At 68.8% G+C, this 57671-nt stretch carries 48 protein-coding genes, 1 tRNA gene and 3 pseudogenes (2 of these 52 cut by a window edge); 31 read left to right on the forward strand and 21 right to left on the reverse strand.

Translation table 11 applies throughout. From position 1 onward, the window contains the following. Window positions 1–591, forward strand: partial view of a hypothetical protein gene (locus tag ACFKCF_RS37790; RefSeq protein WP_394500107.1) — the 3' portion only. Its footprint begins 285 nt before the window's first position; only the last 591 of its 876 coding nucleotides appear in the window; the start codon falls outside the window, past its left edge; it ends in the stop codon at window positions 589–591. Here ACFKCF_RS37790 and ACFKCF_RS37795 read toward each other — a convergent pair. The 6 genes from ACFKCF_RS37795 to ACFKCF_RS37820 all read right to left on the reverse strand — a co-directional run bounded on the left by ACFKCF_RS37795 (window position 588) and on the right by ACFKCF_RS37820 (window position 7041). Beyond that, window positions 588–1244 carry a hypothetical protein gene (locus ACFKCF_RS37795; protein WP_394500108.1) on the reverse strand — a complete coding sequence of 219 codons (657 nt, stop codon included), beginning with the start codon at window positions 1242–1244 and terminating at the stop codon, window positions 588–590. The genes ACFKCF_RS37790 and ACFKCF_RS37795 overlap by 4 nt on opposite strands. 45 nt (window positions 1245–1289) lie before the next feature. Next, on the reverse strand, window positions 1290–2264 hold the full coding sequence (locus tag ACFKCF_RS37800) for an NAD-dependent epimerase/dehydratase family protein (RefSeq protein WP_394500109.1): 975 nt from the start codon (window positions 2262–2264) through the stop codon (window positions 1290–1292). Between the two features lie 102 nt (window positions 2265–2366). After that, entirely contained in the window at window positions 2367–3413 is a 1047-nt protein-coding gene (locus ACFKCF_RS37805; protein ID WP_394500110.1) for a 2-oxoacid:ferredoxin oxidoreductase subunit beta, read from the reverse strand. Beyond that, window positions 3406–5250 (reverse strand): 2-oxoacid:acceptor oxidoreductase subunit alpha, encoded by a 1845-nt coding sequence (locus tag ACFKCF_RS37810; protein ID WP_394500111.1) that lies wholly within the window; start codon window positions 5248–5250, stop codon window positions 3406–3408. Before ACFKCF_RS37810 ends, ACFKCF_RS37805 begins: the two co-directional genes overlap by 8 nt. 191 nt (window positions 5251–5441) lie before the next feature. Further along, window positions 5442–5531 (reverse strand): putative leader peptide, encoded by a 90-nt coding sequence (locus tag ACFKCF_RS37815; RefSeq protein ID WP_350733556.1) that lies wholly within the window; start codon window positions 5529–5531, stop codon window positions 5442–5444. A gap of 49 nt (window positions 5532–5580) precedes the next feature. After that, entirely contained in the window at window positions 5581–7041 is a 1461-nt protein-coding gene (locus ACFKCF_RS37820) for a polysaccharide deacetylase family protein (protein ID WP_394500112.1), read from the reverse strand. Between the two features lie 168 nt (window positions 7042–7209). On the opposite strand from ACFKCF_RS37820, the gene ACFKCF_RS37825 reads away from it, so the two are divergent. From ACFKCF_RS37825 to ACFKCF_RS37845, 5 genes are all read left to right on the forward strand, one after another. Continuing rightward, the gene (locus ACFKCF_RS37825) at window positions 7210–7581 is read left to right on the forward strand and encodes an NADH-quinone oxidoreductase subunit A (RefSeq protein ID WP_364758197.1); all 372 of its coding nucleotides are present in this window, start codon (window positions 7210–7212) and stop codon (window positions 7579–7581) included. A gap of 617 nt (window positions 7582–8198) precedes the next feature. Next, window positions 8199–8708: an NADH-quinone oxidoreductase subunit B family protein gene (locus tag ACFKCF_RS37830; protein ID WP_318787639.1), complete on the forward strand. Its 510-nt coding sequence runs from the start codon at window positions 8199–8201 to the stop codon at window positions 8706–8708. Further along, window positions 8705–9595: an NADH-quinone oxidoreductase subunit C gene (locus ACFKCF_RS37835; RefSeq protein ID WP_394500113.1), complete on the forward strand. Its 891-nt coding sequence runs from the start codon at window positions 8705–8707 to the stop codon at window positions 9593–9595. Before ACFKCF_RS37830 ends, ACFKCF_RS37835 begins: the two co-directional genes overlap by 4 nt. Beyond that, window positions 9588–10535, forward strand: coding sequence for an NADH-quinone oxidoreductase subunit H (locus ACFKCF_RS37840; RefSeq protein WP_394500114.1), 948 nt, complete (start codon window positions 9588–9590; stop codon window positions 10533–10535). The genes ACFKCF_RS37835 and ACFKCF_RS37840 overlap by 8 nt, the downstream gene beginning before the upstream one ends. A 61-nt stretch (window positions 10536–10596) precedes the next feature. Continuing rightward, a complete protein-coding gene (locus tag ACFKCF_RS37845; protein ID WP_394500115.1) occupies window positions 10597–11550 on the forward strand; it encodes a hypothetical protein in 954 nt (317 codons plus the stop codon). A 788-nt stretch (window positions 11551–12338) separates the two neighbouring features. Here the strand turns inward: ACFKCF_RS37845 and ACFKCF_RS37850 are convergent. Beyond that, window positions 12339–13703: a protein kinase gene (locus ACFKCF_RS37850; protein ID WP_394500116.1), complete on the reverse strand. Its 1365-nt coding sequence runs from the start codon at window positions 13701–13703 to the stop codon at window positions 12339–12341. A gap of 313 nt (window positions 13704–14016) precedes the next feature. On the opposite strand from ACFKCF_RS37850, the gene ACFKCF_RS37855 reads away from it, so the two are divergent. The 8 genes and pseudogenes from ACFKCF_RS37855 (at window position 14017) to ACFKCF_RS37890 (ending at window position 25090) form a co-directional block, all read left to right on the forward strand. Further along, complete coding sequence (locus tag ACFKCF_RS37855; RefSeq protein WP_394500199.1) at window positions 14017–15366, forward strand: 4Fe-4S binding protein; 1350 nt, start codon at window positions 14017–14019, stop codon at window positions 15364–15366. Beyond that, the gene (locus ACFKCF_RS37860; RefSeq protein WP_394500117.1) at window positions 15363–16166 is read left to right on the forward strand and encodes an NADH-quinone oxidoreductase subunit J; all 804 of its coding nucleotides are present in this window, start codon (window positions 15363–15365) and stop codon (window positions 16164–16166) included. The genes ACFKCF_RS37855 and ACFKCF_RS37860 overlap by 4 nt, the downstream gene beginning before the upstream one ends. Next, window positions 16166–16468, forward strand: a pseudogene (gene nuoK / locus ACFKCF_RS37865) (NADH-quinone oxidoreductase subunit NuoK); the annotation flags it as partial. The gene ACFKCF_RS37860 and the pseudogene nuoK, both read left to right, overlap by 1 nt. 488 nt (window positions 16469–16956) lie before the next feature. After that, complete coding sequence (locus ACFKCF_RS37870) at window positions 16957–19044, forward strand: NADH-quinone oxidoreductase subunit L (RefSeq protein ID WP_394500118.1); 2088 nt, start codon at window positions 16957–16959, stop codon at window positions 19042–19044. Between the two features lie 127 nt (window positions 19045–19171). Beyond that, the gene (locus ACFKCF_RS37875; protein ID WP_394500200.1) at window positions 19172–20980 is read left to right on the forward strand and encodes an NADH-quinone oxidoreductase subunit M; all 1809 of its coding nucleotides are present in this window, start codon (window positions 19172–19174) and stop codon (window positions 20978–20980) included. Then, the gene (locus ACFKCF_RS37880) at window positions 20977–22626 is read left to right on the forward strand and encodes an NADH-quinone oxidoreductase subunit N (RefSeq protein ID WP_394500119.1); all 1650 of its coding nucleotides are present in this window, start codon (window positions 20977–20979) and stop codon (window positions 22624–22626) included. Before ACFKCF_RS37875 ends, ACFKCF_RS37880 begins: the two co-directional genes overlap by 4 nt. A 124-nt stretch (window positions 22627–22750) precedes the next feature. Continuing rightward, the gene (gene htpX / locus ACFKCF_RS37885; RefSeq protein ID WP_394500120.1) at window positions 22751–23602 is read left to right on the forward strand and encodes a zinc metalloprotease HtpX; all 852 of its coding nucleotides are present in this window, start codon (window positions 22751–22753) and stop codon (window positions 23600–23602) included. Window positions 23603–23605: 3 nt separating this feature from the next. Beyond that, the gene (locus tag ACFKCF_RS37890; protein WP_394500121.1) at window positions 23606–25090 is read left to right on the forward strand and encodes a hypothetical protein; all 1485 of its coding nucleotides are present in this window, start codon (window positions 23606–23608) and stop codon (window positions 25088–25090) included. Here ACFKCF_RS37890 and ACFKCF_RS37895 read toward each other — a convergent pair. Then, window positions 25065–25571 (reverse strand): NUDIX hydrolase, encoded by a 507-nt coding sequence (locus tag ACFKCF_RS37895; RefSeq protein WP_394500122.1) that lies wholly within the window; start codon window positions 25569–25571, stop codon window positions 25065–25067. The genes ACFKCF_RS37890 and ACFKCF_RS37895 overlap by 26 nt on opposite strands. Before the next feature lie 215 nt (window positions 25572–25786). Here ACFKCF_RS37895 and ACFKCF_RS37900 point away from each other — a divergent pair, with 215 nt between their 5' ends. After that, on the forward strand, window positions 25787–25948 hold the full coding sequence (locus ACFKCF_RS37900; RefSeq protein WP_394500123.1) for a hypothetical protein: 162 nt from the start codon (window positions 25787–25789) through the stop codon (window positions 25946–25948). 1271 nt (window positions 25949–27219) lie between these two features. Here ACFKCF_RS37900 and ACFKCF_RS37905 read toward each other — a convergent pair. Further along, a complete protein-coding gene (locus ACFKCF_RS37905) occupies window positions 27220–27711 on the reverse strand; it encodes a YajQ family cyclic di-GMP-binding protein (RefSeq protein WP_394500124.1) in 492 nt (163 codons plus the stop codon). A 268-nt stretch (window positions 27712–27979) separates the two neighbouring features. Between ACFKCF_RS37905 and ACFKCF_RS37910 the strand changes: the two genes are divergently transcribed. After that, window positions 27980–28061: transfer RNA gene (locus tag ACFKCF_RS37910), tRNA-Tyr, on the forward strand. A 239-nt stretch (window positions 28062–28300) separates the two neighbouring features. Here ACFKCF_RS37910 and ACFKCF_RS37915 read toward each other — a convergent pair. Both ACFKCF_RS37915 and ACFKCF_RS37920 read right to left on the reverse strand, forming a co-directional pair. Continuing rightward, complete coding sequence (locus ACFKCF_RS37915) at window positions 28301–28552, reverse strand: hypothetical protein (RefSeq protein ID WP_394500125.1); 252 nt, start codon at window positions 28550–28552, stop codon at window positions 28301–28303. A 217-nt stretch (window positions 28553–28769) separates the two neighbouring features. Continuing rightward, window positions 28770–29459, reverse strand: coding sequence for a DUF899 domain-containing protein (locus ACFKCF_RS37920; RefSeq protein ID WP_394500126.1), 690 nt, complete (start codon window positions 29457–29459; stop codon window positions 28770–28772). Window positions 29460–29630: 171 nt separating this feature from the next. Between ACFKCF_RS37920 and ACFKCF_RS37925 the strand changes: the two are divergent. Continuing rightward, a pseudogene (locus tag ACFKCF_RS37925) lies at window positions 29631–29854 on the forward strand (heat-shock protein HtpX); the annotation flags it as partial. A 9-nt stretch (window positions 29855–29863) separates the two neighbouring features. Beyond that, window positions 29864–30088, forward strand: a pseudogene (locus ACFKCF_RS37930) (hypothetical protein); the annotation flags it as partial. A gap of 226 nt (window positions 30089–30314) precedes the next feature. Here ACFKCF_RS37930 and ACFKCF_RS37935 read toward each other — a convergent pair. After that, the gene (locus tag ACFKCF_RS37935) at window positions 30315–31799 is read right to left on the reverse strand and encodes a class I adenylate-forming enzyme family protein (RefSeq protein ID WP_394500127.1); all 1485 of its coding nucleotides are present in this window, start codon (window positions 31797–31799) and stop codon (window positions 30315–30317) included. Further along, window positions 31783–33336: an NAD(P)-binding domain-containing protein gene (locus ACFKCF_RS37940; protein WP_394500128.1), complete on the reverse strand. Its 1554-nt coding sequence runs from the start codon at window positions 33334–33336 to the stop codon at window positions 31783–31785. Before ACFKCF_RS37940 ends, ACFKCF_RS37935 begins: the two co-directional genes overlap by 17 nt. 62 nt (window positions 33337–33398) lie before the next feature. Here ACFKCF_RS37940 and ACFKCF_RS37945 point away from each other — a divergent pair, with 62 nt between their 5' ends. Beyond that, window positions 33399–34898, forward strand: a complete 1500-nt coding sequence (locus ACFKCF_RS37945) for an aromatic amino acid ammonia-lyase (RefSeq protein WP_394500129.1) — start codon at window positions 33399–33401, stop codon at window positions 34896–34898. On the opposite strand, the gene ACFKCF_RS37950 is transcribed toward ACFKCF_RS37945, so the two are convergent. Next, window positions 34895–36538 (reverse strand): MFS transporter, encoded by a 1644-nt coding sequence (locus ACFKCF_RS37950; protein WP_394500131.1) that lies wholly within the window; start codon window positions 36536–36538, stop codon window positions 34895–34897. The two genes, ACFKCF_RS37945 and ACFKCF_RS37950, sit on opposite strands and share 4 nt — an antisense overlap. A 5-nt stretch (window positions 36539–36543) precedes the next feature. After that, window positions 36544–37863 (reverse strand): FAD-dependent oxidoreductase, encoded by a 1320-nt coding sequence (locus ACFKCF_RS37955; protein WP_394500132.1) that lies wholly within the window; start codon window positions 37861–37863, stop codon window positions 36544–36546. 391 nt (window positions 37864–38254) lie between these two features. Between ACFKCF_RS37955 and ACFKCF_RS37960 the strand changes: the two genes are divergently transcribed. The 5 genes from ACFKCF_RS37960 to nhaA all read left to right on the forward strand — a co-directional run bounded on the left by ACFKCF_RS37960 (window position 38255) and on the right by nhaA (window position 46980). Then, window positions 38255–39523 (forward strand): MFS transporter, encoded by a 1269-nt coding sequence (locus ACFKCF_RS37960; protein WP_394500133.1) that lies wholly within the window; start codon window positions 38255–38257, stop codon window positions 39521–39523. Further along, window positions 39520–41529: a prolyl oligopeptidase family serine peptidase gene (locus ACFKCF_RS37965; protein WP_394500134.1), complete on the forward strand. Its 2010-nt coding sequence runs from the start codon at window positions 39520–39522 to the stop codon at window positions 41527–41529. Before ACFKCF_RS37960 ends, ACFKCF_RS37965 begins: the two co-directional genes overlap by 4 nt. Before the next feature lie 88 nt (window positions 41530–41617). Then, a complete protein-coding gene (locus ACFKCF_RS37970) occupies window positions 41618–42625 on the forward strand; it encodes a TrmB family transcriptional regulator (protein WP_394500135.1) in 1008 nt (335 codons plus the stop codon). Window positions 42626–42642: 17 nt separating this feature from the next. Next, window positions 42643–45213, forward strand: coding sequence for a class III lanthionine synthetase LanKC (gene lanKC / locus ACFKCF_RS37975; protein ID WP_394500136.1), 2571 nt, complete (start codon window positions 42643–42645; stop codon window positions 45211–45213). A gap of 456 nt (window positions 45214–45669) precedes the next feature. After that, window positions 45670–46980: a Na+/H+ antiporter NhaA gene (gene nhaA / locus ACFKCF_RS37980; protein WP_394500137.1), complete on the forward strand. Its 1311-nt coding sequence runs from the start codon at window positions 45670–45672 to the stop codon at window positions 46978–46980. Window positions 46981–47240: 260 nt separating this feature from the next. On the opposite strand, the gene ACFKCF_RS37985 is transcribed toward nhaA, so the two are convergent. Next, window positions 47241–47813, reverse strand: a complete 573-nt coding sequence (locus ACFKCF_RS37985) for a DUF6461 domain-containing protein (protein WP_394500138.1) — start codon at window positions 47811–47813, stop codon at window positions 47241–47243. A gap of 199 nt (window positions 47814–48012) precedes the next feature. Between ACFKCF_RS37985 and ACFKCF_RS37990 the strand changes: the two genes are divergently transcribed. From ACFKCF_RS37990 to ACFKCF_RS38005, 4 genes are all read left to right on the forward strand, one after another. After that, window positions 48013–48201: a hypothetical protein gene (locus ACFKCF_RS37990; protein WP_394500139.1), complete on the forward strand. Its 189-nt coding sequence runs from the start codon at window positions 48013–48015 to the stop codon at window positions 48199–48201. Between the two features lie 158 nt (window positions 48202–48359). Next, the gene (locus tag ACFKCF_RS37995) at window positions 48360–48884 is read left to right on the forward strand and encodes a DUF6461 domain-containing protein (protein ID WP_394500140.1); all 525 of its coding nucleotides are present in this window, start codon (window positions 48360–48362) and stop codon (window positions 48882–48884) included. Window positions 48885–48938: 54 nt separating this feature from the next. Further along, on the forward strand, window positions 48939–49322 hold the full coding sequence (locus tag ACFKCF_RS38000; RefSeq protein WP_394500141.1) for a peptidase inhibitor family I36 protein: 384 nt from the start codon (window positions 48939–48941) through the stop codon (window positions 49320–49322). Between the two features lie 81 nt (window positions 49323–49403). After that, on the forward strand, window positions 49404–50261 hold the full coding sequence (locus ACFKCF_RS38005) for a hypothetical protein (protein ID WP_394500142.1): 858 nt from the start codon (window positions 49404–49406) through the stop codon (window positions 50259–50261). 243 nt (window positions 50262–50504) lie between these two features. Here ACFKCF_RS38005 and ACFKCF_RS38010 read toward each other — a convergent pair whose 3' ends face one another. Together ACFKCF_RS38010 and ACFKCF_RS38015 are read right to left on the reverse strand one after the other, a co-directional pair. Beyond that, on the reverse strand, window positions 50505–51776 hold the full coding sequence (locus ACFKCF_RS38010) for an FAD-dependent monooxygenase (protein ID WP_394500143.1): 1272 nt from the start codon (window positions 51774–51776) through the stop codon (window positions 50505–50507). Beyond that, window positions 51777–52625 carry an alpha/beta fold hydrolase gene (locus ACFKCF_RS38015; protein WP_394500144.1) on the reverse strand — a complete coding sequence of 283 codons (849 nt, stop codon included), beginning with the start codon at window positions 52623–52625 and terminating at the stop codon, window positions 51777–51779. A gap of 77 nt (window positions 52626–52702) precedes the next feature. Between ACFKCF_RS38015 and ACFKCF_RS38020 the strand changes: the two genes are divergently transcribed. From ACFKCF_RS38020 to ACFKCF_RS38030, 3 genes are all read left to right on the forward strand, one after another. After that, window positions 52703–53563, forward strand: a complete 861-nt coding sequence (locus ACFKCF_RS38020; protein ID WP_394500145.1) for a helix-turn-helix domain-containing protein — start codon at window positions 52703–52705, stop codon at window positions 53561–53563. Window positions 53564–53642: 79 nt separating this feature from the next. Further along, complete coding sequence (locus ACFKCF_RS38025) at window positions 53643–54065, forward strand: alpha/beta fold hydrolase (protein ID WP_394500146.1); 423 nt, start codon at window positions 53643–53645, stop codon at window positions 54063–54065. A 100-nt stretch (window positions 54066–54165) separates the two neighbouring features. Further along, window positions 54166–54945 carry an alpha/beta fold hydrolase gene (locus ACFKCF_RS38030; RefSeq protein ID WP_394500147.1) on the forward strand — a complete coding sequence of 260 codons (780 nt, stop codon included), beginning with the start codon at window positions 54166–54168 and terminating at the stop codon, window positions 54943–54945. A gap of 164 nt (window positions 54946–55109) precedes the next feature. Here the strand turns inward: ACFKCF_RS38030 and ACFKCF_RS38035 are convergent, their stop codons facing one another. The 3 genes from ACFKCF_RS38035 to ACFKCF_RS38045 form a co-directional block, all read right to left on the reverse strand. Continuing rightward, window positions 55110–55670 carry a hypothetical protein gene (locus ACFKCF_RS38035; protein WP_394500148.1) on the reverse strand — a complete coding sequence of 187 codons (561 nt, stop codon included), beginning with the start codon at window positions 55668–55670 and terminating at the stop codon, window positions 55110–55112. Beyond that, the gene (locus tag ACFKCF_RS38040; RefSeq protein ID WP_394500149.1) at window positions 55667–56218 is read right to left on the reverse strand and encodes an RNA polymerase sigma factor; all 552 of its coding nucleotides are present in this window, start codon (window positions 56216–56218) and stop codon (window positions 55667–55669) included. The genes ACFKCF_RS38035 and ACFKCF_RS38040 overlap by 4 nt, the downstream gene beginning before the upstream one ends. A 237-nt stretch (window positions 56219–56455) precedes the next feature. After that, on the reverse strand, window positions 56456–57671 hold the 3' portion of the coding sequence (locus ACFKCF_RS38045; protein WP_394500150.1) for a polysaccharide lyase family 1 protein. It continues 323 nt past the right edge of the window; the window shows 1216 of its 1539 coding nt (coding positions 324–1539); its start codon lies off the right edge, out of view; it ends in the stop codon at window positions 56456–56458.

The raw sequence follows: 57671 nt of genomic DNA on the forward strand, positions 1-57671 counted from the left end.
TACTGGGGCATCCTCCAGCGCGAGGGGCACAGCGGGCTCAAGGTCGAGGACAGCGAGATCTTCGGCAACGGCAAGCAGCGCACCCAGTTCGGCATCCTCAACCAGGGCAAGATGATCACGATCCGCCGTGTGGACATCCACACGATCTCCAACGGCATCCTCACCGACCAGGGCCTGGTCGAGGACTCGTACGTGCACGACCCGAAGTACTACTCCGGCGACCACACCGACATGATCATGTCGACGGGCACCGCCGCCGCCGGCACCGAGCTGATCATTCGGCGCAACACCGTGATCAACACGCTCGACCAGACGGGCGCGATAGCGCTCTTCCAGGACTTCGGCGTGACCCGCAACGTCACCGTGCAGGGCAACCTGCTGGCCGGGGGCGGCTGGTCGCTCTACGCGGGCGCCGGCAGGAAGGGCCTGTCCTCGAACATCAAGGTGATCGACAACGTCTTCAGCCGCAAGGTGTGGCCCAAGGGCGGCTACGCCGGCCCGGTGTCGTACTGGGACTCCAACGGGCCGGGCAACGTCTGGAAGGGCAACACCTGGGAGAGCGGCGGCGCGAGCGTGCTGGCCGCTGACTAGCTGCGGATCGCGATGACCGACTTCACCAGCCCGGCCAGCCGCTCGAAGCGGATCTGGGACTTGGGGAAGTAGTGCCGCATCTCGGTCACGCTGAGCAGCTCGACCTCCATGGCGATCATGCGGGCGGCGTCGCGGTCGGAGGTCGGGGTGTGGACGAGTGGCCAACGGCGCAGGATCGTCGTCCGCGCGGCGAGCGGCAGGAACTGGAACCCCGGGAACAGGAAGTGCGGCTCGACCGGGAAATAGCGGTAGGGCGTCTGCACCCAGTGCCGCTCGGCCATCTCATGCACGGTGTCGGCGAACCGCTGCCGGCGCTGGTGCCCGCCGACGTGTTCGATCACCGCGTTGGAGAAGACCAGGTCGTAGCGGGTGCCACGGATCCCGGCCGGCAGGTCGCAGGCGTCGGCGACATCGGCCCGCAGCCATCCCGGCAGGTCGGCGGGCGGCTGCTCGAGGTTGACGATGTGTACGTGGGCCGGCCTGACCGGGGCGCGCATCCAGGCCCCGGCCGTGCCGCCGAGGTCGAGCACGTTCATCTGGTCGAGGTCGGGGAACCGGTCGGCGAACCACTGCCACCTTCGCGCCCGCGCCTTGGCTCCGAGCGAGTCCGGAGCGTCCACGAAACGGCTGCGCAGGGCATTGAGACGGCTCATATAAGGCACTCCTCCGGCCAGACAAGTACCCCTATGCTCGCAGAATTATGCTGGCCCGGCTTCAGTGCGTGATTCTTTGTGACATTCTTGCGACGCATACCAATCGACTGTTCGGCGCAACCCTTCGTCCAATTCCGTGACAGGACGCCAGCCGAGCCGGTCCGCCGCCGGAGCGATGTCGCCGACCTGCGTAATATCGTGCGGACGATCGGGCGCGGCGCCGAATTCGGGTCGCGTGCCCGTGCCGGTGATCCGATAAAGTCGCTCGACGACCTCATGGGCCGGGGTCTTGACGCCGGTGCCGATATCCAGAGTGTGGCCGATGGCTTTGTCTGATTCGCCCGCCAGGACGAACGCGTCGACGACGTCGTCGACATAGATCCAGTCGGCGAGTTTGGCGGCCTTGGTGAGCCGGGGGCGCTGGCCCCGCAGGAGGCAGAGCGTCACGTACGGGACGAGCTTGGTGGTGTCGGGCTGGGCGGGCCCGTAGACCATGCTGGGGCGCAGAACGGTGACGGGCAGGTCCCAGAGGCGGTGGTAGAGCTGCGCGTAGCCGGTGGCGGCCCATTTGGACATCGCGTAGGCCGACGAGGGCGGCGCCTGGTCGTTGCCCGGGCGCGGCTCCTCGATGGAGCCGGTGAAGACGGTCTTGATGCCGCGTTCGTGCGCGGCGGCCAGCACGTTGACCCCGCCGATGACGTTGCTCTCCAGGGTGGCGCGGAGGACCTCGTCACCTCTCGATCCGGTGACCTCACCGGCGAGGTGGAACAGGAGCGTCGGCCGTACCGACCGGAAGAGCCGCGTCGTCACGTCGGCGTCGCTCAGGCTCGCCACGTGCCAGGTCTCGCCATGGCGAGCCTGCTGGGGGCGGCGGCTGACGGCGTGCACCTGGGCGCCGAGCGCTCGTAAGCGCGTCACCAGATGCGAGCCGATGAATCCGGCCGCCCCTGTCACCATCACCACGGTCTCCGGCCAATGCGACATCGTGGATTGACCTCCGTGTTGAATGGTCGCGCTCACTTGGCCCTCGCTGGTCACGCAAGCTACCGCTCTCGGGCCTAAACGTTCGTCGCTCCGTGGAAGATGGAGCCGTTCAGGCCGACGGCTCCATCTAATCATCAACTAGCCGATGCGCCAGGTGTCTCCACCGAGGAGCAGCTCGCTCAGGTCGCCGGGGCCCTTCTGCGCCACGGCCTCCTCGAGCTGCTCGGCCATCAGCACGTCGTACGCCGGCCGGTCGATCTGCCGGAAGATGCCGATCGGCACGTGCTCGAACGCCGGCTCGTCCAGCCTGCTGAGCGCGAAGGCCGCCGACGGGTCGGGAGCGTGCGCGTCGTGCACGAGGATCTGGTCCTCGCTCACGCTGTCACGCGCCACCACCTCGATGCCGCCGTTGGCCGCCCGCACGACGGCCTTGGAGGCGCTCACGATCGGCTGCCCGTGCTCCAGGCGCAGCGTGATGTCGTCGCGGACCTCGGGGTCCTTGAGCTGCTCGAAGGCGTTGTCGTTGAAGATGTTGCAGTTCTGGTAGATCTCCACCAGCGACGTGCCGCGGTGCGCGGTGGCCTCGCGCAGCACCGACTGCAGGTGCTTGCGGTCGGAGTCGATGGTGCGGGCCACGAACGACGCCTCGGCGCCCAGAGCCAGCGAGATCGGGTTGAACGGCTTGTCCAGCGAGCCCATCGGCGTCGACTTGGTGATCTTGCCGACCTCGGAGGTGGGCGAGTACTGGCCCTTGGTCAGCCCGTAGATCCGGTTGTTGAACAGCAGGATGTTCAGGTTGACGTTGCGGCGCAGCGCGTGGATCAGGTGGTTGCCGCCGATCGACAGCGCGTCGCCGTCACCGGTGATCACCCACACCGACAGGTCGGGCCGGGAGGCGGCCAGCCCCGTCGCGATGGCGGGCGCGCGACCGTGGATCGAGTGGAAACCGTACGTGTTGAGGTAGTACGGGAAGCGCGAGGAGCAGCCGATGCCCGACACGAACACGATGTTCTCGCGCTTGAGCCCCAGCTCCGGCAGGAAGCTCTGCACCGCGGCCAGGATGGCGTAGTCGCCGCAGCCCGGGCACCAGCGCACCTCCTGGTCGGACTTGAAGTCCTTCAGGGTCTGCTTGACGTCGGTCTTGGGGATGAGCGACAGGCCCTTCCCGTTAACGAGCTCAGTCACTGTCGATCACGTCCTGGATGACTCCGGCCAGCTCCTCGGCCTTGAACGGGAGCCCGCGCACACGGTTGTAGCTGATCACGTCGACGAGGTAGCGAGCCCGCAGCAGCAGCGCGAGCTGGCCGAGGTTGATCTCGGGCAGCAGCACCTTGTCGTAGCTCTTGAGCACCTCGCCGGTGTTGGCGGGCAGCGGGTTGAGGTGGCGCAGGTGGGCCTGGGCGACCTTGCCGCCGTTTCTCCTGATCCGGCGCACGGCCGCGGCGATCGGTCCGTACGTCGAGCCCCACCCGAGGACGAGCACCTTCGCGTCGCCGTCGGGGTCGTCGACCGCCAGCTCCGGCACGTCGATGCCGGCGATCTTCGCGGCACGCGTGCGGACCATCAGGTCGTGGTTGTCGGGGTCGTAGGAGATGTTGCCGGTGCCGTCGGCCTTCTCGATGCCGCCGATGCGGTGCTCGAGCCCGGCCGTGCCGGGGATGGCCCACGGACGGGCCAGCGTCTCGGTGTCACGCTTGTACGGCAGGAACTCGCCGTCGGCGCCGTTGGGGGCGTCGGTGAAGGGCTGCGAAATGTCCGGCAAGTCGGAAACTTCGGGCAGGCGCCAGGGCTCCGAGCCGTTGGCCAGGTAGCCGTCCGAGAGCAGCATGACCGGGGTGCGGTACTTGACCGCGATCCGGGCGGCCTCGATGGCGGCGTCGAAGCAGTCGCTCGGCGACATCGGCGCCACGATCGGCACCGGGGACTCGCCGTTGCGGCCGAACATGGCCATGAGCAGGTCGGTCTGCTCGGTCTTGGTCGGCATGCCGGTGCTCGGCCCCGCGCGCTGCACGTCCACGATGATCAGCGGCAGCTCCGTGGTGACCGCCAGGCCGACGGTCTCGGCCTTGAGCGCCACACCCGGACCGGACGTGGTGGTCACGCCGAGCGCCCCGCCGAACGCGGCCCCGAGCGCCGCGCCGACGCCCGCGATCTCGTCCTCCGCCTGGAAGGTGCGGATGCCGAAGCGCTTGTGCTTGCTCAGCTCGTGCAGAATGTCGCTGGCCGGGGTGATCGGGTAGGAGCCCAGGAACAGCGGGAGCTTGGACTGCACGCCGGCGGCGATCAGGCCGTACGCGAGGGCCTGGTTGCCGGAGATGTTGCGGTAGACGCCAGGGGCCAGCTGGGCGGGCTTGACCTCGTACGAGACGGAGAAGGACTCGGTGGTCTCGCCGTAGTTCCAGCCCGCCTGGAAGGCGGCGATGTTGGCCTTGGCGATGTCCGGCTTCTTCGCGAACTTCTGCTCGAGGAACTTGATGGTGTGCTCGGTCGGCCGGTGGTAGAGCCAACTGAGCAGGCCCAGCGCGAACATGTTCTTCGACCGCTCGGCGTCCTTCTTGGACAGCTCGAAGCCCTCGAGGGCCTTGACGGTGAGCGAGGTCAGCGGCACCGCGTGCACGCGCCACTCGCTGAGCGAGTCGTCCTCCAGCGGGTTGGCGTCATAGCCGACCTTCTGCAGGTTGCGCTTGGTGAACTCGTCGGTGTTGGCGATGATGTCCGCGCCTCTGGGCAGGTCGCCCAGGTTGGCCTTGAGGGCGGCCGGGTTCATGGCCACGAGCACGTTCGGCGCGTCGCCGGGCGTGAGGATGTCGTGGTCGGCGAAGTGGAGCTGGAAGCTCGACACACCCGGCAGGGTGCCTGCGGGCGCGCGGATCTCGGCGGGGAAGTTGGGGAGCGTCGACAGGTCGTTGCCGAACTCCGCCGTGCCCGCGGTGAAGCGGTCACCGGTGAGCTGCATGCCGTCGCCGGAGTCTCCGGCGAACCTGATGATCACGCGGTCGAGTTGCTGGACCTGCTTGTTCACAGCGCCTCCCTCGTCAGTGCTGTGAACGAAACTCGACTGTGCTCAATTGTGCCCTCGCTGCGCTGGGTCACGGCTCAGTCCTCCTCGACGCCCGGGGCGCGGTCGCCCGGAGCGCGTTCTCTGTATCCATGCTAGATCCTCGGAAGGTCACGCGTTTGCATCCCGCGTAAAGCGGGTAAACGCGGTCGAAGTCAGGGTGAGGTGGGAGAACGACGACACAGCCCGGACGCGAGCCTGCAGAGGTCCACATGCAGGCGTGCGTACAGAACGGTTCGGGTCACGAGCGCCAACTATACGTCCCCCCAATGCGTGTCCTACGTCAGGGGGCGCTTACCCGGCAGCTCGCTCCCCCGACCGGTACAGGTGTCCGGCCTGCATCCCTGCCGAGCCGTACAACTCAGGAACGGTGACGAAGGTGTAACCCTTCCCGCGCAGCCTTTTGAGGATGTCCGGAACCGCGTCAACGGTTTCCCGGTGGATGTCGTGCATGAGAATGATCGCACCTGGATGCGCCTTGCGCACGGCAAGGTCCGCGATGTCGCCCGCTTTATCTGCCAGCAGATCCTTGACGTCGATGTCCCAGTCGACCAGGACCAGCCCCAGCTCGGTCACGACGTCGCGCACGGCCTGGCTCACGGCTCCGTACGGCGTCCGCACGAGCGCCGGCCGCTGCCCGATCGTGGTCGAGACCGCGTCCTCGGTGCGCCCGAGCGAGTCGGCGATCCGGCTGGTCGCCTGTTTCGAGAGGTCCTTGTGGTCCCAGGTGTGGTTCCCGACGAGATGCCCTTCGGCGCTCATCCTCTTGACCAGCTCGGGCTGGGCGGCGGCGTTGGAACCGACCACGAAGAACGTCGCCCTCGCCCGGTCTTTCCGCAAGATGTCCAGCAATTTCCCTGTATAGGGCCCGGGGCCATCGTCGAACGTCAGCGCCACGCACTTCGCCTTGGCGCAGTCCACGGTGCCCGCCCGGTTGCTGACGGCCTGCGGGCTCTCCGCGGGCGCCGTTTCGGGCCGCCGGATCGGCGCCCTCCTGGCCGCCTCCCGCACGCTGTCCTGCGCCCGCCGCCCGAACTCGGACAGCAGCAGACGTACCCGATCCGCCGGCACCGCCACGGCCAGCCGCCCCAGCGAGCACGGCCCTATCTGGCAGTCGTCGAACTCGACCACCAGGTCCCCGTTCCGGTTGAACGCCATCGAGTCGAACCGGTCGCCTCCGGCGGTGACCTCCTCCCGCTCGACCTGCGACCCGCGCTCCTTGAGCTGCTCGCGCACCAGCTGGGCGAGCTGCCGCAGGGCGTGCTCGCCGTCGAGCAGCCCGGCCGACTCCGTGGCCTTGCCGTCGCGCCGGTCGAACCAGTACGTACGCGTGGCGTAGCCCCAGCCGGCGCCCTGGAACTCGCCCGTCCGCAGCCGTACCGCGATCGCCTGGGGAGAGGCGGCGGCGAGCTGCCACTCCACGTTCAGCTCGGGCCGCTGGTAGGCGGCGCGGCCTTCGGTCCGCCCGCGGAAGTCCCGCCACTTCCGCTCGGCCTCGGCGCGCAGGGCGCGGTTGAGCGCGGGGGCGTTCTGGAACTCGGGATAGCTGATGTGCACATATCGGCTGCCGGCGTAGTGGTCGTCGGTGAGCGTCCTGATGGACAGGCCGGCAACGGCCGCCGGGTCGACGAAGTCGATCATCGTCGGCTCTGCCGGGACCACGACGTCCCTCTCGGGGGAGCCGGCCGCCAGACCACAGGCGGTCGCCGAGAGGGCCAGCAGAGCGATTCCGGAAAAGAATCGCAATTTGTGCATGAATGTCAGGGTATGTGGTTGATCTTTCCGTTTACCCCGTCTTGACGTGATCACGCCCGAGCCTTTGACCGGCGTGGGTACCGGCCCGCGCTCCTTGGCTATGGTTCGTGGCGGATTCCTGAACTTTGACCAGGTTCGTGATGGAGATCCCGGGTTACGATCTCACTCATGGAGGGCTACTTCGGGTCCTATGTGCTCGTCGCCGCACTGCTCGCCATCGGCGTCGCCATCGTGGCCGGCGCCCTGATGGCCAACCGCCTCCTCCGCCCGACCCGCCCGACCCCGGAGAAGCTGACCACGTACGAGTGCGGGGTCGACCCGGTCGGGGAGGGGTGGGCGCAGTCCCAGGTCCGCTACTACGTCTTCACGTACCTGTACGTAGTGTTCGCGGTGGACGCCGTCTTCCTGTTCCCCTGGGCCACCGTCTTCGACGCTCCTGGCTACGGGCTGACGACGCTCGTGGAGATGTTCGTCTTCCTGGGCTTCATCGCCTTGGGCATCCTGTACGCCTGGCGCAAACGCGTACTCACCTGGACCTAACCCCGCCTCCTCACCTGAACCCAACCCCCGCCTCGCATTCCCCCCCCGGCCTCGGCGCACAACCCACCCCGCCCCGCATCTCCGCCTTGGCGCACACCGCCTCGCATCCCCGCTTTGGCGCACAACCCACCCGCCTGCCACTCACCCCACCTCGTCCCCTGGCTTCGCCTCGGCCCACACCGCCTCGCATCCGTCTTGACGCACAACACCACCCCCGCTTCGCCGCTCACCCCCGCCTCGCCCCTGGCCTCGGCGCGCCCCCTGACCTCGACCCACACCCACTCCGAGCCGCACTCCGGCCCTGCCCCGCACTCGACCCTCGGCCCACACCCCGCACCCGAGCGGCTGAGGGGCTCGCCCCGCTCGTTCCCGTGGGCGCCGATCCCTTCACCCCCAGCGATGCTCCAGCCCCGACCACCCCACCCCACTCGACTGGATCGGAGCCGAGGCCGGGACACCCGGCCCGACACGATGACCGCCGCATGGCGTAGATCCCCGGGAAACCACGACAACTCCCACCAAGCCAAGAACTCCCCAACCACCCCCCAACCGAAGATTCCTTTGCCTGACCTGCGATCCGCGCAAGAATGGTCAACATGGCAGCAACAGACCTCCCGATGCCCACCGTGGGCCCGATCTCCAGGTTGGCGCCCAAGCCGATGCGCTTCGTGCTCAACTGGGGCCGGCGCTACTCGCTGTGGGTGTTCAACTTCGGGCTGGCCTGCTGCGCCATCGAGTTCATCGCGACCTCGATGAGCAGGCACGACTTCATCAGGTTCGGCGTGATCCCGTTCGCGAACGGCCCGCGCCAGGCCGACCTGATGATCGTCTCCGGCACGGTCACCGACAAGATGGCCCCCGCCGTCAAGCGGCTCTACGAGCAGATGCCCGACCCGAAATACGTGATCTCGTTCGGCGCCTGCTCCAACTCCGGCGGCCCCTACTGGGACTCCTACTGCGTGACCAACGGCGTGGACCAGATCATCCCCGTCGACGTGTACGTGCCCGGCTGCCCACCCCGCCCGGAGGCACTCCTGTACGGGATCATGAAGCTCCAGGAGAAGATCGCCGACGAGAAGCTCAGCGATCGGTACGTGTGGTCCCGCTCCCACGGGGAGGACGCGTGACCACCGAGGGAACCCCCGACCGACCGGACAACACCCCCGACCCCTCGACCGCCTCCAACCCCCACAACCAGCAGCCGTCCGAGCGCGCCGAGACCCACCCGCCTGCTGAGCCATCCGAGCGGCCCGAAGCCCATCCGCCCGCACAGCCAGCCGAGGGGTCCGGGACCCGCCCGTCCGAGCAACCCGGGACTCGCCCGTCTGCAGAGCCGTCCGAGCGCGCCGAGACCCACCCGCCTGCAGAGCCATCCGAGCGGCCCGAGACCCACCCGCCCACACAACCGACGAACGACGGCACCCAGCAGCCGGCACCGCATCAGTCGCCCGATCCCACCCCGCCCCCCGGCAGTCTCACCCAGGTGGAGGCCCGGTTCGGGGACCGCGCCGAGATCTCCGAGTCCTACGGCGACACCACGATCGACGTGCCCCCCGCCGACTGGATCGAGCTCCTGACGTTCGTCCGAGACGACCTCGGCTACGCGTTCTTCGACTGGCTGACCGGCGTGGACGACCCGCCGGACGCCTTCCTCGTCGTGGCCCACGTCTACAACCTGACCGCCGGAGCACGCCTGCTCCTCCGCACCCGCGTACCCCGTGAAGACCCCCACCTCCCCACCGCGGTAGGCGTCTACCGGGGCGCGAACTGGCACGAGCGCGAGACGTACGAGATGTTCGGCGTGATCTTCGACGACCACCCCTACCTCGTGCCCCTCCTCCTGCCCGACGGGTTCGAGGGCCATCCGCTCCGCAAGGATTTCATTCTCGCCGCCCGCGTGGCCAAGCCGTGGCCCGGCGCCAAGGAGCCCGGAGAGTCAGGACACGGCGCACCGAGCCGCCGCAAGACACTTCCGCCAGGAGTTCCAGCCGACTGGGGGCCGCCCGATGCTTGAAGTGGTGCTGAGCTTCGCCGTCATCCTCATCGTGTTCCTGGTTCTGCCGCTGATCGTCGGCCAGACCGAGCACAAGGTCATGGCTCACATGCAGTCGCGGCTGGGCCCCATGTACGCGGGCCGTTTCCACGGCTGGGCGCAGCTCATCGCCGATGGGGTGAAGTTCGCGCAGAAGGAGGACGTCATCCCGGCCGCGGCCGACCGCCGCATCTTCATGATCGCCCCCGGCGTGGCGCTCGTCCCGTACCTCGTCGTACTGATCGTCATCCCCATCGACCGTGGCCGCGTGGCCGTGAACCTCGATCTCGGTCTCTTCTTCGTCCTCGCCGTCATGGGCGTCGGCGTCCTCGGCTCGATCATGGCGGGGTGGGCCTCGGCCAACAAATACTCGGTGCTCGGCGGCATGCGTTCGGCCGCCCAGCTCATGTCGTACGAGCTGCCGCTGGTCCTGGCGGCCTCCTCCGTCGCCATGGCCGCGGGCACGCTGTCGATCCCCGGCATCGTCGAGGCGTGGCAGTGGTGGTGGCTGCCGTGGCAGGCTGTCGGCGGCGTCGTCTTCTTCCTGGCGGGGCTCGCCGAGCTGCGCCGCCCCCCGTTCGACATGCCGATCGCCGAGTCCGAGATCATCATGGGCCCGATGACCGAATACACAGGCATGCGCTTCGCGCTGTTCATGCTCTCCGAGTACGTCGGAATCGTGGTCCTGTCGTTCCTGACCACCGTCCTGTTCCTGGGTGGCTGGCACGGCCCGCTTCTCCCTGGCTGGTTGTGGACTCTGATCAAGGTATTCGCGCTGTCATTCGTGGTGATCTGGCTGCGCGTCACGTTTCCCCGGCTGCGCGAGGACCAACTCCAAAAGCTCGCCTGGGCCATCCTGGTCCCCCTGGCCCTGGGCCAACTGGCCCTGACCGGCATCATCAAGGTTCTCGTCCAGGGCTGAAACTTTAGGCCCGCTTTATTCGTCATACCTGGGCAGGGGGCCGCCTTTGGGGGGTATGACTGTGCTTGTTCCGATCTCAGGTGCAACAAAGGGCGAACTCCGCCCGGAAATCGCTCTGACGTCACAGGGCCAAACCTTGGCCGTCACCGACATTGCTTCAGGCCATTCCGTACGCGTGACACCAGCGAGCCTCTACCACTACAACTGCCTGCAGGTCGCCGCCAAAACCGGCAAGCTCCAACCCGTGCAGGGCATAGCGGCCCTGGACGCGGACGGCCTGGTCCTGCTCGACCTGCCGGGCGAGTGGCACAAGCCCGACCTGGACCTCTTCGCGCACAGAGCAGGCATCCCGTTGCTGGACGCCCGGTCCTTCCCTCCGGCCCGCGTACGCGCGGTCCTGGCAAGCCGCGCCCCCGGCTGGCAACGCTTACGCGGCCTCCGCTCCTTATTCCCGCGTAAATGGCACAAACCGGTAGCCATTTGCGCGGGAATCGCAGGTATGGCCCTCATGGCCTATCTGGCGTCTCTGGGAATGTGGGCCGCCTGGCGCGCTGTCTCGTCAATGGGCCGGTTCCTCCTGGAAATGTTCGAATCCAAATGGCTGATGGTCGCCTTCAGCCCCGCCCTGCTGGTCCTACGCCCCGTCTTCGGACGAATAAACCGCTGGCAGGCACGCAGAGGCACCCTCCTGCCCTCAGCGGGCCGCGGACCGTACCTCAAAGCAAACTCCTCCGGCAAACTCCAAGTTTTCCAAGGCACGGAGGTCACGGCCACCCGCCGAATCGGCGCATCCCCACGCGAAGCCTTCAGCCTGCTCCTCTATCAGTACGACAGCCTCACCGGCCTCTTCGTCCTCGACGTAACCGGCAGCCCTCTCCATCACCTCCCAGGCCGCTGGCTCCCCGAACACGCCCACTCCTTCGCGGAACGCCACAACCTCTCCCTCGCCGTACACCGCATCTCCCGCGAGGAGTACCTCACCCTCACCAGAGCCACCAAAGAAGCCACCCCCTGACAACACCCAGGTCAGCAGCCCTGACGCGCCGAGAACACCGCCGCCCTGAAACGCCGAGTACGCGGGCCCTGGCACGCCGAGTACAGCACCGCCCTGTGCCGAGTACGGCGCCGTCCTGACGCGCCGAGTACAGCGGGCCCTGGCACGCCGAGTACAGCACCGCCCTGTGCCGAGTACGGCGCCGCTCTGACGCGCCGAGAACAACACCGCCCAGCTACGCGGCCAACGCACCGAACCAGCTTCCATTGGCGCACACCCGCCGTCAGCGGCCACGCCCACACCGGCCATCAGCGGCAACTCCGGCACTCGCAACACGCCCGACGCCCGACCAGCTTGAGGGCCCGCTCGGCTCAGCGATGCCCAACCAGCGCAGAGGGCTCGCCCCAGTTCAGCGACGCCCAACCAGCCTGCAGGCGCGCCTAGGATCTGCGACGCCAACGGCACTGGCGACACGCTCGAACCAGCGACGCCCAATCACCCTGACGCTGCACCACGATCAACGACGCCAACACTGGCCCCACGTCCAGACCAGCGACGCTTTGACCAGCCTGACGGCGCGCCACCGACACACCCGGACCAGCGACACTGGGCCATGTCGCAGGCGCGCCACGATCAGCCACGCCAACGCACCCCGACCAGCGGCGGCAGGCAACGACCCTGAGAACGCAGGCAGACCCACCCCCCTGAACCCAACCGCTCACCCTGACGCCAGGCCCGTCACATCGCAACCAACGACGCCCATCCCTCCCACGAGCAGGCGGCCGGAGACCACCCTGGGTGGCAACAACTCACTGCACGATCGCCAGCATCACGTCCGACGCCGAAGGCCGTTCCTCAGGCCGCTTGTTAAGACAAGACCCCACAACCCCCCGTAAAGCAGGCGGCAACGGCGACAGGTCCGGATGCAGCGTGAGCACCCGGTTGAACACAGCAGGCACGGTGTCCTCCCCGAAGGCAGGCCGCCCCGTAGCCGCGAACATGATCGTCACAGCCCAGCTGAACACATCGGAAGCCGGCCCCACAGCCTCCCCCGTCAGCTGCTCAGGCGACATGTACGGCGGTGTCCCAACCATCTTCCCCGACGTCATCGTCACTTGATCCAACGCCCGCGCGATCCCGAAGTCGATCACCCGAGGCCCGTCATTCCCGATCAGCACATTGCTCGGCTTGAAATCACGATGCACGATCCCCGCCTTGTGGATAGCCGCCAGCGCCCCGGCTGTGGATAACGCCAGCCTGGTCAGACTGTCCTCATCACGCGGCCCGTGTTTCTTGACGAGCTGCTCCAGCGAGGGCCCCTCCACGTATTCGCTGACAATGTAGGCGTGCTGCCCGGAGATGTTCACGTCGAGCACCCGGGCTGTGGAAAACGTCGCCACCCGCCGCGCTGTGTCCACCTCCCGCGCGAACCTGGCCCGCGCCGTCTCATCGACGAGATCGTGCAGCACCTTCACGGCCACCCGCGTCCCGTTGGGCGCCGTGGCCAGGTAAACCGCCCCCTGCCCACCGCGCCCGAGTGACTGGAGCACCCGATAATGCCCGATCCACTCAGGCTCTCCGGGACGCCGTCGGCGCGACTCAGGCTGGGTCGGACGCCGCCGGTAATTTTCAGCAGGACCGGAACGCGGCGGGTGGGTGTCGGTGGAGTCGGTACGCCGCTGGTACGTCTCAGCTGAGGTGGGACGCGGTCGGTGCGTCTCAGCCGGGCCAGGACGCCGCTGATAGGCGCCGGGCTCCCGATGCCCATGCTGTTGGGAGGGCGAGGTCGTCCTCTGGTGCAGATTCGTGTGCTGCGGATGCGCCGGCCCCCGGGGCGGTGACTGAAGTCGCGCCCGCGCCATGGTCGGCACCAGGAGCCCTGAGTGAATGGCCCCGCCGAGCCAGCTGACGAACAGGCCCACCGAGACGAGCGCGGCCAGCGGCTGGGGGATGTCGTCGAAGGTTTCGTACGCCAGCGCCGTGATCACGAACGAGCCGATGCAGACCAGATAGGCGGACGCCGCAAAGACCTGCCAGATGCTCCGCAGCCAGAACGCGGCGAACCCGATGGTGAACGGGGTCGCCAGCCCGCACGTGAACAGGGGCAGGCAGGCCCAGACGACGGCGGCCGCCCACGCCCCGCCACCGGGACGGACCTGATGGCTCTGCTGCATGGCCGAGAGACTATCGCCCCGGCACGGTTCATACCGGGCATGCACACAGCTTGTGGATAACTCCCCGTCAACCTGTGGACAGCTGTGGAAAACTGGGGACCCTGTCCCCACTCATTTGCCTGCGGGACCAATTGCGTCATGATATTGAAGCATGGGGCGGATACCAGGAGTCGGGCTAGCAAAGGGGCTGTCCATCACCCTTCGCCACATGCTGCGCAAATCAGTGACGCAGCAGTATCCTGAGGTCAAGCCTGCCCTCCCGCCCCGCAGCCGCGGCGTCATCGCCCTGGTCGAGGAAAACTGCACCTCCTGCATGCTCTGTGCCCGAGAGTGCCCCGACTGGTGCATCTACATCGACTCCCACAAGGAGACGATCCCGGCTCCCGAGGGCGGCCGCCCTCGCCAGCGGAACGTCCTCGACCGCTTCGCCATCGACTTCAGCCTGTGCATGTACTGCGGGATATGCATCGAGGTCTGCCCGTTCGACGCACTCTTCTGGTCTCCGGAGTTCGAGTACGCGGAAGGTGACATCCGCAACCTCATCCACGAGAAGGACAAACTGGCCGCCTGGACCCAGACCGTCCCCGTGCCTCCGGCCCACGACCCGGGCGCCGAGCCCCCGAAGGAGCTCACCGCCGCTCCCCGCCGCCCCGCCGCGGGACGCCCCCAGCCCAGAGGTACGGCAGCCCGCCCCTCCGCAGACGTACCGAAGACCCGCCCGACAGCGGGGACCAGCAGCACGAGACCCACCCCCGAAGCGCCGGACGCAGCGCCCACAATGGGACCGCAGCCCCCAATCCGCGCAGAGCGCCCAGCAGGCGGTCCCAAAACGACGCCTGCAGCAGGGGCTGTCGAAACTCCTGCAGCGGCCGTCCCAGAAACGACGGAAGCTAGCGTCCCAGAAACAACGTCGGAAACCGGCGTTCCCCGAACGACGTCCGAAGCCCCGGTCCCTGGAGCAACGTCGGAAGCCGGCGTCCCCACAGCAGCGCTGGAAGCCGACGCATCCGGCACGATGCCCGAACCCAGCACCCCGGCCACGGGCCCCGACACCTCAGCGACCACACCCAGGCCCGGCACCCCGGACGGAGAGCCCACCGCAAGCGCGCCCGGGTCAGGCCCTGTAACAGGCACGCCGGGCGGACGCCCACGCCGAGCCATCCGGAACGTACGGGGGATCCGTCCGCCGGGCGCCCTCCCATCCCGTGCCCAGGACGACGACACCGCCTCCACCGCACCAGGTGAGACGAACGCCGGCGCGCCGCGCTCGGAAGACGGCCAGATGACCACATCCCGCCCCGCAGGAGAGGGTGTGACGGCCGCAGCTCCTAATACGGAGGAAGACGACACGGCGGGCGTCGAGCCGACGACCGATTCGTCCTCTCCGACAGCAGATGAGGCGACCACCACTTCGTCCGCCACAGAAGACGGCGAGACCCGTCCCTCCGCGAAGGAGCCACCCCAGGGACAGGTTTCATCCACAGGACAGCCATCCCCGGAAAAGTTGTCCACAGCCTCGGGCGTCCCGCAACCGAAGCCCGAGCCGGAGGAGCAAACTTCTGCCGCGAGCCCCCGCAGACGCAGGATGGCCGATCCACGGTCCATCCGGCCACCCGGGCGGCTCGGTCCTGACGAGACAAGGGAGTCCGAGGAGGAGTCGTGACCGAGGCGGTGCCCTCCTACCTGTCACCCACCGGGCAAGAGATCGTCTTCTTGCTGCTGGGCGCGGTAGCGGTTGGATCGGCGCTGCTTGTCGTCATGACCAAACAACTCGTCCACGCCGCCCTCTGGCTCGTGGTGTCCTTCGGTGCCCTGGCGGGTTGCTATCTCGTGCTGACCGCCGAGTTCGTGGCCTGGGTCCAGGTGCTGATCTATGTGGGCGCGGTGGTCGTGCTGCTGTTGTTCGGCATCATGCTCACCCGGGCCCCCATCGGCCGCTCCACAGACCTGGACAGCGGCAACCGCCTGGTCGCAGCCCTGGTGGCCGTGGCGACCGCGGCCGTCCTCGTCACTGTGGTGATCGACGGATTCCACACCGCCTACACACCGTTGATCCCAGGTCACGGGGCAGCGAAGGAGCTGGGCGCCAGTGTGTTCGCCACCTGGGTGCTGCCGTTCGAGGCGCTGTCCGTGCTTCTGCTCGCCGCCCTGATCGGCGCCATCGTCCTGTCCCGTACGGACATCCCCGGCGGCTCACCATCCGCTCAGACCGGTAACAACACTTCACCCGACGAGCCGAGCGCCGCAAACTCGCCGACCGGAAGGGGCCTGGCACCTCGGCGAATCGAGGGCCACTCGACCGAGGAGACCGTGCTTACGGGGGGTAGGTCACCATCCGCTGGGAGCGAGGAAAGCTCGCCTGCCCGGCCGGAGACCAGTCCGTCACCCCCCGGCACCCGGGACGACTCGGTGCCTGACCGGACCGGGGGTAATCTGCCGCCCGATCAGACCGGGGGTCATTAGTGCACATCGTCTACCCGGCTGTGGTGTCCGCGCTCCTGTTCTCCATCGGCGTCTACGGCGTGCTCGTCCGTCGCAACACGATCCTCGTGCTGATGTCGGTCGAGCTGATGCTCAACGCCGTCAACCTCAACCTGGTGGCGTTCGACGTGTGGCTGGCCGACCGCCTGCACAGCGGCCAGGTCCTCACCCTGTTCGTCATCGTCATCGCGGCCGCCGAGGTGGGCCTGGGCCTTGCGATCGTGCTGGCGCTGTACCGCAACCGCCGCACCGTCGACATCGACCACCTCCGCGACCTCGCCGAACCCACCGACGAGCCCACAGAAGTGCCGGCGATCGCGGGCACTGCCGACGACGAGCCCGCCGGCGAGGCCGCGCATTCAGCAACGACATCGGTACGAGGCCCCGCCATCGCCCGGGAGCGCCCGCCCGACTACGCCGCGCCTGCTCCCACCACGTCCGACCTCGCACCGCCTGCTCCTACCAGGTCCGACTTCGCACCGCCTGCTGTCGCCGCGTCCCCTCCCGCCCAGCCTGATCCCGTCCAGCCTGATCCCGTCCAGCCTCACCCTGCCGAGGCCAAACCCGCCACGCTTGCCAACCCGGCTGAGCCCACCGAAGGCCGTCCACCCGCCACCGCCGAGCCCAACGAGCACCGGAACGCCCACTCGGCCCAGGCACCCCAAGGAGCCTCAGACCACTCGGACGGGGCAAGCGAGGCGGATCGGATAAAGCAGGCGGAGGCCGAAGGCGGCCGTGAGGGCGAGCAGCCCGTCAAGCGAGGTGGCACGCTGTGACGACGTTCCCGCTCATCGCCGTGGTCCTGCCCTTCATCGCCGCCGCGGCAGGCCTTCTCCTCTCCCGCTGGCCCCATCAGCGCCCCACCGCCCCCTCCAGCACAGGAGCGACACCGCGATCCAAGACACCCAGCCCAGGCGCCCCAGCCGGCAGCCTCGAGACGACGACGCCCGCCTCCGAGACCACGTCCAAGGCCGCAATTCCCGCCCCCGCAACCTTGACCTCCGCGATAGAGGCCCCGACGCCAGAGCGCGAAGCCCAGGGAGCCGAGGCGACCACAGCCGCGGCCCAGCGAGCCAACACCCGGGCAGCCTGGATCGCGATCCTCCCCACCACGCTCTCAGCGATCCTGGCGGGCTGGCTCGCCTGGGGCCCGGGCCTCGCCTACCTGCACGGCGCGACCACCTCCCCACCCACAGGCCAGACATACGGCACCATTGTCACCGGCGGCGTCCCGATCACACTCACCCTCCAGGCCGACAACCTGTCGAGCATCCTGGGCGTCCTGGTCACCATCGTCGCCCTGGCCGTACAGGTCTACTCAGTCGGCTACCTCAAGGACGACCCGCGCTACCCCTCCTACAGCGCGTTCATCAGCCTGTTCACCAGCGCCATGCTCCTGGTGATCTACGCGGGCGACCTCCTGGTCCTGTACGTGGGCTGGGAGATCATGGGCCTCTGCTCGTACCTTCTCATCGGCCACTGGTGGGAAGACCGGAGCAATTCCCGCGCGGCGGTCAAGGCGTTCCTCGTCACCCGCCTGGGCGACGTCGGCTTCCTCTTCGGCATCTTCGTGCTCGGTCTCGCGGCAGGCAGTTTCCGTATCGACGACGTCCTGGGGAAAGTGCCGGAGATGTCCGCGGCCACGCTCGTGACCGCCACGATGCTCCTGCTGGCCGGTGTGGCGGGCAAGAGCGCACAGGTCCCGCTGCACACGTGGCTCCCTGACGCCATGGCGGGCCCCACGCCGATCAGCGCCCTGATCCACGCCGCCACCATGGTCGCCGCCGGCATCTTCATCGTGGCCAGGCTGTTCCCCGCGTTTGTCGCGGCCCGGCCCACGCTCGACGTGCTGGCCGTCGTCGCGGCCCTGGGCATGCTGGGCTCCGCGCTGGCCGCGTTGGCCCAGGACGACCTGAAACGCGTGCTGGCCTACTCCACGATCAGCCAGCTCGCGTACATGGCGGGCGGCCTGGCCGCGGGCTCCGACACGGCAGCCATCTTCCACCTGCTGACCCACGGCGCGTTCAAGGCCCTGCTGTTCCTGTGCGCGGGCGCGGTGATCCACCACGTCGGCTCCAATCTGATGACCCAGATGGGCGGCCTGCGGCGCGAACTGCCGGTGACGTTCGTGACCATGACGATAGGGTTCGCCGCCTTGATGGGCATCCCTCCGGCCAGCGGTTTCTTCAGCAAGGACGGCATCCTGCTGGCCATGGACCGCGCGCTGTCCGCCGGCGGCCTGACGGACGCGGCCGCGCTCCTGCTGTACGGCTGCGCGCTGGCGACCGTGGCCGTCACCGGCGCGTACGCCACCAGAGCCTGGCTACGCACGTTCTTCGGCGAGGCGCGGGCCGTGGCGCTCCCGGAGCCGGAGCCGGGCACGGCCCACGTCGTTGACGTCACCGAGGCCCCCCGCACGATGCTCGTTCCTCTCGTCGTCCTCGCCGTCCCCGCCCTGCTGCTGGGCTTCGCCGGAGAGCTGCACCTGGACCTCGGCGTGGCCGCCGTCAGCGTCGTGCTCGCCGCGCTCGGCGCCGGGGCGGTGTACGCGTTCTGGCGCCTCGACCCCGTCGCCGACCCGGCGCGCCTTCTGGGGCCGTTGCGGGGGCCGTGCGAGCGGGCGTTCTACATGGACGGCCTCTATACCGTGCTGTTCGTACGCCCGGTCCTGGCCCTGGCCAGACTCGTGGTGCGGACGGACGACGTGGTCGTGGACGGTGCGGTGCGCGCGTCCGGCAGATCGGCGCGCGGATTGTCCGGAGTGCTGCGACTGGCCCAGAACGGCAATGTCCAGCTCTACGTGAGCGGCGTGCTGGCCGGTGTCCTGCTGATCGCGGTGGGGGCGGTGGTGTTCGCATGACGGCCGGGTCTCGCCTCTGGGCAGAGGCGGTGGTGCGTGTGACGGCCTGGTCTCGTCTCGGGGCGGGGGCGGTGGTGCGTGTGACGGCCGGGTCTCGTCTCGGGGCAGAGCTGGGGGTGCGCGCATGATGGCCTGGCTCTCCGCCGCGCTGCTGGCCGTGCCGCTGCTCGGCGCCCTCCTGCTCCTCCTCGCGCCGCACCGGCTCCGGCCGCTGCTGCACACGTACGGACTGACCCTGTCCGGCCTGACGCTGGCGCTGGCCGTGCTGATGGCGGCGACGTTCGACTACTCGCGGGGCGCGCGGCCGCAGTTCGAGGTCGATCTGGCGTGGATCCCCGGGCTGGGACTCCGCTTCCACCTCGGCGTTGACGGGATCTCGCTGCCGCTCATCGTGCTGACGGCGCTGCTGACGTTCCTGTGTTTCGTCTACCTGTGCTGGGGTGCCGCCCGGAGGGGGTTCGTGGGGGCGCGGCCGAGGGCGCTGGTGTTCACGCTGCTGGTGCTCGAAGTAGGCATGATCGGTACGTTCCTTGCCCTCGACCTGCTGCTCTTCTTCGTGTTCTTCGAGATCGTCCTCATCCCGATGTACTTCTTGATCGGCATCTGGGGCGGTGAGGGTCGCCGGGCGGCGTCGGTCAAGTTCATCCTGTACACGCTGCTCGGCTCGGTCGTGATGCTGCTCGGCCTGCTGCTCGTATGGGCCCAGACCGGCACGCTCGACATCGAGGCCCTGAGCGCGGCCCACGGTGCCGGCATGGCCAGGTCTATGCAGATCCTGGCGTTCGTGGCGATCGGCATCGGCCTGGCGGTGAAGACCCCCATGTGGCCTTTGCACACCTGGCTGCCCGACGCCCACACCGAGGCTCCCACCGTCGGCTCGGTGCTGCTCGCCGGGGTGCTGCTGAAGATGGGCACGTACGGCTTCGCCAGGATCGCCATCCCCATCCTTCCTGAGGGCGCGATGGCGGTGGCGCCGTGGCTCGGTGCGTTCGCCGTGGTGGGCATCATTTACGGCGCTCTGGCCTGCCTCGCCCAGCGTGACCTCAAACGCATGATCGCCTACTCGTCCGTCGGCCACATGGGCTTCGTTCTGCTGGGGTTCGCCACGCTGACCCCGGTCGGCATCAACGGCGCCCTCTTCGCGAACGTCGCCCACGGCCTCATCACCGGCCTGCTGTTCTTCCTGGCCGGGGCGATCAAGGGCCGCTATCACACCGCCGACATGCCCTCCCTGGGCGGCGGCATGCTCGCGACGCTGCCGCGGCTCGGCTCGGTGCTCACCTTCGCGGCGATCGCCTCACTGGGGCTACCGGGGCTGGCCGGGTTCTGGGGGGAGATGCTGGCGCTGTTCGGGGCATTCCAGCCGGCGAACGGGCTGCCCCGCGGGCTGTTCCTGACGTACATGGCGCTCGGCGGTCTGGGGGCGGTCCTGACGGCCGCGTACTTCCTGGTCATGTTGTCCCGCGTGACCCACGGCCGCCCCCGGACGGCCGACGCCCTCTTGGACGAGCGGGAAGGTGCCACACCGGACGAGCGTCCGGTCATACCTCTCGGCTCGACGGCAAGACGCTCGGCGACAGCCACCCTGGAGCCATCCCCCAGACCGGAGCCCTACAGCGGCCCTAACGAGCCACCAAACCTCACCGGGCCCGGCACGCCTCCGGGCAACACCGCACCGTCCGATGACGACGCGCGCCTGAACGACGCCGGGCCCCTGAGCGGCGGCACCCTCCCGGGCGGTGCCGGATCTTCGAGCGGCCCTCCGTGGGCTGCGACCGGCGCGCCACGGCAGCAGGCGGCGGATGACATCAGGAGCTATGAGCTGCTGGCATGGACGCCACTCGTGGCCCTGATCCTGCTCTTCGGCCTCTGGCCCGGCCTCCTCCTGTCGCTCACCACACCGGCCGTGCAGACCCTGCTGGGAGCCGTCTCATGACCCAGCAGATCGACTACTTCGTGATCGCGCCCCCGCTGGCGCTGGCCCTGGTGGCCGGTCTGGTGCTGCTGCTGGACGCCTTCCTCCCGGCCCGCCCCCGTACGAAGCCAGTGCTGGGACTCGTCACCCTGGCAGGCGTCCTGATCGCGCTGGTCTTCGTCGTCGCCCAGGCGATCAGGGGTGGCCCGCCGCGATCGACCTTCTGCGTCCCGGCCGGCCTCGCCGGCCCCACCAGGCTGTGCTCTTTCGTGGCGGACGGGTTCACGCTGGTGTTCGCGGGCATGGTGCTGGTCGCGGCCGTGGTGGTCGTGCTGATGTCGATGACCGAGCTGGCGGCCGGCGGCATCCCAGTCGGTGAGTGGTACTTCCTCCTCCTTTGCACCTTCGTGGGTGCGGTGACCCTGCCCGCCTCCCGAGACCTGATCATGCTCGTGGTGGCGCTCGAGCTGGTCTCACTCCCGGTCTTCGCTCTCACCGCCATGAAGCGCTACGACGGCCGGGCCTCCGAGGCAGCCGTCAAGCTCTTCGTGGTTTCGGTGGTGTCGACGGCAGTCATGCTGTTCGGCGTCTCGCTTCTGTACGGCGTCGCGGGCACGGTCTACCTGTCACGCCTGGCGGCCGTGTTCAGCGGCCAGGCCCCAGCCCCGGGGATGGCGGATACCGGGGCCCTGGCGACGGCCCAGAGTCTGCCCGCCGTCGTCTCGGTCGGAGTCGTGCTGGTCGTGGCGGGGTTCGCCTTCAAGATCGCCGCGGTGCCGTTCCACTCGTGGGCGGCCGACGTCTATCAGGGTGCCCCCGTCCCCGTGGCCGCGCTGCTCTCGGTGATCTCCAAGGCGGCCGGGTTCGCGGGGTTGATCCTCGTACTGATCGCCGGACTGTCCGGGCAGGCCGCCACCTGGGCGCCCATTGTCGGGATCATCGCCGCGCTGACCATGACCGCGGGCAACCTGCTCGCCATGCGCCAACGCTCCGCCGTACGCCTGCTGGCCTGGTCCTCCGTCGCGCAGTCCGGCTACATCCTGGCGCCGCTGGCGGTGGCGGCCCAGGGCATCACGCCCCGGCTCGCCGGGGCGACCGGCGCGCTCCCCACGGCCGGAAACGGGGCCGGCACGCTCCCTCCGGCCGGAAACGGTGCCGGTGCGGTCGTGGTCGGCGGAATCGGGGCCGGCGCGGTCGGCACTTCCATGGCGTACCTGGTCATCTACGCCGCCATGAACCTCGGCGCTTTCGCGGTGGTCCTGCTCGTCTCCAGGACCGCCACCCGCAACGAGCTCGACGACTACCGGGGTCTGGCGTTCCGGCGCCCCGCCGCGGGGCTCGCGCTGGCGTTCTGCCTGGTCTGCCTAGCTGGCCTGCCACCGGGCCTGGCCGGGCTCTTCGCCAAAGTGTTCGTCTTCCGCGAGATCGTGGAGGGCGGCTCAGGCTGGCTGGCGCTGATCATGGCCGTCAACACCGTGATCGGCCTCTACTACTACGCCGTCTGGACCGCGCGCCTCTTCACCCCTCCCACGGCACCGGTTCTCGCCCGGCACCGCCCGACGCCCACGACATGGCTGGCCATCGGCCTCGCGCTGGCGGCGGCCGTGCTGTTCTCGATCGCCCCCCAACTGGTCCTGGACATGACCTCACTGTCCGCGTTCGGCTGAGGGACGGACCATGGAGAAAGTCGCGCTCCGCCCGCAGCTGAGCACTCCGGGGAACGGCTGGGGAACGAAGGACCGGGTCGTGGTCGTTGGAGGAGGTGAACCCAGACCACGAAGGGGGGAAACCTTGCACCACAACGGTCTGCGCACGGCCATCCTGCTGGGCGGCCTGTCGGCGCTGATTGTCGCGGTGGGCGCGTGGTTGGGCGGCGGCACCGGTGTGCAGATCGCGCTCGTGCTCGCCCTGGCGAGCAACGGAGTCGCCTACTTCTTCTCCGACCGCATCGCCCTGTCGGCCATGCGCGCCAGGCCGGTCAGCGAGGTGGAGCAGCCCACGCTCTACCGGATCGTTCGAGAGCTCTCCACGGAGGCTCGCCAGCCGATGCCGCGCCTGTACATCTCGCCGACGGTGCAGCCGAACGCCTTCGCGACCGGCCGAAGCCCTCGCCAGGCCGCGGTGTGCGTGACGTACGGCCTGACCCAGCTGCTCGACGAGGCCGAGCTGCGCGGAGTGATCGGGCACGAGCTGTCACACGTGTACAACCGGGACATCCTCATCTCCTCCGTCGCCGGCGCGCTGGCCACGATGATCACCTGGATCAGTTACGTGGCGGTGTTCTTCGGCGGCTCGGACGATGACGAGGGGCCGGGCTTCGTGGGCGCGCTGCTGATGATGGTGCTTGGACCGGTGGCGGCCGGGATGGTGCAGATGGCGATCTCCCGGACGAGAGAGTTCCAGGCCGACGAATCGGGTGCCAGGCTGACGGGCGACCCGCTCGCCCTGGCCTCTGCGCTCCGCAAGATCGAGTTGGGCGCCCGCAGGCTCCCGCTCCCCGAGAACAGCCGCCTCACTTCCGCCTCCCACATGATGATCGCGAACCCGTTCAGCGGCTCGGGCTTCGGCCGTCTGTTCTCCACGCATCCGCCCACGTCCGAGCGGGTCGCCCGCCTCGAGCGGATGGCCGGCTACCGTCGCTGACCCATGCGCCGATTAACCAAGGCGGAGCGGAGGCTCTGGAACGCGTTCCCCACCGGGCAGACCGTCGAGCTGGGCCCGTTCGAGATCGGCCCGCCCCGCGCGGCCGGCGCGAACGCCCCCACGGACGGCCACACCTGGGGGCCCGAACGCTCGATCAGGGCCGAAGTGATCGCCCAGTTGCTCCTCGGCGCCGGCGACACCGGCACCGGCTCAGTCCCGGCCGTACGTCTGCGCGGCGCGCGGATCACCGGCCGGCTCGTGATCGTCGGCGGCACGATCCCGTACGAACTCAGTCTGATCGGCTGCCATCTGGATGAACCCATCCGTTTCACCGACTCCACCACCCGCACCGTACGCCTGACCGACTGCCACCTCCCGGGCCTCAGCGGCGGCGGCATGCGGGTGGCCGGGCACCTCAGCCTGTCCGGCTCCAACGTCACCGGCAGCGTCCGCCTGAGCCGGGCCCAGTTCGAGAGCGGGCTGTGGCTGGGCGGCACCAAGGTGACGGCCGACGATGACGAGGGATGGGCGCTCCACGCGAACTCCGTCGTCGTGGACTCCGGCACGTACATGCGCAACGCCGACTTCACCGGAGCAATCGGCCTGGTCGGCGCCCGCCTCAACGGCGGCCTCTTCCTGGACGGCGCAACCCTCCGCAATCCCGGCAAACAGGCCCTCATCGCCGACAACATGGTCGTCGAGGACGTCATGCGCTGCACCGACGGATTCCTGGCATTGGGCTGCGTACGGTTACGCGGAGTGCGCATCAACGGGACACTTTCGCTCAACGGAATCATCCGAAGCCCAGACACGCGCTATGCACTCCATGCAAGTCACATGGAGCTCCGCGAGCTCTACCTGAAGCCCGCGAAGCCCATCGAAGGCGTTGTCACCCTCGCACACACCACCGTCGGCACGTTGCACGACAATCCAGACACCTGGCCCGAGAAATTGCGCCTGAACGGTTTGACCTACGACCGGCTGCGCGGCTCCGGCGTAACCCGCCGAATCGACTGGGTGACCCGGGATCCGGAGGGGTTCAGGCCGCAGCCGTACGAGCAACTTGCCGCCTGGTACCTCAGCGACGGCAACGACGCGCTCGCCCGGCGCACCCAACTCGCCAAACTCCGCGCCCGCCGGCAGACGCAGGGGCTCGGAAGCCGGGCGTGGGGGCGGCTGCTCGACGTCGCGGTCGGGTACGGCTACCGCCCCTGGCTGGCGGGCATGTGGTTCTCCCTGTTGCTGGCGCTTGGGACGGTCGTCTTCGCCATCAACCCCCCGAGAGCGCTCAAACCCTCCGAGAGCCCCGATTTCAACCCCTTCGCCTACACCTTTGACCTCCTGCTCCCGATCCCCGCATTCGGGCAACGAGAGCTGTTCGACCCGGGCGGGTGGACGCAGTGGCTCGCGTACGGACTGATCGTCTCCGGCTGGATCCTGGCCACGGCGCTGATCGCCGGCGCTACGCGGATCCTCCGCCCTCAATGATTTTGGCCGACGCGTCATCCGCGACGATCTCGCGCAGGATGGACGCGAGATTCGTGGGAAAGAAAGTCTCCTCCGTGTTCTCGAGCTCCTCCGCGCTCCACCACCGATGAGCCGTCGTCGTGTCCTTCTCGATCTGCTCCATGTGGTCGAACGACACCACCGCATCGGCTCCCACCCGGATCGCGAAGAACGTCTGATCCTGGGTGATGGCGTACTCGGACCAGTTGAACTCGATCACACTGTTCCCGTACGGTCCGCTGAGCTCGTCCGCATTCGCCCGGATCCCGACCTCCTCGAACAACTCCCGCGCCGCCGCCTCCTGCAACGTCTCGCCATCCTCCGCCGCCCCGCCGATCGTGAACCAGAACGGCTCATCGGGCCTGGCCGGATCAAAGCCGTAGAGCAGGAGGACCCGATCTTGATCATCAATGGGCAGAGCACGCGCCGTGAAGCGGCGCAGGGGGATCTTCGTCACGTTCACCGAGCTTACGATCGACCCCCCACATACTCACTCACGTCCACACAACGCAGGTCAAAGATCAAGCGGGATGCCGGGCTCAGCCTGAGCCGTCGGGAGCATGTCGGCGGCTCAGGCTGAGCCCTTCTTGCCTAGGGATCGATGAGCTCGGGCTAGAGGGGCCCTGGCTGGAACTGGACCTGGACCTTGGATTGGATGGAACTGAGGTACTCGTTCAAGTGCCGCCGAAGCCCGGCTATCTCATCGCCGAGAGCGGCAAGATCTTGTCTGACCTCATTCCGGAACTCGGCGATGTCAGCCTTTATCTGGGCGACTTCGGCCGTTGCGCCCTTGCTGGCGTCACTGCTGGACGCGCCCGCTTCGAGTGCCCGCATCCGTGACGTCAGGTCAAGAAGGCGTCCTTCTATGTCCACTGTTCCACCCTTACGGCAGAGGGAGTACTCCCTTGTGGTTGACTCCATCCATGGTCTCACTGAGTGAGGAATCAGTGACGCACAGTTTTCCAACCTGCCGATGGGCGCCCGTGGTCAGGCAGTGGTTCTTTCACACCGGTGCCTAGATTCCTTTTCCCCGGGAGGAGGATCGAACTCCCGTGGTGCGTACGGGCGAAGAGCTCTGGCCAGCGAAAACGGGGTCAAGGCGGCGGATCTGAAAGACCGGGTGCCGCGTCGCCGATCGACACAAGCGCGAGATCTCGGATAGATGGTTCGACGGCCCAACAAGACCATCAAAAGTGGAGACTTCGCCAGCACCTTGGCTGTGGCGGCACCGGAGGCGTCCCTACCCACCGGCCGTACGCCGGACCGCCCGCCGATCTGGACAGAACGGCAGCGATTGCATGCATTCGGCGCGGATGCGGATGCGGGTGCGGATGCGGGTGCGGATGCGGATGGGAGCGCTTTAGCGGAAGTTTCCCTGAGCGCCAGCGCGGAGACCTCGGCGTGCTCGCGGTCGTCGCCAGTCAGGTCGCCGGCGGTTGTCGATGGGTGTGGGTGCTGGCAGACGATCTACGGGTTGTTCCAGCGATGGCATCGTGACGGCACCGGGCGGATCTTGATCGCCTCACAAGCCCGGGTGGAGTCGGCTGGGTTGATCGGCCGGCAGGTGAGTCTGGAGTTTACGATCTGCCAGGCAGGCAGGGTGCGAGGGGGATCCACGGGCCGAGCGCCGGGCCCGGTGGTGTGCGGAAGAAGCTGGTCGATCATGCAAGCAGCGCCACCCGTGGGACGCGGCATCAACCGGCTCGAACCTCATTGGGCCGTGACCGCCTCGCTTCAACACGCTCGCCATCCGCGACAAGCCGCCACCCGCATCGCCACACTCAACGAGTAGCTATGAACCCACTTCTGGAATACGGCTCTGGGCTGTGCATATAGGCATTGGCGGCCCTCGGCGGGTGCCCGCCTCTGACCGGCGGCCTGCATCATCCACGGAGCCACGTGGCCGATCCGCAAGGGCGCCCCGGCCAGGGCTGTGTAGCTCGCTCTCAGTCACTCCGCACCGAGGACACGTACATGTGGGGGAGCGGCCCGAGGCACAGGAGAAGACGCGTGCCCTTGTGGACAGCGCGCTCGACCGTGTGCCCCGGATGTGCCCTCCGAGCCCTGCGGAACGCTGAAACGCCAGGTCAGATGCCTGAATCAGGCCTCCGCTAGCGGTAGTTAACGAACTGGAGGGCGATGTCCAGATCCTTGCCCTTCAGAAGGGAGATGAGCTCCTGGAGGTCATCCTTCTTCTTCGAGCTGACCCGGAGCTCCTCGCCCTGAATCTGCGCCTTGACCCCCTTCGGCCCCTCGTCCCGAATCAGCTTGGAGATCTTCTTCGCGTTCTCCTGGTCGATGCCCTCCTTCAGGCTGACCAGCATCCGGTACTCCTTGCCCGACAGCTTGGGCTCACCCGCGTCGAGGATCTTCAGCGAGAGGCCCCGCTTGACCACCTTGTCCTTGAACACGTCGAGGGCGGCATTCGCCCGCTCCTCGCTGTTCGCCTTGATCTCGATGTTGTTCTGCCCTGACCAGCTGATCGCGGCCCCCGTACCCTTGAAGTCGAAGCGGTGCCCGATCTCCTTGACCGTCTGGTTCAGAGCGTTGTCGACCTCCTGGCGGTCGATCTTGCTCACGATGTCGAAAGACGAATCGGCCAAAACACTCATCCTCTCAGCGGCGAAAGCACTACCCGGATCCTGCTTCCTCGGCGTACGCGAAACGTGCGGACCCAGCGCACGAGCCTAGCCAGCATCGGCCCGCCGTGCAGGACACCGCTCCCCGTACGGAGAACCGTCCAGATTCGCGCTCCCCCTCCACCCGTTTCGGCGCGCTGCCAAACAGAGATCCGGCACGCACCCAACCGTTGTCACGCACACCTCAGAAGTCCGCTATCCTTCTATCTGTCGCCGCGAGAGCGGATGGCAAGGCAGGTTGCCCGAGTGGCCAAAGGGAGCGGTCTGTAAAACCGTCGGCTCAGCCTACGCAAGTTCGAACCTTGCACCTGCCACACGCAGTAAGCGCAGCTCAGAGGCCCTACGGGGCCTCTTCTGCATTTCAGGGGTATGCAGCCGTAGGCAGCCCTGAGCGGCCGTTTGTCGGTGGTCACGGGATATACGCGGGATGGATCATGGGGGGTTTCCCCAGGTGGGCGCCCATGATCCGGGATGTTCGCGGGATGATGCGGCCCTGTAACGCCGAAAGGCCCCCGGAGAAGCCGGAGCCCTTCGAGGAGTGCTGTTCGTGATCTCATGCGGTGAGTACGTCCGCTATCCGCTGGTTGACGATCTCCTCCTGACCGTCGATGCACTTGGCATAGACGCGCAGCAGGACATCCACCCCGTGGCCGGCACGGGCTGCCACCTCCGGAGCCGGTACGCCGCCGTTGAGCCAGAGCGAGACGGCCGCGTGCCGGAGGTCATATGGTCGCCGGGCGAGTGGTGAGGCGAAGTGGCGCTCACGGGCCAGGGCGACGAGATACTCCAACTGGCGCAACAGCACGCCACAGGATGTCGCTTATGTATCTCGCGCGTCCATCCCCGGCATTCAGCGGTAGCTGTCTCGTGGAGGCGCCCTGCCAGTGCTGCCTGCGGCTCAGCCCAAGTCAGGTCGGGGTTGCACCATCTCCCAGGGCTGCGCAGCATCTGTACAAGACGACCGCAAACCCGGACTGGGCAGCGGAAGGGCAGACGTGAGCGGGCTGTCGGCGGTGCGCGGCCTAGGCGGTATTCGGGCCGTAGAGTGCGGCGATGTCCTTGGAGGTGGCCCACCGGCTGTAGGTGGGCGACTGCGGCCAGCCGTCGGGCGAGTCCTGCCACTCCTCCTGCCGCCCGTACGGCAGCAGGTCGATCAGCACGAAGCTGTGGCTGAGCTGCTCGGTGCCCCGGCCGTTGGTGTGCCAGGTGCGATAGACGGTGTCGCCATCGCGCAGGAACACGTTGACGGCGAAGCCTTCGCCGGGCGGTGCGCCGACGTCGGTGCCGAACGTGCTGTTCGCGGTGGAGTACCAGGCCATCTTGTTCCCGACGCGCCGCTTGTAGGCGAGTGCCTCGTCGATCGGGCCCTGGGTGACGATGACGAACCGGGCATCATAGTTGTCCAGGAACTCCAGCCGGGTGAACTGCGAGGTGAACCCGGTGCAGCCTGGGCACTGCCACTCCTTGCCCGCGAACCACATGTGGTTGTAGACGATCAGCTGCCTCTTGCCTTCGAAGACGTCCGGCAGCCGAACGGGGCCGTCCTCGCCTTCGAGGGTGTAGTCCGGCATCTGCACCATGGGCAGGCGGCGGCGCTGGGCGGCGATGGCGTCGAGTTCCCGGGTCGCGGCCTTCTCCCGGGCACGCAGCGCGTCGAGCTGACGCTGCCAGGTGTCGGCGTCGACGACGGGCGGTAGTGCGTTTGTGCTCATGGTCCCTCACTGATCATGTGCGCGGTTTGCGGTGTGTAGGGGTAGACCTGGCCCGGTCGCCGAATTCATCGGTGGTCGGCCGATTCGATCGGAAAATCTCGGAACGAGGGCGCACACAGCCGTCCCTGGAACGCGTTCGCCGTGCACTGACCGTGGATTTCTCGCTGGTGAATCACCGCCGCCCGGCCCAAAGTCATGACTTCCGAAGCGGTTCAGGCTTCCGACGTGGTGATCACCATGGGCTGCGGCGACGTCTGCCCGGTCTTCCCGGGAACCCGGTGCGAGGACTGGCAACTCGACGACCCCGCCGGCCAGGCATCGAGGCCGTGCGCGTGATCCGCGACCAGATCCGCGGGCGAGTTGAGAAGTTGCTCGCCGAACTGCTGCCCGCCTGACGCAGGCGCGACACCTCCTGCTGCTACGCCCTGCGGGACAAGGTGTGGGTGCACGGCCCGGGCGCCGAGCCGTGGGAGGTGTACGCGGTCAAGGCCGACGCCGAAACCTTGACCAAGCAGGCCGACTCCGTCTGCTGCGCCACGGGGCAGGCGAGGGAAGTGCCGGCGGGCGAACGAGACCTGGTCGGGCCGGCCGAGGGCATCGGTCAGACCCGGACGCCGGCCTGCTGCTGACACTCAGCCCGGTTGGGCGGGCGCGGACCTGCCGGCCGTGGTCGCGCGCCCGCAGCGTCGGACCACTCCGGCTGATCGGCGTAGCGGGCTTCCAACTCCAAGTGGCGGTTCATTGCAAGCTCGCAGCGAGATTCGGGTGGGTGGCGTGGCCGGAAGAGTTCCTCGGCGCAGGGCCACCTGGGCGCTTGCACCGCGGCTTTCGCGGCCGCTCTCCCTTTCAGGGGCATCATGGAGCGCTGTCCTCGGCCCGGGGTATCGCGGCCGGCAGAAGGCGCTTGTCCGGTTTGCCGGTCGGCGCCATTGGGGCCTCGTCGATGACGGTGATGGTCGCCGGGACGCATGCGTCGCCGAGCCGCTCGCTGACCAGTGTCCGCAGCGAATCAAGGTCGGGGGTACGGCCCGCGACCGGCACCACGAATGCGTGCACCGCCTCGCCGGTGTCCTCGTCGGGGGCGCCGAGCACGTACGCCTCCGCGATGTCAGGGGAAGCGGCCAGGGCCCGCTCGATCGGGCCGGCGTAGTAGAGGTTCGCGTTGACGATGATGACGTCCCGTGTCCGCCCGGCCAGGTACAGCCGCCCGTCGTCGTCGAAGTGGCCCAGGTCGCGGGTGCGCACCCACCCGTCGACGAACACCGCCGCGGTCTCTGCCGGCTCGGCCCAGTACCCGATGGCCTGTGCGGGGGTGCGGACGTACAGCTCGCCGTCGACACCGGGCGGGACGGGCCGGCCGTCCGCGTCCCGGATCGCGACGTCGATGACGTCGGGTGGGAACCCGACTGACGGGGGGAGGTCCCATGGCGTGGCCATGGAGATCGTGCCGGTCTCGGTCTGCCCGTAGCCCTGGAACACGACCGGGCCGAGCACGTCGAGTGCCTCGCGGAGCCGGGAGGCGTCCAGCGGCGACCCGGACACCATGAGCGCCCGGAGGCTGCTCAGGTCGGCCGGGGCGATGCGCTGGGCGGCGACGAGTCTGTGCAGGCGGGGCACGGTGATGACGCTGGCGGACGCCCGATACTTGGTGATCGCGTCGGGGAACGCGGGCTGGTCGGCGACGACCATGGTCCCGCCTGCGGCGAGCGTGAGGACACCGTACTCCATCATCACCTGGCTGCTCAGCGACCCGAACACCAGGTAGCGCCGCAGCCGGGAGGCCAGTTCGCGGATCGCCGGCGGCCACGCCTCCGGCCGGGCCGTCCAGGCCGCGTTCATGGCGGCGTAGGTCTGCGCGCAGGCCTTGGGTGTGCCGGTGCTGCCGGTGGTGTAGACGAGCCGGGCGACGTCCTCCGGCCGGCCGGACAGGCGCGGCAAACCGTCCTCGTCGGACGCGGCCAGCAGCTCGGAGACGGCCAGCGTGCGCCGCGCGTGTTCCGGCCCGGTGGCCGCGTCGGTCACGACCGCGGCGATGTCCTGGTGGAGCACGTGGCGCAACTGGCTGCCGGACAGCCCGGGCCGCACACCGACGACCCGGGCTCCCACGACGTAGCCGGCCATCGTCGTGGCGAACGCCTCCGGGGTGACGCCGAGCATCATGGCGAGGCCGTCCCCGGGTCCGATGGCCGCGGCGCGTAGCCCGGCCGCGATCCGCCGGACGAGGCCGAGCATCTGCGCGCCGGTGACGGTACGGGCACCGTGCTCGAAGACGGGCCGGTTCCCGGCCGCGACGAGGAGGTCCAGAACGGAGCGCGGGTACGGCTCAGCCGGCGTCGGCAAGGCACTCCTTGACGAAGACGGCCAGCGGCTGCTGGTGCACCTCCGGCAGGTCCCACTGGTTCTCCAGGTTCTCCGCGAGGTGGTGGACGCCGGCCGGCGCGCCGTCCCGGTAGTGCCGCACCACCGGGTGCAGGTAGCTCGCGTCGTGCGCGTTGACGGCGTCGTTCTCGACGACCCTCGGGATCGAGATGTCGAACGGGTCCACGGCGTCGTGGTCCTCGCCGTACTCCAGGGTGACGACGAACGTGTGCCGGGCGCGGCCGAGCCCGCCGTCGGCGACGTACGCCACCGGGACCTCCTCCTGGTACAGCGCGGTGGCTCCGGCCACGGTGACCACGTCGCCGAGCACGCCGAACTGCTGCCACAGCGCCGACGAGCGGTTGACCCGGGCGATGATCGCGTCACCGATCGCGTCCGGGGTGGGCTCGATCTGCTCGGCCGGCCAGGTCCCGCCGTGGTAGCGGGTGGTCAGGATCCGGTGGAGGGCGCGCACCCCGTACCGGAAGCCGTGGATGAACCCGCTGGTGGCCTTCTTGAAGTCGCGTTGCTGGGTGAGCGTGCCGGCGAAGTACAGATCGGGCACGTTGACGGACTCGTACGCCGGCGTCTGCTCGGGGAAACGGTCGTTGATGACCAGCGCGGGCCGGCAGCCGTCGTCGAACACCGAGGCGTCGAACCGGAAACCGGTGCACACGACCACCCGGTCGTAGAACAGCTCGCGCAGCGCCTCCACGGTGCGGGCATAGCGGAACATCACCCGGTAGCGGCCGTCGGCACGGCGTTCGATGCTCTCCACCGTGCCGTCGAGGACCGTGTTCTGGGACTTCAGCTGGTAGCTGTCGAGGAAGTTGTTGTTCACCGCGCGCAGGTGCCCGACGTAGTGCGACTGCCAGGCCATCCTGACGGAGTGCGGCCCGGCGACGTGGATGACCGCGGCCTGCTCCATGAGCGCGTCGGCGGTCTCGAACCCCGAGTTGCCCTTGCCGATCACCAGGACCCGCTGGTCGGCGAAGGACGCCGGGTCGGTCTCGAACGTGTCGTAGCGTTCGGCGTGCTCGATGCCGGGGATCGGCGGGACGTACAGCTGGGAGACGCCGGTGGCCATGACCAGTCGCCGGCCCTGCCACGAGCGTCCACTGCGATCGGTGGCGGTGAACCCGTTGCCGTCCCGGCCGATCCGGACGACATCGGTGTCGTAGTGCGCCTGGACGCCGGTCGCCGCCGCGTAGTCGGACAGGTAGCGCACGAGATCGTCGGCCTGCGGGAAGTACTTCTCGCTGTAGCGGGTGAACAGCAGCTCAGGGTCATCGCTCAGCAACGAGTTCCAGTCCATCCGCAGCCGCAGCTCCGGGTCCTCGTACCCGGTGTGCACCTTGTTGATGGAGATCAGCTGGCGGTGCCGCGGGAACCGGGTGAAGAAGGTGCCCGGTCCGGCTCCGCGTTCCAGGACGACATAGTCGTGACCGCCATGTTCGAGCAGTGCGGCGAGCTGCAGCCCGGCCGGTCCGGCCCCGATGATCAGGTAGTCATGCGCCATGATCCGGAAGCTACGGACGAATTCTCAGAGGATTCTGAGAATCAGCTGTCTATGGTCCAGGCATGCTCGCCGCCGAAGGCACCATCAACCTCAGCGCTCCGCTGCGCTCAGCCGACCTGCACCGCGCCGCGACACCGGTGTCCGTCCTGGTCGACGCGGCCGTCCGCGACCGCGTCGAGCGCGGCCGTGACTTCCTCCGCGACGTGCGGGAGGAGGAACGTCCGGTCTACGGCGCGACCACCGGCTTCGGCGCCCTGGTCGGGTTCGCCGGCCGGGAGGAGGAAGCGGACCAGTGTGACAACACCCTGGCCCACCTGGGTGCCGGGCAGGGGCCGGATCTGGCCCATGACGTGAGCCGGGCCGCGATTCTCGTACGCGTGTGGTCCCTCGCGCAGGGGGCGTCCGGGGTTTCGGCACATGTGGTGGACGGGCTCGCCGCGATGTTCGCGACGACGTTCGTCCCGGCGATCCCACGGTACGGCTCGGTCGGCGCGAGCGGAGACCTGATCCCGCTCGCTTATGCAGCCCAGGCGCTGCGCGGCCGGGGGCAGGCGTACGTCGAGGACCGGCGGATGCCCGCGGCCGAGGCGCTGCGCCATGCCGGGCTGGCTCCGTTGACGCTCGACGGCCGGGACGCCCTCGCGCTCGTCAACGGCACCTCCCTCACCACCGCCGCGACCGCGCTGGCCCTGGACAGCGTCCGCTCCTCCCACCGCGCGGTGCAGGCGCTCACCTGCCTGCTGGTCGACACGCTCGGCTGCGACCCGGGCTTCCTCAACCCGCGCTTGCTCGACGCCTATGGCCATCCCGGCGCGATCGACGTCGCCGATGGCATGCGCAAGACCCTTGCCGGGATCGTCCCGGCCGGCACACGTGCGCTGCAGGAGCCGTACAGCATCCGCTGCTCCCCGCAGCTGCTGGGCGCCGCCGAGGACGCCCTGCGCTACGTCGACGGTGTCGTCGCGGCCGACCTGTCCAGCGTCAGCGACAACCCGCTGTTCTTCCCCGACGACGACCTGGTCGTGCATGGCGGCAACTTCTTCGGGCAGCCGGCCGCGTTCGCCGCCGATGTCCTGGCGATGGTCACCGCCCAGCTCGGCAACCTCGCCGAGCGGCAGCTCGACCTCCTCGTCGACCCGGCCCGCAACGGTGGCCTGCCACCGATGCTCGCCGCCGGACCCGGCCGCCAGCACGGGATGCAGGGGGTGCAGCTCGCCACGACCGCGTTCGTCGCCGAGCTCCGCCGCGCCGCCGTGCCGGCCGGCATGCAGAGCCTGCCGACCAACCTGCACAACCAGGACGTGGTGCCGTTCGGCACCCAGGCCGCCCTTCGCGCCCACGACATGGCCGCCCTGCTGCGCCTGCTCTGCGGTTCGCTGGCGGTGGGGTTGCGGCAGGCGGCGCACGTCGGCGCTCGCCGCCCCACGGCTGCGGGCTGCGCCGCGCTCCTCGACGCCCTGGTCGAGGCGATTCCCGCGGTCGATCCCGACCGCCCGCTGGACGCCGATGTCCGCAAGGCCGCCGAGGTGCTCACCGCGACACTCCCTCCGACGGAACACTAGTCGCCGACCGCGGCCGCCCGTGAGGTACCGGACCGGTCGGCGGATGACAGCAGTTCCTCGGCCGTGATCCGTTCGAGCTGCTTGTGCCGGGTCTCCGGGCCGAACGCGATCAGGGCGATCAGGGCCAGGGCCATCGGGATGACGCCGACAGCAGCGGTCACCCGTACCGAGGGGACCGCGACGGCGGTGATCACCAGGGTCAGGATCAGCACCCCGCCGGCCTTGGTCGCGCCCGCGGACAGACCGCTGGTGCGGGCGCGGATCACGGTCGGGTAGATCTCGGCGGTGTAGGCGGCGAGCACGGCGTTCAGGATGCTGATCCCCCACACCGGCACGACGAGCAGGACATACAGCAGGCCGCGGTTGGCGGCCACCTGATCGCCCAGCGCGGCGAAGGTGGCGAGCGAGCCGCCCATCAGCGCGATCATCAGGATGACGGTCTTCTTGCTGCTCCAGAACCCGTACAGCAGCGCGATCGGCACGCTGAACGGGAAGCCGATGATCGCGGCGTTGCGGAGGATCTCACTCGCGTTCACCTCGGAGAAGCCGAGCCGCTGGAGGTTGGACGGCATCCACTGCTGGAAGCCGAACTGGGTGGTGCCGATGCTCAGCCCCAGCAGGACGACGACGGCGGTCAGGCCCAGGAACGGCTTGCTGAACACCAGCCGGACGCCCTGGTTCAGGTCCCGCTCGACGGCGAGTTCCGACTGCGTCTCGACGACGGTGGCGCCGTACTTGCGCATGACGGCCCTGGCCTCCTCGTCCCGGCCGTGCATGATCAGGAAGCGGGGCGACTCCGGAATCCAGCGGTTCAGCAGCAGCAGGATGAGACCGGTGGGAAGGCCGACGAGCCACAGCAGGCGCCAGCCGAATGCCTCGGGCGCGGCCCAGGTGGAGGCCAGCCAGCTCACGATGATGTACGCGCCGGCGATGTCGCTGCCGATGAGGACGATCATCCAGCCGCGATGCCTTCTCGGCACCGTCTCCGTGAGCAGCACGAAGGTGAGGGGGAGCATGCCGCCGACGCCGAGGCCCATGGCGAGACAGGTGACCAGGTTCATCCAGAATTCGGGCATCGTGCCGCACGTCGACGTCGCGATGAAGATGATCGCCGCCAGCAGGATGGACGCGCGCCGCCCGATCCGATCGCCCAGCCAGCCCCAGACGAACGAGCCGATCATGATGCCGGTGACCCCGGCAAGCGGGTAGAGGGCGACCGGCAGCGCGTCGGCCGTCGGGTTCAGCGGTCCGCGCAGCCCGTACTCCGCCGCGGCGCCGGGAACGAGGAACGCGAAGGCGGTCGGCTTCATCACATCGATCGTGATGGCGGCCGCCATGACCAGGAGCAGCCCGATGTGAGCGGGTTTGATCCGGGCGTCGTCGAGAGGGGCGATGCTCACCCTGCTCAGATCGGGCCGCCTGCCCCTCGACCGCGGGAACAGGCTGTAGGTGGTGACGCCGACGCCGACGAACAGCAGGACCATGCCGATGGCCATCTCGGTCGTCACCGGCATGCCGGCCAGGTGATAGTGCATGTCACGGGCCATGAAGTAGCTCGGCAGCTGTAACAGCACCCCGACCGTTGTGATCGTCACGCCGGACCAGAACGCCGGCGTATGTCCATGCGAGGCAGCCCTCATGGCGCTCACCTTTCAGCTGTTTCGGACAGAGAATCGAGTACGGAGGGCGGAGCCTGGAGCGCCAGGACCTCAAGGGCTGTCCGCATGTGGTCCTTCAGCCGCGTCCGATCCGTGCTGCCGGCCGACGGCGCGTGCCAGGCCCGGCGGATCTCGCGGATCCGGTTCCACCTGCGCCGAGCCGCGGCGATGAGCTCGGCGACCTCCGGCGGCGGCTCCGCGTCCGGCCGGAGGAATCCCTGGACCACGCCCATCGCCCAATGGGGTGCGACCCAGTCGTGATAGGCGCGCATCATGAGCGCTCGCTGACCCGCGAAGTCGCCTGGATCGCGGGCGATGGCCTCGGCCAGCAGCTCCGCCTGGACGAGACCGAGCCCCGCGCCTCGCGAGGTGAGCGGATTCAGCGCCGCCAGCGCGTCTCCAATCTGGTGGAGCCCGCCCGGTCCTGGGGACGTGAACAGGCGGATCCTGCTCTTCAGAAATCCGAAATCCTGGATCGGCGCGAGCGGAACCGCCTCCCGCAGGCACGATCGCAGCCGCTCGGACGCCAGAGCCGCACGGTACGACTCGAGCATGACGTCCCGGGCGGGCGGATGCCGGTCGCCGCGTAGGGCGACGAGGACCGAGGCGAAAGGCGGATCGTGCACGAACAGCCGGACGTGCACGACATCCCTGGACGGAGCGGGACTCCACAGCGCGACGGCGTCCTGCGCGGCGGCGAATCCCTCGTCGGTCAGCCGGAAGGGCTGGGAAGTGTAGTAGAGGTGCGATCTCATGCTGACGTACGGCGCGGCGAGCGCGAGCCGTGCGTGGACACCTGTCGCATCGATGACCAGCCGGGCGGGAAGGGCGGCCTTCGTGGTACGCACGCCGCGTACCCGCGCCCCGGGCTCCTCCGCGGTCACCACGTCGAGCACCCGCTCGCCGAACCGGAGCGTCAGGGTGGGGAGGTCCCGCGCACAGGTGAGGAGGGCCCGCTCGAGCAGGGCACGGCGAAGGGCCATGAAGGCGGCCGGTGACTCGCCGGGATGCTCGACAGCGTCGCGGGCGCCCAGCTCGTAGACCTTGTGCGTCACGTCGGGCAGCGATCGCCGCAGGATGTCCCGTGCTCCCGCCATGAGCTGGTGCGGGCGCCGGGCGTGGGCCGCTCCGGCGCGAAGGGCGGGATATCCGTCGCGCCGGCCGAACGCCGCGCACTCGTCACGTTCGACGACCGTCACGGGCAGCCCGTGCCGGGCGAGCATCATCGCGACCGGCAGGCCGGCGAGACCGGCGCCGATAACGACGATTCCATTTCCGACTTTATTGGCAACCGATGTATCGACCACGAATTTCACATTAGCCGGTGGTCCGGCCGGGTCACAGGTCCGGAAAATGACATGGCTCATGTCCGCTTGCTGACCGGAAAAACTCTTCCGCCGCGCACCGGGCACCGGTGATGATGACTGGCAAGTGCCGTGAATTCAAAAAGAGGCTCACGGTATCCGCCGATCGAAAGGATCACAGGATGAACGACGTGCTGAAGCTGCAGCTGCAGGCCAGTATCGACCCCGGCGACTCCGGCATCGAAGAGGACGCTCCCATCAGCACGCTGAGCTGGTCGCACTGCTCGAACGAGAACTAAATCGCCCGGGCGCGGGAGTCGTCGGCTCCCGCGCCCACCCTTTCAAATCGCTCCTGCCGTACGAAGTCAAAAAGAAAGAATGGCGAGCTCCGACCATGGTGCACTTCAAGCGTGTTTCCGACCTCCGGCTTTACGTGGCAGGGCAGGCCGCCTCGGTCTTCGGCAGTAGCCTCACCGCCACCGCCTCGTCCGTGGTCGCCGTGATCAACCTGCATGCCACCCCTCGGGAAATCTCCTTGATCGTGGTCAGCACGACCCTGCCGGCCCTACTGTTCGGGCCGATCTGCGGTGTCATGGCGGATCGGATCATCCGGCCGCGCCGCATGCTCGTGCTGATCGACCTGCTCTGCGGCGGCGTGGTGCTCGCCTGTGCCGCCGCGGCCTTCACCGGCGCGCTGACGATCGCGTTGCTGTGCGCGGTGAGCTTCCTGATCGGCCTGGCGGAGATCGTCGTCTTCGCCTTGTACTTCACCCATCTGCGCAGCCTCGACGATGTGGAGAACGTGGGAGCGGCCCGCGGGCGGCTGCAGTCCTCCGAGATGATCTCGCGTGCTGTCGCGGGCACGATCGCCGGTCCTTTGCTGGCGACGCTGGGCGCCCCCCTGCTGTTCTTCCTGGACTCGTTGACCTACGCCTTCAGCGCCTCGTGCCTGCGCGCCCTGCGGTCACCGGATCGCAGGGCGAGTAAACCCGAACCCAGGGCCGGGATCCTGCGCGAGATGCGGGCCGGGGTGTCGGTGATCCGCGCGCACCCGCTGTTGTCCGCCTTCGCGGCCTACGCGTTCCTGCTCAACGTGGCGACCCAGGGCACGCTCGCCCAGCGCGCCTTGTTCATGCTGGACACGTTGCACCTGCCCGTTGCCCTGTACAGCGCCCCCATGGTGGCCGCCACGCTCCTGGGCGCCGTGGGCTCGCTGGCGGCGCCCAAGCTGCTGGAGCGCGGCCAGTCGCCGCGCCGCCTCCTGCTGACGTGCTCGCTGGCCGCCGTTCTCGCGACCCTCGCGTTGCCGCTGGCCGGCGGGCCGCTCTGGGCGGTGCTGGCGTTGGTCACGATCGGCATCGGGCTGCCCGTGTTCTTCGGGGCGGCGGGCAACCTCGCGCTCATCACCATCCTGTCCGACGACATCGGGGACGAGTACTTCGGCCGGATGACCACGCTGCTCACCTCGGTCGTGACGCTCGCGAGCGCCATCGGCGCCCTCTTGGGCGGTGTGCTCGGGGAGCAGTTCGGCGTGCGCAACGGCATCTGGCTGTGCCAGGCCATCGCCCTCGTCGCGGTGACCATGCTCCTGGTCTCCGTGCGGCGGGGCCGTACGCGCGCGGGCGACGCTCCCGCTGATACGACGGCGGGGGTGCCTTCGTGAGATATCCGGATGCGCGGCGGGATCCGGTGATGGAGCGCCGTCACCGGCATCTCGTCGCGGACCCGTACCGCTGGCTGGAGGACCCGGACTCCGAGGACACCCGGCGATGGCTGCGCGAGCAGCAGGAGCTCAGTGTCGGCTATCTGGAGCGACTGCCGGGCAGGCGACGGCTGAGCCGGATGTTACGCGCCCTCGCCCCCCGGCCGTCGCGGTCCCCGAGCAAGATCGCGGGCTCCCGCAGGTTCCGGGCCGGTCCCTTCGAACCCGACGGGCGCTGGACGCTACAGGTGGGGGAGGGGGCAGGGTGGCGGACGGTCGTGGGTGCGACCGACCTTCATCCCCACGCCACCGTCGCGAGCTGGCAGCCGTCTCCCGCCGGGAGCCTCGTCGCGATCCAGGTCCTCGTGGCGGGCACCGAGGACCGGACCCCCATGTCGCTGGTGGACGTGACCACCGGCCGCATCGTGGAGGTCGTGTCCGGGACCCGGTACTCCCCGATCGAGTGGCGCGCGGACGAGCAGGAGTTCTTCTACACACGCGGCCACCTCGACCGGCCGGGTACGGGCGTCTACCTCCACAAGGTCCGCGGCGACGTCACCGCCGACGAGCTCGTCATCGGCGATGAGGCGGCGACCACGCGCTACCACGTGGCGCTCTGGCGTGACCGCTGGCTGATCGTCACCGTCCGGGACGGGACCGCGCGCGACACGCGGATGAGCGTCGCCGACGTACGAGCGGGCGGCCCTCTCCGGCCGCTACTGCTGGAGGCCGGGTCCTCGGCCGTCGCCGTGGTGGACGACGACGACCGGCTGGTGGCCTCGGTCTCGACGGCCGGTGGTTCCGGGCAGGTGCTCGTCGCGGACCGGGCCGGCGACGGTTGGGGCCCCTGGCGAATCCTCCTTCCCGAGAACACCTCCGACGTCCTGGCCGGCGTGACCCTCGCCAGCACCGAGCGAGGCCAACGACTGGTCACGTTGCGCAACCGGGACGGCGTCAGCCGGATGACCGTTCACGACATGAGGACGGGCGCCGCGCTCACTGAGGTCAGGCTGCCCGGTGACGGGACGGTGAGCTCGATCAGGCCGACGGGCGATCCGGCCGTCCTGGCCCTCACCTATACCGGTTGGGACACCCCGCCGTCGGTATGGCGGCTGGACGTGCGTTCCGGCCGAGTGACCCCGTACGACGGGGCGCCGGCACGTCCCGACGTCGAGGTCGGCCGCCACGTCTACCACTCGGCCGACGGGACCGAGGTCCCGCTGACCATCCTGGCCGGGTGTGGCGCGGAGGGTCCCCGCCCCACCCTTCTGGCCGTCTATGGCGGCTTCGGCATCCCGGCCCGCCCGTCGTTCCAGCCCGACCTGTTGTCGTGGGTCCTCAACGGCGGGTATGTAGCGGTCGCCGGGATTCGGGGCGGCGGCGAGCGGGGCCGCGGCTGGCATCAGGAGGGCAGCGGGGCGAACAAGGGGAATGCCCTCGCGGATCTGCACGCGGCCGGTGACTGGCTCGTCCGGCACGGTTGGACGCAGCGGGACCAGCTGGCCCTGCTCGGCGGCAGCAACGGTGGCCTCCTGGCCATGGCGGCCGCGGTTCAGCGGCCCGAGGCGTACGCGGTCGTGGGGTGCGCGGGTGCGCCGTTCGACATGATCCGTTATGAACGCTGGGGATTGGGCAAGGCGTGGCGCGAGGAGTACGGTTCCCCGGACGAGCCGGCGGGGCTCGAGGTGCTGTTGAGCTACTCGCCCTATCACAACGTGTCCACCAGGCGCCGCCACCCCGCGACGATCTTGATCGCGGGGAGCAATGACACGCGGGTGGACCCTCTGCACTCCCGCAAGATGGCCGCGCAGTTGCAGCACGCGACGACGGGCGGCCCGGTCCTGCACTTCGTGGTGGAGGGCGCGGGCCATACAGGAGCCCGCGGCGAGCAGGAGATCTGGACGACGGCCGCCGCCCTCGCCTTCATCGCCAGGCATACCGGATTGACGCTCGCAGACGACGTGTGACGGGCGGCGGCACGGCGATGGAACACGATGGAACAGGCGAGTCACGCCTATATCGATGAGGGGGCTCATCGGTATACATGGGGGTTACGTGAGTAAGGCCAACGACACCGGCGTCATGACGTTACGTGATCTCGGTTTCGACGAACTGACAGAACGAACCTACCGCGCACTGTTGCAGAAGCCCGAGCACGACCTGACGACCCTGGAGACCCAGGTCGGCGCGGCGGAAGACGATCTCAGAAATGCCCTGGCTCACCTCGTCGACCTGGGCGTCGCTCGAACGCACCGGGCCGCGCCGTCCGGGGTCGTCGCCGGCGATCCCACCGCGTCGCTGAGGCAGCTCATCGAGCGCAAGGAAGATGAGCTGCTGCGGAAGTACCGCAAGGTGGCGGGACTGCGAACCGAACTGGGCGCGCTCTCGGCGCTGGACGGGCGAGGGCTGGCAGGGCTGCGCGGCGGACCGGGGGTCGAGAGGATCGACGGCATGCGGGACGTGCGCGAGCGGCTTCATGAGCTGTCGTCCCTGACCCGGGCGAGCATGTACTGCGTGCTGCAGGGCCGGCCTCGGCCGGAGATCGGCCGGGCACTCGATCTGCGCCTCCGCAGGGGGATCGAGCTGCGGCTGATTCATGAGCGATCAGTGCTGGACGATGAGCAGAATCGGACCTATCTGCACCGGCTCATGACCGCCGGGGCACTGATCCGCGTGAGCGATCGGCGACTCGACCCGTTGATGGTCATGGATGAGCAGGTGGCCGTCGTGCCCATCGACCCGGAGAACCACGGACAGGGCGCGCTCGTCGTACGTCAGGTCGGCCTGCTGACCGGCTTCCTGCGGCTTTTCGACCGGCTCTGGGACGAGGCCCGTGAACTGCCCCCGGATCTCCAGGACATCCCTCAGGAACCGGAATTGACCGACGACGATCGTCGGCTGCTCGAGCTCCTCGCGTCGGGCAACACCGACGAGGTGGCCGCTCGCCATTTCGGCGTATCGGTACGTCACCTGCGGCGGCGGATCGCCCGGCTGGCGGCGCGGCTGGAGGCGTCCAGCAGGTTCGAGGCAGGCGTCGCGGCAGTGCGACGCGGTTGGCTCTGAAGGAGAGGAATGCCACCATGCTGCAGCATCTTGCGTTCGCCCTGGCTCACGCGGACTACTACGAACCCCTTGACCTCGTCCATCCGGGCGCCCTGTACCGGCCCGCCGTGATGCCGGCGACCTGGGACCAATCGAGCAGGGACATCTGGACAGAATGGACCCCGCCCGGCGTCATGCTCCCCGACCAGGGGTGGAAGATCCACGTCTCCAGCGCCATCGAGAACGCGCAGCGGGTTCTGGACATCGTCGCCACCGTCTGCGTCGAGTTCTCCGTGTCGTTCAAGCATCTGGGCGGGAAGTCGTTCTTCCTCTGGGTCCACAACAAGCACGGAAACCGCGCGCAGAGCGGGAAGTTCTGCGCCGTGTACCCGCCGACCACGGAGGTCGCCCGCGAGCTGCTCATCCGGCTGGCTCAGGATCTCGACGGCTTCACCGGACCGTACATCCGCAGCGACCGGCGTTTCGGATCCTCGTCCTGCGTTTCCTACCGGTACGGCTCGTTCCGCGAACGAGCCCGGCTGCAGGCCGACGGCACCCGGCAGCTCACCCTGCTCGACGCCGCCGGCCGGGAGATCCCGGACGAGCGGCGACCGGAATTCGTGCTCCCGCCAGGTGTGACCGACCCGTTCGCAGCCCCGCGCCACGATGAGGACGCCGGCGAACCGGTCGGCTTCGGCGGCTACACCTTCGAAGCGGTCCTCCAGCACAGCAACGCAGGCGGCGCCTACCGTGCCCGCGCGGCGGACGGCCGGCAGGTCTTCGTCAAGGAGGCATGGGCCCACACCGGGTACGACGCGGACGCGCGGGACGCGCAACGGCGGCTGGAACAGGAATACGACACCCTCCGGACCCTGCACCGCAGGCACCCGGGGATGTGCCCGGAACCGATCGAGCTTTTCGCGCACTGGGAGAACACCTACCTGGTCACCGAGCTGGTTCCGGGGACGACGCTGAACAAGTGGGTCGTCGCGAACTCTCCGGTGATCAAGATCGGACAGCCCCGGACGGCGTTCGCCGACTACTACCGCAAGTGCCTGGACATCCTCGGCCAGGTCGAGGAGACCATCGCGACGCTGCACGAGCTCGGGTACGTGTTCGTCGACGTCAACCCGAGGAACATCCTCGTCGACGACCGGCAGAGGGCCAGGCTGGTGGACTTCGAGGCCGCCCGCCCGATCACGGACCAGGTCGTCACGCCGCTCGGAGCGCCGGGCTATCTCCCGCGCGAGGCGTATGAGGGCGCGCGGCCCACCGGCACGGCCTTGCACTCCCTCGACGCGTACGCCCTGTCGTCCGTGGCGCAGATGCTGATGTTCCCGCTGCACCAGGTGGTCACACGCGCGCCGGAAGTCCTCGACCACATGCGCCACGACCTCGCGGCGCTCGCACCGGTGCCGGACCGTCTCTGGGCCAAGGTGACGTCCGTCCATCGACGCCCCGCACGGCCGAGGCTGCCCGTGCCGGACGCGGTGGAACGCGAGCCGCTGGAATCACTGCGCTGGCTGCGCGACCGGACAACCGACGCGATCAAGGCGATGGCGCAGCCGGGCAATCCGCGCTGGGTCTACCCGACGACACCGGCCGGGTTCTCCTCGAACACCCGGTGCGTGGCGCACGGGACAGCGGGTGTGCTGCACGCCCTGCACGTCACCGATCGTGGGGTCGACCCGGAGGTCGTCGCGCGGCTGCGGGACGAGTCGCTGGCGCGGCGCCACTCCACGCCGCCGGGACTGCTGTACGGCAACGCCGGCATCGCCTGGGTGCTGGCCGAGCTGGGCGAGCTGGACGCCGCCGAGGAACTGCTCGCGGCCGCGGACCGGCATCCGCTGAGCCGGACCTGCGCGACCTTAGGCGGCGGCGCGGCCGGCCTCGCCATGACACACATGTCCCTCCACGGTCACACCGGCGACGACCGCCGGCTCGCCCAGGCCAGGGAACTCCTCACCGCGATCCCCGACGGCGAGGCGCTGACCCGGCAGCTCGCCTCCGACGACGCCTCCGGCCTGGTGGGCGGCCGCCCCGGCATCGCGCTCGCCCTCTACTACCTGGCCCGCCTGACCGGTGACCGCGAGCCGCTGGAGCGCGGCCTCGGCCTGCTCCGCGACGAGCTACGCCACCGGCTTCCAGTGGAGACGGAGGCGCTGGGGTTCAGGGTGTCCGCCGCCGACTCGCGCAACATGCCCTATCTCTTCGCGGGAAGCGCGGGCTATGCGTCAGTCCTGTCCCGATACCTCACCGTCGTCGAGGACGCCGAACTCGCCGATGTGCTCGCTCGCTGCCTGCGTTACTGCACGGTACGGTTCACCGTCGGCGTGGGCCTGTTCCAGGGCCTGGCCGGGCTGACGCTGGCTCTCTCGCAGTCGGCGCATCTCCTTGGCGACCCCCACCTGCGCGGCGAGGCGATCAGGTCCGGTGCCGCGCTGTTCAAGTACGCGATCCCCGGCGATGACGGGGTCCGCTTCGTCGGTGACAGATTCCTGCAACTGAGCGCAGATCTGTGGAGCGGCTCAGCCGGAGTGCTGCTGGCGGTGCACCACCTCTTGGCCGCCAGTCCCGATCCGCTGTTCACGCTCGATGGTCGGTGCTGATCAGCGACTTCCTCGGCGAGCGCGCGGAGACCCCCGTCCCGTCCCTTTTAGGTCGCTTCGACTTGGACCCGGCCTGGCAGGGACAAGAGCGGACTCGCGACCAGGCCGACTGATGGGCCCGCGCCCGGCCGACACCGGGCGCGGGGTCTCGCCGCCCACCTGCGCCGCGACCAGAGGGGCGCTCGCACACTCCACCGCCTCCCATTAGATCGCCTCACAAGCTGACCAGCGGAAACACCGCGGTCGTGCCCACATCGACGATCGATCGAATGCGCAGAGCGGCCGCCTTCGGTGGGGGAGTCCGGTGGTGGGCTTCGTGCTGTGTCATGGGAGCGGGTCCGGTGGAGCCGAATCCGTTATATGGCCATTTGCGCTTCCTGATACGTTATTGACAGGTGTGCCGGGAAGTCTGGTCGGCAAGTGAGCGGCCCGACCCCTTTCCCAGAGCGGAGTTCCATGCCCGGCATCACGCCTACACGCGCTGCCCACCTGTTCAACCGGAGCACATGGCCCGAAGCGCGCCGCATCGCCGACATCCTGCGCAAGGAAACGATCGGCGGGGCACTGCTGCTGGCCGCCGCGCTCGCCGCGCTGATCTGGGCCAACTCGCCGTGGGCGCAGACCTACCAGGACCTGCGCACCATCGAGGCCGGCCCCGCCGCACTGCACCTGAACCTCGACCTGGCCACCTGGGCCGCGGACGGGCTGCTGGCCATCTTCTTCTTCGTGGCCGGTCTGGAGCTCAAGCGGGAGTTCGTCGCCGGGGATCTGCGTGACCTGCGCCGGGCCGTGGTGCCGGTGGCCGCGGCGGTCGGCGGCGTGGTGGTACCCGCGCTGATGTATCTGGCGGTCGCCGGTGAAACAGGGGCCCGCGGGTGGGCGATCCCGACGGCCACCGACATCGCCTTCGCGCTGGCGGTGCTCGCGGTGATCGGCCGCTCCCTGCCGGACGCGCTGCGCACGTTCCTGCTGACCCTGGCGGTGGTGGACGACCTGATCGCCATCATCATCATCGCCACCTTCTACACCTCGCACCTGTCGGTCCTCCCGCTGCTGGCAGCTGTCATGCCGCTGGCGGTCTTCGCCGTACTGGTGCGGCGGGGCATACGCGCGTGGTGGCTGCTGCTGCCCTTGGCGTTCGCCTGCTGGGCGCTGGTGCACGCCTCAGGGGTGCACGCCACCGTGGCCGGCGTGTTGCTGGCGCTGACCGTGCCCGTGCTGTCCCGGACATCGCCGGGCGGCACCGGGACCGGTACGGCGGACGGGCCGGGGCCGGCCGAGCACTTCGAGCACCGGTTCCGGCCGCTGTCCGCCGGTGTTGCCGTGCCTGTGTTCGCGTTCTTCTCCGCCGGGGTCAGCCTCGGCGGCCTCAGCGGGCTGGCCGGAGCGCTGAGCGACCCTGTGGCGATGGGGATCGTGGCAGGGCTGCTGGTCGGCAAGCCGGTCGGCATCCTGGCCGCCACCTGGCTGGTGGCCCGCTTCACCCGCGCCACCTTGGACGAAGGACTGGCCTGGATCGACATGGCCGGGCTGGCCGTCCTGGCCGGCATCGGGTTCACCGTGTCACTGCTGATCGGAGAACTGGCGTTCGGCACGGGAGAGGCCGACGCGCGGGTCAAGATCGCGGTCCTGGCCGGTTCCTTGACCGCGGCCTTGCTGGCCACGATGATCCTTCGACTGCGTGCCCGCGTCTACCGGCGGATCCACCGGGCCGAGACCGCCGACTCCGACCACGACGGGATCCCCGACCTCTACCAGCAGTCCTAGTTCTTCGCCCGCGGCCCCCTGGCAGTAGACGAAGAGGGAAATCGTCCCGCCCGCAATCCCCCGGGCTCCAGTGCTTCCAGGCTCAGGCGATGACCGATACCACGCCCCTACACTGCCGGCCGGCTGTCATGATCCCGGAGGCTGGCTGCTGCGGGAAGGATGCGTTCGACGATGGCCTGCGGCGGCAGGGCGGAGACGTCGGCGACCGACGGTGCCACCTCGTCACTGACCATATGCGCTCGTGGCATCATCCTTCCTCGTCACGGCTTGGCCGGTGCTGGGACGACACCCCACCTGAACGTGGAGCCCTTCAGCAGTCGCTCCGTCGCCCTGATCCCGGTCAGGTGCTCGACGAGCAGGAAAGCCGGCCCATTGTAGAGATAGGAAAACCGCGGGTAGAGCCGGTCGATGTCCGCCATCGTGTCCACGAGTTCGTCCGGGGTCCCTATCAGATATCCGTCGTCGTCTCCCCAGCAGAATCTGATCTCGCCGTCCTCGCACCAGTAGAAGTAGTCGATGCCCTTGACGGCGAGTGCGGCTTGGGAGACGAGGCGGGTGCCCTTGGAGAGCTCAGTGATCACGCCTTTGTGGGTGCCGAGCCAGTCAGGGTCGAAGACGAACGTCCAATCGCCGATGGAGGTGACGCCGAGAGGCTCCCCGGGGCCCGGGAAGTCATCCGGGTCGTCGGGGAAGGGACCAGGCGTGAAGTCCTCCCATCGACCCCCGAGGCGCGCGACCACCTGTTCAGGCGTGGCACGCACGTAGACAAAACTGTAGGACTCCCAGGAGTATTCGCCGCAGAGCCAAGAGACATCGAGGGGCTGCAAAAGCATTCCGCCATGTTGCCAGCCGGCACCGACAGGCACAGGACCCGTCGTCAGGGGATGGCGGGGCTGCGCGCGATGCGGTTGTCCCCTCCGCTGCCTTGTGCCGCATAGGCGACGTGATCGACCTGCTCCGGTACGCACGCATCGCAGGATGAGGCTCGCCCCGGGCCCGGCTCTGCGCGGGCGGACTGCAGGGTGACGGACTATGGGCAGGAGGCGCTACGTCGCCAGAGGCGTTCCCGGCGGCTACCGGATCTGGGACAACAAGATGCGTCGCCGGTGGGGCGACCTCTACGAGTTATGCCCTGACGAACTGCTCGCCGAGCTGACCGGCGCCCGTGACCACGACAAAATCACAGCGCTCTGCAAGCAGTACAGAGCAATGAGACGATAGGCGCGGTTCCTGTGACGCCGCCGCTTCGTTCCTCAGCGTCGGCTCACCGAGTAGCGGTGGCGCCAGGTCATGTGGTTAGAGGCACGGGCGCCAACTCAGTAATGGGAGGTCAACCCGAAAGGGATCATTATCTAGGCAGATGCGAAAGGGGATAGGCAGTGGACAGCGCATCGCCGATGGATTACGCCTGGTTCGTCGAGGAGTATCAGAAGGACAGCGACCTGATCGGCGTGACGTTCGTGCGGGGCCTGTCTCCTGAGGAGGCATTGCACCGGATCGGCGCCACTCCCGGTGACATCTCCCGAGAAGTGGGCATTGCCGCCTACGCGGGAGACGGAGGAGCGGTCCTGATTGACTACCATTGCGAGCCTCTTCCAGAGACCCTCGCCCAGAGTACGGAGATGGCAAGGGTCATTACAGGCATCACCATGGACGAGCACTTCGGCTACTCCGTCGACGGGGTGATGGTCACGGAATTCGAGCCGTTCTTCCCCGGCGATCGGAACGGCAGCGATCCTGACCGCCTGCTGTCCCATATGCGAGAGCTGGGCATGCCGCTGGACGGAGAGGCTGACACGCGGACTTCCACCGCTCTCGCCATTGCGCTGGCGGCGCGGGCCACTGGGGTCACCCTGACACCGACTCACTTCGCGGCGGAGCCCATCGTCGGGTCGATCGACTGAAGGTTCCGATGACTATGATCACAACGATTTCGGTCCCACGAGAATGAGGTGTGCATGAAGCGAGCGAGGGTGCGCAGCGCCGGTGTGGTGGCGCTGGCCCTGGTCAGCCTGGTGGGGGTCGGCTCCACCGCGCAGGCCGAGGTGGAGCCGGCGGTGAGCTCCTGCGAGCTGGACTTCTGCCTGTACGAGCACGACAAGTTCAAGGGCGCGGAAGAGGAGTTCATGTTCGAGGCCTGGGGCCTGTGCTACGACGTGCTCAGAGTGAACAACAAGGCGAGCTCCATGCGGAACAACAGCGCCGCCAGGGTGCAGTTCTACAACTCCGCCAACTGCTCCGGCGCGTACGGCTACGCGGCAAAGCCGTCTTCCTCGGACGGCGACCTGACGAACAACGGGTTCGACAACAAGACCAGCTCCATCAGGTACGTCAGGCCGTAAGCCGCTGAACCGCTCGCAGGACACCGACTTCTCGGACTTCGAGTTCGGCACCCCGCCCCGCGGCGGATCGGAGGAATCAGCGTGCCTGTTCGGCTGCGGGGAGCGGTCGGGGTACTCCTGACCGCGGCGACAGCCGCCTGTTCGACGGCGGCGGCGACGGAGCCGCGGGTTCCGGTGCCGCCCCCGGGGGTGGAGGCGCGCGAGCTCTCGATCCCCTTCGATCGCTACAACTTCTCCCCGTCGGACATCGGCATCCTTGAGGGCGCCGAGGAGCTCCTCATTCGCGACTGCATGCGGCGGCGGGGCATGGCGTGGGAGGTGCTGCCGCAGAGCGCGGCGGAGGACGTGGAGCCGGCCAACCGCCGCCGCTACGGTGTCGTCGAACCGGAGATCGCCCGCCTCTTCGGCTATCACATCCCGCCGGACCGCCCTACCGTGGCCCGGCGCGCCGCCGCACGCGCCAGCCGTATGCGAAGCCTGCCGGCGAAGGAACGTCAGGCCGCGTACGGCGAGAAGGACGGCTGCCTGAAACAGGCGCGGAACCACCTGGAACAGGGCGTCTCGCAGGTGGACGAGGCCCTGTTCAACAGGCTCATCTCGGAGACCTTCGAGCGGTCCCGGCGGGCTCCGGAGGTCGTCAGGGTCTTCCGGGCCTGGAGCACGTGCATGCAGGAGCAGGGCCGGCAGTACGCCGACCCGCTCGCCGCCATCACCGACCGGCGGTGGATGAAGGAAGGCCCCGCCTCCCAGGAGGAGATCCGCGCGGCGCAGGCGGACGTGGGGTGCAAGGCGAAGACCGACCTTGTCTCCATCTGGTCCGCCGTGGAGCGACGCATCCAGGACGAGGCCGTCGCGGCTCGCCCCGCCGAGTTCCATGCGCTTCAGGAGGCCAAGGACCGGCAGCTCTCTGCCGCCCGCGCCGTCCTCGCCCGCGGCTGACGGGCACCTCGCGCATGCCCGTGGGCCGCGCAGGTCAGCCCCTGCAGCCGGAAAGCGTTCGGGGGGGACGGCACGACGGCGGGCCGGCCCTGGCCGTGCTCAGCCGGCTCCAGCAACCGGCCCGAAGCCGGAGATCGTCGGCTTGCCACGCACGACCCTGCGGGGCGGGACGTCAACGTTGAGGCCGTTACTGCTGGTCGGCCGCCACGACGTCGTCGAGGTGGAGTGAGTTGCCGGCGCTCCTCACTCCGCCCTGAGCCTGCTCTCGAGGCCGCCTCCGGGGTCGCCCGCGAGGCATGTTGCGGTGCGCGACGGCGGGTAGTCGTCGACGGTCATGGAGTTGTGGAGGCGCGCGCTCTTGCTGGTGAGGCGGAGGAGGGCGCGGCTGGGCCCCGCGGGCAGGGCGGAGATCAGGCGAGCGCCCTGGGCCAGTCCCGACACGCCGAGGCGTGAGGCGGGGATCAGGGTCTTCGCCACGCTCAGCGCGGCGGCGCGGCTGCCACGCACGTGCTCCGCCATCGCGCGCTCGTAGGCGGGGAAGGCGCGCTCGTGGTCGCCTCCCGCCCGCGCCAGCTCCCCGGCGAGGACGTACGCGCCGACGGCGGCCAGGCTGGTGCTGCCGCCGACGGCCGGGCCGGGGCAGTAGCCCGCGTCGCCGACGAGCGTCACCCTCCCCCGTGACCAGGTATCCATGCGGAGCTGGGTGATCGAGTCGAAGTAGAACGCCGGGGTGCGGTCGAGCTCGTCCAGCCAGCGGTCCACGCCGGGGTGCATGCCGTCGAACGCGCCGCGCAGCAGCTCCTTCTGCCGGGGCACGTCGTGGTGGTGGTAGTCGAGCTCGCGCTCGCTCCGGAACAGGAACAACGCCCGCGCGTCGCCGAGGTGCCGCGCGCCGTACATGCCGGCCGTGCGGCCGACGCCGACGTGCATGAGAAGCTCGCCGTCGAGGCCGGAGACGTTCGGCAGGGTGAGCACCCCGAGGTAGGCCCCGATGAAGGCGCTGAAGCGGGATTCGTCGCCGAAGGTGAGGCGGCGCACGTTGGAGTGCAGCCCGTCCGCGCCGACGACGAGGTCGAAGCGGCGCGGCGCGGCGTTCTCGAACCGCACCTCGCCGTCGGGCGAGATCGCGCTGATCGAGTCGCCGAAGACATACTCGACGTCGTCGCGCGCGGCGTCGTAGAAGATTTCACTCAGGTCGTCGCGCATGATCTCGACGTGCCGGCCGGAGGTGCCGCTGAAGATCTTGGAGAGGTTTACCCGGACGGGACGTCGTGAGCCCTCCCGGTGGACGGTCATCCGGTCAGTGCCGGTGGCCCGCTCCTCGACGCGCGGGAGCACGCCCATCTTCTCCGAGATGTTCATCGCGGGCCGGAACAGGTCGACCGCGTGCCCGCCCGTCTTGCGCAGCACGGGGGCCCGTTCCACGACGGTGACCTCGAAGCCGTATCTCGTGAGCCAGTAGGCCAGCACCGGACCGGCGACGCTGGCGCCGGAGACGAGAATCCGCAGCGTCATTCAGTCCACCCGCACGCCGTGGATCGCGGTGAAGGCCAGCAGCGGGGCGGCGGTCCGCGGCGGGTCCTCGAGCAGGGGCGAGTGCCCGAGACCGGGCAGCAACTCGACTTTCGCGCCCGGAACAGCGCGGTAGTCGGAGGCGGACGAGGATCGCCATCTGCGGTCGTCCTCGCCGAAGATCACCAGTAGCGGCTTGCCCAGGCCCCTCAGCCGATCCGGGAGCGCCCGCTGCTCCATATAGTGGCGGGTGGCCTGCATCGTCGTGGCGAACGTGTGGAAGGTCATGGCGCGCACCTCGTCCAGGAGTTCGTGGGGGATCTGGTAGCCCGCGCGGCTGAAACCGGTGCTCGCGAACCGGCGGAGCTGCTCGTCGGTCGGCGGCCATTGCGACGGTCCGGGCCCGGCGGGATCCGGTGCGATGAAGGCGCCCAGGCTGGGTCCCGTGTTGACGAGCACGAGCGCGGTCACCAGGTCAGGTCGCTCTTCGGCGAGGGCGGTGGCGACCACGCCGCCGCTGGAATGACCGACGACCACGGCGTGCTCGATGCCGAGCCGATCCAGGACCGCGCCGGCTCTGCGTGCCTGGTCCGGGATCGCGTAACTTTGGTCGGCCGGTTTGGCCGACCGGCCGTGCCCGAGCAGGTCGATCCGGACGACGCGGTGAGATCCGGTCAGCAGCGGAACCAGCGCGTCCCACGATCGGGTCGAGGACGCGGACCCGTGGATGAGCAGGAGTGCGGGCGCGTCGCGGGGGCCGTCCTGGCGAACGTGAATGTCGCCGTCGTCCAGGGAAAGGGTCGAGCTCCCGGCAGACTCGGGGCCGCCGTTCACGCCTTCAGAAAGGGTCATGAGGCCACTGTCGCCGCCGGTACGCGCCGTTGGATTGGACAAATGTTCCCCGCGGCCGGCCCGCGTAGCATGGAGCGGTGCAAACGTTCGTGCACGGTGCGGCTGTGTGGGGCGTGGCGTGCCCGCGCCGGCCCAGCCGGGTGGCCGGGGTCACCATGGCCGGGTTCCGGGTCCGTGACCTGGACACGCTCCGGATGGTCCCGCACCCGGCGGTGACGCTGCTTCTGGACTTCGGCACCGGTTCGCCCGTCGTGGACGATGCCGCCGGGCGGCAGCAGTGGGGAAGCATCGTCGCCGGGCCCGGGATCGGATCCAGCGGCGCGGTCTGGGCGCGAGGTGAGAACGTCGAGTGCGTGCAGGTGCGCCTGTCCCCGGTGATCGCACGCGCGGTTCTGGGCGTCTCGCCCGCCGAACTCGACGGCGCCGTCGTGTCCCTGGAGGACCTGTGGGGCCGGGAGGCGTCACGGATCCGCGAGCAACTGGGCGAGGTCTCGTCGTGGCAGGATCGCTTCGCTTTGACGGACGCGCTGCTCGCCCGCCGGCATGAGGCGGGGCCGCCGGTGGAGCCTGAGATGGCCTGGGCCTGGCACCGGATCGTCGGCAGCCGTGGCCTGGTCCGGGTCGACGGGCTGGCGGACGAGATCGGATGGAGCCGCAAGCGCCTGTGGTCCCGGTTCCGCTCGCAGCTGGGCCTGCCGCCCAAGCGCGCCGTGAAGCTGGTCCGCTTCGACCATGCCGCCCATCGCCTGGTCGCGGGGGAAGGCGCGGCTCAGGTCGCGGCCGACACCGGTTATGCCGACCAGTCCCACCTGCACCGGGACGTCGTGGCGTTCACCGGGGCGACCCCCGCGACCGTGGCCGGCGAGCCGTTTCTCGCCGTTGACGACATCGCATGGCCCAGCCGTGGAACACCCGCCAAGCCTCACATGCTGATGTAGCGACCGCCTGGGCCGGCAAGGGTGCGGCGAGCGGGAACAGGACGCCGTCCGCTCACCCATTTCGTCCTGGGCGAGCCGAGTGACCGGAACATTTGTACAAGATACCGGCGCGCACCGGCGGCGACAGTGGGCCCATGATTATGTGCCCGGGGCTCGATGGTCCCGCTGTTTCGACGACGCCGGCACCGCGTTCAGCCGCAGCGGCTACGAGGTTACGCAGGCGGTCGTGGACGACGCGCGCGGCATGACCTACCACGCTCTCGTCGCGACAACGCAGACCGGCGACGACTATGTGAAGCAGCGCGCGCTCCCCGATCGGCTGGTGCCCCTCGGCAAGCCGCTGTTGGTGATCTTCGGTGAGGAGGACCGGAGACGGCGATTCTCCTCCGCCGCCGACTACCGCGCCGTGCCGGGCGCGAAAGTCGAGTTGCTGCCCGGTGTCGGGCACTCGCCCGTCATGGAGGATCCGCCGCGGACCGCGAGCCACACCCCCCGGGGATGATGCGCCCATGACGCGACCCGGTGCCGCCGGAACAGCAGGACCGATGTGCTCCACCGTACGTGTACGCCCGACGAACTTCGCCGAGCCCAGGGAGATCGCGATGCCACACACCAGTTCAGACATCTACTGGGAGGAACACGGCCAGGGCCCTCTGACACTCGTCATGTTGCCGGGATTCGGCGCCTCGGCCGATCTCATGACCGGAATCGCGCGGCACCTGAGCGGGTACCGCGTCTTGATCTTCGATTTGCCCGGACATGGCCAGTCCGTACGCGCGCCGGCGGACGGGAGGCTGTCCTCGCTGGCCGCGACCCTGCATGACGCGATCAACGAGACGGGCGCCGACGCTTACTGCCTGGTCGGCTACTCCCTCGGCGGTGCGATCGCGGTGCGTATCGCGCTTGACCACCCGGATGAGGTGCGCGCGCTGGTCGGGGTTGTTCCGTGGAACGCCGCGGGGACGACTGCCGGGGACGAGGTGATCGCCGGCTTCGATGCCGCGTACGGCAACGTCGAGGCCCTCACGCAAGCAGTGGCAGCGATCTCCGTGGACCCAACGAGGACCTCGGGTCTGACGAGCAGCATGCTGACCGTCACCGAACAGATGTGGCACGGCTGGCTGGCCGGCGGTGCGCTGACCAGCCAGGCCGACGAGCTGTCTGAGATCCGTGTACCGACCTGCTACATACTCGGCGGAAAGGACGTCGTCGTAGATCAAGCCAAGCAGCTCGACGACGTGCGGAGCATCCCTGGGAGCCGTGCGGTCCTGCTGAGCGAGCTCGGACACCTGTGTGGTCTCGAGATGCCCGACGTCGTCGCGAACGAGATTTCGCACTTCCTGGAGACGGCGATACGCCCCGGTCCGGCTGGAAGTCGTTGAGAGACCCCACGCCGTCGCTGCCCGTGGTCGGCGGGTTTGGTCGCGGGTGGTCCAGCCATGTACCGAGGCCGGTGGGCCACCGTACGAGTAACGCAGGACGCACGAAGGGCCCGCCCCGAACGGGGGCGAGCCCTTGCGGATGGCCATCGTTATCCGGGGGCCGGTCAGCCGAGCTGCGTCGGGTCATGCTCCGGGACGCACGGCTTGACAGAGCCCTCGATCACCGACGCATTGAGCTGCGACTTGAACGGCCCCTTCGGGTTCTCGGTGAACTCCAGCGCCACCGTCTGCCCCTTCCCGACATAGCGGGGATCGATGACGAAACTCTTCGGTCCCGGCCTGGCGACCTTGTAGTGCACGGACTTGCGCCACTCCTCCGGAGTGTCGTATCCGCCGCCGACGAGCGTGCCCCGATCGTTCTGGCACTTCATGTAGGGCTTGAGGTACGTGACGTCGGCGTTCACGCCCAGATCCTTGAGGTCCTGCTCCAACCGGTCGGCGTCCCTGAACTCCTTGAGCTCCACCGTGATGGTGCCGTTGGCGTTCTCGCTCACCGCGTACGCCGGCTCGGGCCCGGTCAGCAGCGGCACCGCCACCGCCGCCACGGCCGCCAGCCCGGCCACCGCCGCCCCCGCGAGCAGGCGGCGGCCGACGCGGCGGCTGCGTTCGTTCCGGGCGGTCATCTCGGCTTTGAGGTCCATCAGCAACTGCTCCTCGAATCTCATCGTGGGATTCCTTCCAGGACGAAGGGCAGGTCGCGAAGTGTCTTGCGGGCGCGGTGCAGCCGCACCATGGCGGTCCCCGGCCGGATCCCCAGCGCTACCGCCGCCTCCGACGGCGTGAGCTGCTCCAGAACCACCAGTTCCAGGACAGCGCGCTCCCCGTCGGGTAATCCGGCCATGGCCTCGAAGGCCGCCCTGGCGGGCCGTTCCGCGTCTATCTGCTCTTCCAACCGGGCCACGTCGTCGCCGTCGAGCGGACGCCGCCCGCTCACACGATGGGTGAGCTGGGACTCCCGCAGCGCCCGCCGCCGCTCGGCCGACAGCGTGTTGCGCGCGACGCCGTACAGCCACGCGATCTCGCTGCCCTTGCCCGGGCGGTACGTGTGCGCCGAGTCGAACACCGCGAGGAACACGTCGGCCGCCAGGTCGGCGACCGTGTGCGGGTCGTCGACCCGGCGTGACAGGAAACGCGTGACAGCGTCGATGTGCCGCCGGTAGAAGGCTTCGAACGCCACGGGGTCGGTGGCGAGCTTTCCCCGTTTGAGACGCACCGGCCTTGCTCCCTTCGTCGATCTACACCCGTACTTGGTGAGAAGCGACTGAAGGCTTACAAATCAATGGATCAGGACATTCCGGCGGTCGATGGCACCGCACCGACCTCCACCCAGGCGGAGCCGGCGGCGTGGCGTGGGGCTGTCCACGGCGGTACGTTGACGACGCCGGCTCTGCTGTGAACCGAGGTTCACGTCCGTCCTCGGCGAGACAGAGCGGACGGCGAAAGCGTGTCGCTACCCCGCGTAGGTCTCGAACTCGGCGACCTTCGGCGTGCCCGCCGAGGCGGTGATCCTGAAGGTGATCTTGCTTAGCGAGGTCGGCGTGAAGGCGATGGCACCCGCCCCGCTGCCGGACTTCAGGACGGCTCCGGTGCCGGCGTTGACGAGCTGCCAGGCTCCGATGCCGCCCTCCGAGCCTGACGCCTCACGGATGACGACCCTGGAGACCGTCGTGGCGGAGCCCCACTTGATCGAGATGTCACCGGTCGAGCCGGCCGGCGACCAGAAGGTGCTCATGTTGCCGTCCCGCACGTTGCCGTAGCTCGTCCCGTCGGCCTTGCTGGAGCCGTCGGAGCCGGCTCCGAGGCTGAGGTTGGGCCCGCCGGGCGAAGGAGTGGGCGACGGCGTGGGGGTGATGGTCGGTGTCGGCGTGGCCGTCGGTGTCTGTGGCGTGCAGCTGCCGTTCGACACCTGCAGCCCCTTGTTGGCGCCGGCCGTCTGGCGGACGATGTCCGGCACGCAGCTCGCCCCGTCGAGGCTGTAGGAGTAGGGGATGCTGACGGTGGTGTTGGACTGCGGGTCGGGTCCGGCGGGGTTGTTCTCGCTGCCCGGGGCGGACCAGGTCACGTTGTCGAAGATGTTGCCGCCGACCTGCCAGTAGCCGGCCTCGCTGGTGTAGAAGGTGCCCAGGACGTCCTTGGAGTTCTTGAAGTAGTTGTTCTCCACTTTGGCGCGAGCTCCGGCCCGGGAGTTGATACCCGACTCGTGGAGGCTCACGTAGGAGTTGTTGTAGATGTGGGCGATGCCGCCACGCAGCAGGGGTGTGCGGGAGTCGATGTTCTCGTACAGGTTGTGGTGGAAGGTGACGTAGCCGTTTGAGCGGTCGCTCTCGCTGGACCCGATGAGCCCGCCGCGGCCGGAGTTGCGCAGGATGCTGTAGGACAGGGTCACGTACTGGGTGTCGTTCTTCATGTCGAAGAGGCCGTCGAAGCCCTCCGCCTCCCCGCCCGAGGCCTCCAGGGTGACGTGATCGACCCAGACGTTGCGGACGCTGCTCTCCATGCCGATGGCGTCACCGCCGTTGGACGTGGGCGAGCCCGACTTCTTGACGTTGCGGACGGTCACGTTGCGGATGATGATGTTGCGGGCTTCGCGGATGTGGATGCCCAGCTGGTCGAAGACGGCCCCGCTGCCCACGCCGATGATCGTGACGTTGCTGATCTGCTTGAGT

It is taken from the genome of Nonomuraea sp. JJY05, from assembly GCF_043496855.1.
Classification (GTDB): Bacteria; Actinomycetota; Actinomycetes; order Streptosporangiales; family Streptosporangiaceae; genus Nonomuraea.

Bases quoted from the DNA above. Each gene is read 5' to 3' on its own strand.
- ACFKCF_RS38010 (WP_394500143.1), bottom strand. From the start codon at position 51,776: ATGACGCTGCGGATTCTCGTCTCCGGCGCCAGCGTCGCCGGTCCGGTG.
- ACFKCF_RS38030 (WP_394500147.1), top strand. From the start codon at position 54,166: ATGCCACACACCAGTTCAGACATCTACTGGGAGGAACACGGCCAGGGC.
- ACFKCF_RS37855 (WP_394500199.1), top strand. From the start codon at position 14,017: ATGCTCTGTGCCCGAGAGTGCCCCGACTGGTGCATCTACATCGACTCC.
- ACFKCF_RS37920 (WP_394500126.1), bottom strand. From the start codon at position 29,459: ATGAGCACAAACGCACTACCGCCCGTCGTCGACGCCGACACCTGGCAG.
- ACFKCF_RS37795 (WP_394500108.1), bottom strand. From the start codon at position 1,244: ATGAGCCGTCTCAATGCCCTGCGCAGCCGTTTCGTGGACGCTCCGGAC.
- ACFKCF_RS37890 (WP_394500121.1), top strand. From the start codon at position 23,606: ATGCGCCGATTAACCAAGGCGGAGCGGAGGCTCTGGAACGCGTTCCCC.
- ACFKCF_RS37830 (WP_318787639.1), top strand. From the start codon at position 8,199: ATGCCCACCGTGGGCCCGATCTCCAGGTTGGCGCCCAAGCCGATGCGC.
- ACFKCF_RS37875 (WP_394500200.1), top strand. From the start codon at position 19,172: ATGGCCTGGCTCTCCGCCGCGCTGCTGGCCGTGCCGCTGCTCGGCGCC.
- ACFKCF_RS37840 (WP_394500114.1), top strand. From the start codon at position 9,588: ATGCTTGAAGTGGTGCTGAGCTTCGCCGTCATCCTCATCGTGTTCCTG.
- ACFKCF_RS37820 (WP_394500112.1), bottom strand. From the start codon at position 7,041: ATGCACAAATTGCGATTCTTTTCCGGAATCGCTCTGCTGGCCCTCTCG.
- ACFKCF_RS37825 (WP_364758197.1), top strand. From the start codon at position 7,210: ATGGAGGGCTACTTCGGGTCCTATGTGCTCGTCGCCGCACTGCTCGCC.
- ACFKCF_RS37960 (WP_394500133.1), top strand. From the start codon at position 38,255: ATGGTGCACTTCAAGCGTGTTTCCGACCTCCGGCTTTACGTGGCAGGG.
- ACFKCF_RS37990 (WP_394500139.1), top strand. From the start codon at position 48,013: ATGGGCAGGAGGCGCTACGTCGCCAGAGGCGTTCCCGGCGGCTACCGG.
- ACFKCF_RS37950 (WP_394500131.1), bottom strand. From the start codon at position 36,538: ATGAGGGCTGCCTCGCATGGACATACGCCGGCGTTCTGGTCCGGCGTG.
- ACFKCF_RS37985 (WP_394500138.1), bottom strand. From the start codon at position 47,813: ATGCTTTTGCAGCCCCTCGATGTCTCTTGGCTCTGCGGCGAATACTCC.
- lanKC (WP_394500136.1), top strand. From the start codon at position 42,643: ATGCTGCAGCATCTTGCGTTCGCCCTGGCTCACGCGGACTACTACGAA.
- ACFKCF_RS37850 (WP_394500116.1), bottom strand. From the start codon at position 13,703: ATGCAGCAGAGCCATCAGGTCCGTCCCGGTGGCGGGGCGTGGGCGGCC.
- ACFKCF_RS38035 (WP_394500148.1), bottom strand. From the start codon at position 55,670: ATGAGATTCGAGGAGCAGTTGCTGATGGACCTCAAAGCCGAGATGACC.
- nhaA (WP_394500137.1), top strand. From the start codon at position 45,670: ATGCCCGGCATCACGCCTACACGCGCTGCCCACCTGTTCAACCGGAGC.
- ACFKCF_RS37880 (WP_394500119.1), top strand. From the start codon at position 20,977: ATGACCCAGCAGATCGACTACTTCGTGATCGCGCCCCCGCTGGCGCTG.
- ACFKCF_RS38015 (WP_394500144.1), bottom strand. From the start codon at position 52,625: ATGACCCTTTCTGAAGGCGTGAACGGCGGCCCCGAGTCTGCCGGGAGC.
- ACFKCF_RS37940 (WP_394500128.1), bottom strand. From the start codon at position 33,336: ATGGCGCATGACTACCTGATCATCGGGGCCGGACCGGCCGGGCTGCAG.
- ACFKCF_RS37945 (WP_394500129.1), top strand. From the start codon at position 33,399: ATGCTCGCCGCCGAAGGCACCATCAACCTCAGCGCTCCGCTGCGCTCA.
- ACFKCF_RS38000 (WP_394500141.1), top strand. From the start codon at position 48,939: ATGAAGCGAGCGAGGGTGCGCAGCGCCGGTGTGGTGGCGCTGGCCCTG.